31 protein-coding genes and 1 other RNA gene (1 of these 32 running past the window's edge) are annotated in these 42416 nt (G+C 59.0%); 16 read left to right on the top strand and 16 right to left on the bottom strand.

Translation table 11 applies throughout. The features are described 5' to 3' along the window. The first annotated feature begins 31 nt into the window (after positions 1-31). Positions 32-156: non-coding RNA, RtT sRNA (locus tag H9C73_RS10405), on the top strand. A 56-nt stretch (positions 157-212) separates the two neighbouring features. On the opposite strand, the gene H9C73_RS10400 is transcribed toward H9C73_RS10405, so the two are convergent. Further along, positions 213-878, bottom strand: a complete 666-nt coding sequence (locus tag H9C73_RS10400; RefSeq protein WP_209287765.1) for a gamma-glutamyl-gamma-aminobutyrate hydrolase family protein — start codon at positions 876-878, stop codon at positions 213-215. Beyond that, on the bottom strand, positions 851-1825 hold the full coding sequence (locus H9C73_RS10395) for an amidoligase family protein (protein ID WP_236014217.1): 975 nt from the start codon (positions 1823-1825) through the stop codon (positions 851-853). Before H9C73_RS10395 ends, H9C73_RS10400 begins: the two co-directional genes overlap by 28 nt. Before the next feature lie 235 nt (positions 1826-2060). Between H9C73_RS10395 and H9C73_RS10390 the strand changes: the two genes are divergently transcribed. Continuing rightward, on the top strand, positions 2061-4247 hold the full coding sequence (locus H9C73_RS10390; protein ID WP_236014216.1) for a sensor domain-containing protein: 2187 nt from the start codon (positions 2061-2063) through the stop codon (positions 4245-4247). A gap of 337 nt (positions 4248-4584) precedes the next feature. Then, the gene (nhaB, locus tag H9C73_RS10385) at positions 4585-6090 is read left to right on the top strand and encodes a sodium/proton antiporter NhaB (RefSeq protein ID WP_209287762.1); all 1506 of its coding nucleotides are present in this window, start codon (positions 4585-4587) and stop codon (positions 6088-6090) included. A 34-nt stretch (positions 6091-6124) separates the two neighbouring features. Here nhaB and H9C73_RS10380 read toward each other — a convergent pair whose 3' ends face one another. Further along, positions 6125-7918 (bottom strand): SLC13 family permease, encoded by a 1794-nt coding sequence (locus tag H9C73_RS10380; protein WP_236014215.1) that lies wholly within the window; start codon positions 7916-7918, stop codon positions 6125-6127. Positions 7919-8214: 296 nt separating this feature from the next. On the opposite strand from H9C73_RS10380, the gene H9C73_RS10375 reads away from it, so the two are divergent. Then, complete coding sequence (locus H9C73_RS10375; RefSeq protein WP_209287761.1) at positions 8215-9705, top strand: SulP family inorganic anion transporter; 1491 nt, start codon at positions 8215-8217, stop codon at positions 9703-9705. A 9-nt stretch (positions 9706-9714) separates the two neighbouring features. After that, a complete protein-coding gene (locus H9C73_RS10370) occupies positions 9715-10575 on the top strand; it encodes a universal stress protein (protein WP_209287760.1) in 861 nt (286 codons plus the stop codon). 45 nt (positions 10576-10620) lie between these two features. Here the strand turns inward: H9C73_RS10370 and H9C73_RS10365 are convergent, their stop codons facing one another. The 6 genes from H9C73_RS10365 to H9C73_RS10340 form a co-directional block, all read right to left on the bottom strand. Further along, positions 10621-11838 carry a BCCT family transporter gene (locus tag H9C73_RS10365; protein ID WP_209287759.1) on the bottom strand — a complete coding sequence of 406 codons (1218 nt, stop codon included), beginning with the start codon at positions 11836-11838 and terminating at the stop codon, positions 10621-10623. 271 nt (positions 11839-12109) lie between these two features. Continuing rightward, on the bottom strand, positions 12110-13792 hold the full coding sequence (gene betA / locus H9C73_RS10360) for a choline dehydrogenase (RefSeq protein ID WP_209287758.1): 1683 nt from the start codon (positions 13790-13792) through the stop codon (positions 12110-12112). A gap of 27 nt (positions 13793-13819) precedes the next feature. Next, positions 13820-15289 carry a betaine-aldehyde dehydrogenase gene (gene betB / locus H9C73_RS10355; protein WP_209287757.1) on the bottom strand — a complete coding sequence of 490 codons (1470 nt, stop codon included), beginning with the start codon at positions 15287-15289 and terminating at the stop codon, positions 13820-13822. 19 nt (positions 15290-15308) lie between these two features. Then, positions 15309-15911, bottom strand: coding sequence for a transcriptional regulator BetI (gene betI / locus H9C73_RS10350; RefSeq protein WP_209287756.1), 603 nt, complete (start codon positions 15909-15911; stop codon positions 15309-15311). A 191-nt stretch (positions 15912-16102) separates the two neighbouring features. Beyond that, positions 16103-19333 carry a translocation/assembly module TamB domain-containing protein gene (locus H9C73_RS10345; protein WP_209287755.1) on the bottom strand — a complete coding sequence of 1077 codons (3231 nt, stop codon included), beginning with the start codon at positions 19331-19333 and terminating at the stop codon, positions 16103-16105. After that, positions 19333-21027, bottom strand: coding sequence for an autotransporter assembly complex protein TamA (locus H9C73_RS10340; protein ID WP_236014214.1), 1695 nt, complete (start codon positions 21025-21027; stop codon positions 19333-19335). The genes H9C73_RS10345 and H9C73_RS10340 overlap by 1 nt, the downstream gene beginning before the upstream one ends. A gap of 180 nt (positions 21028-21207) precedes the next feature. Here H9C73_RS10340 and H9C73_RS10335 point away from each other — a divergent pair, with 180 nt between their 5' ends. Genes H9C73_RS10335 through H9C73_RS10320 form a run of 4 tightly spaced genes read left to right on the top strand, consistent with a single transcriptional unit; the run spans position 21208 to position 24230 of the window. Further along, positions 21208-21726: a ZrgA family zinc uptake protein gene (locus tag H9C73_RS10335; RefSeq protein WP_209287753.1), complete on the top strand. Its 519-nt coding sequence runs from the start codon at positions 21208-21210 to the stop codon at positions 21724-21726. Next, positions 21723-22412 carry an ABC transporter ATP-binding protein gene (locus H9C73_RS10330; protein WP_209287752.1) on the top strand — a complete coding sequence of 230 codons (690 nt, stop codon included), beginning with the start codon at positions 21723-21725 and terminating at the stop codon, positions 22410-22412. Before H9C73_RS10335 ends, H9C73_RS10330 begins: the two co-directional genes overlap by 4 nt. Further along, positions 22406-23662, top strand: coding sequence for an ABC transporter permease (locus H9C73_RS10325; protein ID WP_209287751.1), 1257 nt, complete (start codon positions 22406-22408; stop codon positions 23660-23662). Before H9C73_RS10330 ends, H9C73_RS10325 begins: the two co-directional genes overlap by 7 nt. A 10-nt stretch (positions 23663-23672) precedes the next feature. Beyond that, entirely contained in the window at positions 23673-24230 is a 558-nt protein-coding gene (locus H9C73_RS10320) for a DUF3299 domain-containing protein (protein WP_209287750.1), read from the top strand. A 2-nt stretch (positions 24231-24232) separates the two neighbouring features. On the opposite strand, the gene H9C73_RS10315 is transcribed toward H9C73_RS10320, so the two are convergent. From H9C73_RS10315 to H9C73_RS10305, 3 genes are all read right to left on the bottom strand, one after another. Further along, positions 24233-27106 carry a bifunctional diguanylate cyclase/phosphodiesterase gene (locus tag H9C73_RS10315; RefSeq protein ID WP_209287749.1) on the bottom strand — a complete coding sequence of 958 codons (2874 nt, stop codon included), beginning with the start codon at positions 27104-27106 and terminating at the stop codon, positions 24233-24235. Between the two features lie 116 nt (positions 27107-27222). Further along, on the bottom strand, positions 27223-30630 hold the full coding sequence (locus H9C73_RS10310; RefSeq protein ID WP_209287748.1) for a bifunctional diguanylate cyclase/phosphodiesterase: 3408 nt from the start codon (positions 30628-30630) through the stop codon (positions 27223-27225). 61 nt (positions 30631-30691) lie between these two features. After that, positions 30692-31390, bottom strand: coding sequence for an SDR family oxidoreductase (locus H9C73_RS10305; RefSeq protein ID WP_209287747.1), 699 nt, complete (start codon positions 31388-31390; stop codon positions 30692-30694). Between the two features lie 112 nt (positions 31391-31502). Here H9C73_RS10305 and H9C73_RS10300 point away from each other — a divergent pair, with 112 nt between their 5' ends. Continuing rightward, positions 31503-32588: a tRNA-queuosine alpha-mannosyltransferase domain-containing protein gene (locus tag H9C73_RS10300; RefSeq protein WP_209287746.1), complete on the top strand. Its 1086-nt coding sequence runs from the start codon at positions 31503-31505 to the stop codon at positions 32586-32588. 8 nt (positions 32589-32596) lie between these two features. Here the strand turns inward: H9C73_RS10300 and H9C73_RS10295 are convergent, their stop codons facing one another. After that, positions 32597-32788 (bottom strand): zf-HC2 domain-containing protein, encoded by a 192-nt coding sequence (locus H9C73_RS10295; RefSeq protein WP_209287745.1) that lies wholly within the window; start codon positions 32786-32788, stop codon positions 32597-32599. After that, positions 32775-33353: a sigma-70 family RNA polymerase sigma factor gene (locus H9C73_RS10290; RefSeq protein ID WP_209287744.1), complete on the bottom strand. Its 579-nt coding sequence runs from the start codon at positions 33351-33353 to the stop codon at positions 32775-32777. Before H9C73_RS10290 ends, H9C73_RS10295 begins: the two co-directional genes overlap by 14 nt. Before the next feature lie 246 nt (positions 33354-33599). Between H9C73_RS10290 and H9C73_RS10285 the strand changes: the two genes are divergently transcribed. Continuing rightward, a complete protein-coding gene (locus H9C73_RS10285) occupies positions 33600-35369 on the top strand; it encodes a DEAD/DEAH box helicase (protein ID WP_209287743.1) in 1770 nt (589 codons plus the stop codon). Between the two features lie 11 nt (positions 35370-35380). Here H9C73_RS10285 and H9C73_RS10280 read toward each other — a convergent pair whose 3' ends face one another. After that, positions 35381-36586 carry an NnrS family protein gene (locus H9C73_RS10280; RefSeq protein ID WP_209287742.1) on the bottom strand — a complete coding sequence of 402 codons (1206 nt, stop codon included), beginning with the start codon at positions 36584-36586 and terminating at the stop codon, positions 35381-35383. Between the two features lie 166 nt (positions 36587-36752). Between H9C73_RS10280 and H9C73_RS10275 the strand changes: the two genes are divergently transcribed. Then, a complete protein-coding gene (locus tag H9C73_RS10275; RefSeq protein WP_209287741.1) occupies positions 36753-39380 on the top strand; it encodes an EAL domain-containing protein in 2628 nt (875 codons plus the stop codon). Here H9C73_RS10275 and dauA read toward each other — a convergent pair. Continuing rightward, on the bottom strand, positions 39319-41052 hold the full coding sequence (dauA, locus tag H9C73_RS10270; RefSeq protein ID WP_209287740.1) for a C4-dicarboxylic acid transporter DauA: 1734 nt from the start codon (positions 41050-41052) through the stop codon (positions 39319-39321). The two genes, H9C73_RS10275 and dauA, sit on opposite strands and share 62 nt — an antisense overlap. A gap of 104 nt (positions 41053-41156) precedes the next feature. Between dauA and H9C73_RS10265 the strand changes: the two genes are divergently transcribed. The 4 genes from H9C73_RS10265 to H9C73_RS10250 form a co-directional block, all read left to right on the top strand. After that, positions 41157-41339: a CopG family transcriptional regulator gene (locus tag H9C73_RS10265; RefSeq protein ID WP_209287739.1), complete on the top strand. Its 183-nt coding sequence runs from the start codon at positions 41157-41159 to the stop codon at positions 41337-41339. Positions 41340-41433: 94 nt separating this feature from the next. Then, positions 41434-41643, top strand: coding sequence for a DUF2788 domain-containing protein (locus H9C73_RS10260; protein WP_209287738.1), 210 nt, complete (start codon positions 41434-41436; stop codon positions 41641-41643). A gap of 67 nt (positions 41644-41710) precedes the next feature. Continuing rightward, positions 41711-42283 (top strand): LemA family protein, encoded by a 573-nt coding sequence (locus H9C73_RS10255; RefSeq protein ID WP_209287737.1) that lies wholly within the window; start codon positions 41711-41713, stop codon positions 42281-42283. Positions 42284-42286: 3 nt separating this feature from the next. Continuing rightward, positions 42287-42416: the 5' end (the start) of a GIDE domain-containing protein gene (locus H9C73_RS10250; RefSeq protein ID WP_209287736.1), read on the top strand. The gene runs 803 nt beyond the window's last position; 130 of the gene's 933 nt are visible here — the first part of the coding sequence; the start codon lies at positions 42287-42289; the stop codon falls past the right edge of the window.

Below are 42416 nucleotides of genomic sequence, written 5' to 3'. Positions count from 1 at the left end.
GAGAGCCTCGTCACCTGACGGGGCTTTTTTGTGTCTGTGGAGTCTGACGTGGATGAGAACCGCCGAAGGTGGTTCGAGCCGAGGCACGCAGTGCCGAGACGACGTTGCGGCGCAGACGCAACGGCCCGAAGGGGAACAATCCACCTCCCACCACCATCAAATTCATACAAAAGAGCCTCGTCACCTGACGGGGCTTTTTTGTTTTTACCCTTCTATTTTTGTGCCGCCTTGACCAGCCAGCGGAACAGGCGCAGTTGCGACGGCAGGTAGAACAGGTATTCCGGGTGCCACTGCACACCCATGATCTCCTTTGACTCTGCTTCAAAGCCCTGCACGATCTGGTCCAGATCACGCCCCACAACCTGCAGCCCCCTGCCAGCCGATCGCACGGCCTGATGATGCAGGCTGTTCACGCGCAAGCGCTCCCGCTTGCAGACCTCGGCCATTCGACTGTGGTATTCCAGTCGTACCTGCTTGGTTGGCAAGAGCCCCGGACGGTTATAGGTTCGCTTGCGCAGTTCACGCAGGTCCTGATGCAGCTGGCCACCCAGCACCACATTGATCAACTGAGCACCGCGGCAGATACCCAGCATGGGCAGCCCCGTATCCAGTGCATGCTGAATCCAGCGCATCTCCAGTGCGTCTCTGTCGGGGTCTGTTCGCACAGGCGCTTCCAGGTCGCCACCGTAATGCTCCGGACTGATATCGTCACCGCCGCCGATGATCAGAGCATCCACGGAGCACTCCGGCACCTCGTGGCGTACGCTCAAGCGAACCGCTTCGGCTCCCACCAGCCAGAGCGCCAGCCGCGTACACCACCAGGAGGGCGACCAGCGCCGGCTGTTACCGGTTACAGCCACCCGCGTTCGCGCAGCCATTGATCCACTCCTTTTACCCATTCCGCACGGTTCACCCCCAGCAGCGGGCGCGACATCGACAACCAGCGCCGCGACAGCTCCGCCATGGCATCTTCGTCAGCGGCAAGCTGCTCCACTACCCACCAGGTATTCCACTCCTCGGCCAGGTCCCAGGCATTGCGTTCAATTTCGCAGTTGGGCAGTCGGTAATGCAGCGCGGGTCGCGACTTGATCCGGTCGTCGTTCACCTGCGCCTGTACGCGATCCTCATCCAGATGTGCAAGCAGTGGCAGCAGGTCCAGAGCACGGTTCCGGGTTGCGTTATAGGCCAGATACAGATCGAAGATGCCATCGAGGCTGGCACTCTGCTGCGTCAGCAGTCGGTCGATGTATTCCTCGGGGTAGAGGTCGACATAGGGGGATACCTTGCGCGCCAGATTGACGGCATGCGCGTCCACAAGCCACCACTGCAGCAGGCTGTAGGCCTTGAGATAGGCCTGAATCGTTGCAGGACTCAGGTCCGGCAGTTCTGCATTGATATGCACGCCCAGCGCGGCAATCAGGGAATCATCCGTGCCCTGAGCACCGGCATGGCGAAGTCGCTCGACAACAGGGTCCAGCGTATCGAGCTGATCCAGCCGTATGGGCGGGCAGACCAGCTCAATCGGCACCACGCGGGCAGCCAGTCGGCTGATGCTGTCCAGCCAGTCCGGAGTAACATCAACCTGCGCGTACTCCTGAGCAACCTGCTTCAGCAGCGCCCAGTCCAGCTCCAGATTGAACGTTCCCTGCTCCGTCTTGACCGCTGTTTCAACGGGGGACTTCACCTTTTCAGTGCCGTCCAGCACATCCAGCACCCCCTGCCGCGCCTGGGCAAAGGTCAGGCCGGTGAATTCCAGCTCAAAACCGGCCCGTCTCATGCTGCCATCCGAGCAGGTCTGCCGGGTCGGCTGTCGATAACGACTCATCTGTTCCATTCCTCCCATCCTCGTCGGAGTCTCAGGCTAATACCATCGCACAGAGCCGACTTTACTTGCACCTTTAAACTGCCTCTCCCAATGTCGCAGACAGAAGGCATGCTGAATGTCCTGCAAACATGGTAGGCTTGACGAGCTTCGATTGTCAGGCCGCAGTACTTAATACATGAATAATGATAAGAAAGACCTGAACTCTCAAAACTTGCCTCAGGACAGAACACAACTGATGACCCTGCTGAACGAGCAGCAGGTAATACTCGACAACGCCGGCGTTGGTATCTGCTTTGTTCAGAACCGACTCATCCAGCGTTGCAACCGCCATTATGCCCAGATGCATGGCTATGATGGCCCTGAAGACCTGGTCGGCACGAATACCCTCTCACTGTATCCAGACAAGAAACAGTACCTTGAACTGGGCCGTGAGGCCTATCCTGTCCTTGTAGCGGGCGAGCGTTTCCAGACAGAGCGCCGCATGCGCCGGCAGGACAGCAGCCTTTTCTGGTGCCGCATTACCGGCAAGCTGGTTGACACCCGGCACCCCGATCGCGGCTCAATCTGGATCGTGGAAGACATAGACGAACAGCGTCAGGCCTCTGACCGCCTCAAGGCACTCACACACCGCCAACAGCTGATTCTCGACCACGCCATGGTCGGCATCGTATTCCTGCATGACCGTCAGGTGACCAGCTGCAACCGACGTTTCTGCGAAATGCTGGGTTACGAACAGGAAGAACTGATCGGCAAGACAACCCGCTGCTGGTACCCGGATAAAACCCGCTGGGATGAGGCTGGCAACTACTACAGCAAGATTCTGTCTCAGGGGCAGTCCTTCCGTGCCGAGATTCAGCTGCTGCGCAAGGATGGACGTACCATCTGGTGCGACATTCGCAGCAAGGCGATCAACCCTGATGACCTGAGCCAGGGCTCGATCTGGATCATGATGGACATCTCGGAGCGCAAGGCCAGTGAAAAGGCACTGCAGGCCGCCCACGACGCCCTTGAGAAGCGGGTGGAAGAACGCACTCATGCACTGGAGCAGGTCGTGGCGGACCTGCATCGCGAAATCGAAGAGCGGCGCCTGGCAGAAGAACGTATTCGCCACCTGGCTCAGCATGATGGGCTGACCGGCCTGCCCAACCGCAAGCTGTTCGAGCAGCGACTGGAGGAGCAGATTCGTCAGGCAGTGGCAGAGCACACGCAACTGGCTGTGCTCTTTATCGACCTGGACCGCTTCAAGCACATCAATGACTCCATGGGCCACCATGAAGGCGACATTCTGCTCAAGAGCCTGGCCGAGCGGTTGCGTCAGGCCGTTGCCAATGACAAAACCCTGGCCCGCATCGGTGGCGATGAGTTTGTCATCATGCTTCCCCGGGTTCGCTCTCATCGTGAGGTGGAGGATGTGGTTGCCTCGCTGCAGGCCGCACTGCAGCCCACCGTGAATATCGGGCTGCATGAACTGCGCATCTCCTGCAGCACCGGCATCGCACTCTTCCCCGACGACGGACTGACGCCCCAGACCCTGATCCAGCACGCCGATACCGCCATGTATCGCGCCAAGCGCAACGGCCGCAACCGTTATCAGTTTTACAACCACCAGCTGGATCGCGAGCAGCTGGAGCGCGTTGAACTGGAGAACGCTCTGTTCCACGCCCTCAAGCATCAGGAGTTTGAGCTGTATTATCAGCCCCAGGTGGATATTACGACCGGCCTGATTGATGGGGCTGAAGCCCTGATTCGCTGGAACCGGCCCGGCCACGGCATGGTTTCTCCGGGTTGTTTCATTCCGCTGGCTGAAGAGTGCGGCCTGATTGGCGAAATTGGCGACTGGGTACTGGAACAGGCGTGCGCCCAGATGCACAGCTGGAAAGCCAAGGGGCTGCACCTGCGCGTGTCAGTCAATCTGTCGGCACTGCAACTGGAAACCCCCGAGTTCTGTCACCACCTGGCCGACTGCCTGTCCCGCTATGACCTGGAGTCGGATCAGCTTGAGCTGGAACTGACCGAAAGCATTCTGATGAAACAGGTGGATCAGACGATTCAGCTGCTGGAACACCTGGACCAGATGGGGGTACACCTGAGCATTGATGACTTTGGTACCGGCTACTCCAGCCTGAGCTACCTCAAGCGCTTCCCGCTGGACAAGCTGAAGATCGACCAGTCCTTTGTACGCGAGATCTCGGTCGATCAGGATGATGCCATCATCTGCCGCACCATCATCTCCATGGCGGAAACCCTGAACCTGAAGGTCACGGCAGAAGGCGTAGAGTATCCGGACCAGCTCGCCCTGCTGGCCGAGTTCGGCTGCCATCAGTACCAGGGCTACCTGTTCAGCAAACCGGTTCCCGCCGACGAACTGGCCCGGCTGGCACTGGAGAACCACAACGAGCCCAATCAAACCTACGATATCTGAGGGTACTGCCGGACTGCGACCTAAGGCCCCCGACCAAGGATCTGTCTGCCTGCTACGCAGGTGCAGCATTAAATAATGGAATACCCCTAGTCGACTGTGGTAAAGTGCCTCGCGATCCGTTACGGGCTGCAGGTAGATCGGCGCCAGTCACTTCCGATCGAGCCTGTTTCACCGCTTAACCTGACCGTTCGGTTTTGGAAAGCCAACTGCTCAGCGCCTCCCTCCTGCCTGTAACCGCACGCATATTCCGCTGGCTGCTCCCTGCGTGGTCGCAGCAGCCTCGGTAACCGGTTTCGTTTAACCCGGCTGCTGCGGCAGTCAAACCGAGAAAATAATAATGCCAACAACACAACTTGGTGCTTTCGCGCACAACTTCTTGGGCAATGCCCCCGGGTGGTACAAACAGACCATTGTACTTTTTCTCATCGCCAACCCCATTGCCCTCTGGATACTGGGACCACAGGCAACCGGATGGTTACTGATTGGCGAGTTCATCTTCACACTGGCCATGGCCCTCAAGTGCTACCCCCTGCTGCCCGGCGGCCTGCTGGCAACCGAGGCGCTACTGCTGGGCATGACCTCCCCCGAAGCGCTCTACCATGAAGTGGAAGTTAACCTGCCGGTGATCCTGCTGTTGATGTTCATGGTCGCCGGGATCTACTTCATGAAAAGCCTTCTGCTGGTGACCTTCACCAACATTTTGCTGCATGTCCGTTCCAAGTACCTGCTGGCCCTGCTGTTCAGCATGACGGCCGCGCTGCTGTCGGCCTTTCTGGATGCCCTGACGGTCACGGCGGTGATCATCAGTGTCGCGGTGGGCTTCTACTCGGTCTACCACAAGGTGGCCTCCGGCAAGGGACATCAACACAAGGATCACAACCACGTGTCCGATCACGAGGTGGTCGACCTGCACCGGGAAGATCTGGAAGGGTTTCGCGCCTTTCTGCGCAGCCTGTTGATGCACAGTGCGGTGGGTACCGCGCTGGGCGGCGTCTGTACGCTGGTCGGCGAACCACAGAACCTGTTGATTGCGAAAACCGCCGGCTGGAATTTTGCCGAGTTTTTCGTGCTGATGGCCCCGGTCTCCATGCCGGTACTGGCCGCAGGCCTGTTTACCTGCGTGCTGCTGGAGAAGCTGCAGCTGTTTGGTTACGGCGCCCGCCTGCCACGGCCGGTGCTACAGGTATTGAAGGAGTTTGCCGAAGCGGAGCGTGCCAAGCGTACGCAAACCCAGAAGGCAGCGTTGATCGTACAGATGATCGCGGCACTGGTATTGGTTGTGGGCCTGGCCCTGCACCTTGCCGAAGTGGGCCTGATCGGTCTGCTGGTCATCATTCTGATCACTTCGTTCAATGGCGTGACGGACGAGCACCAGATCGGCAAGGCCTTTGAAGAGGCGCTGCCCTTTACGGCGCTGCTGGTGGTCTTTTTTGCCATCGTGGCGGTGATTCACGAGCAGCACCTGTTCAGCCCGATTATCAACTGGGTACTGTCCCTGCCGGTCGAGCAACAGCCGGGCATGTTCTTCGTGGCCAACGGTGTGCTATCGATGATCTCCGACAACGTGTTCGTGGCGACGGTCTATATCAGTGAAGTGAAGCAGGCACTGGAAGCCGGCGAGATCAGCCGGGCGCACTTCGACCAGCTGGCGGTCGCCATCAACACCGGCACCAACCTGCCCAGTGTCGCGACGCCCAATGGACAGGCCGCGTTCCTGTTCCTGCTGACCTCCGCCATCGCGCCTCTGGTACGTCTGTCGTACGGCCGCATGGTCATCATGGCGCTGCCCTATACGCTGGTGCTGGGCGGTGTGGGCCTCGCATCGGTCATTCTGTTCACCTGAGACCTCTTCACACCAGCCGGGGCACCCGCCCCGGCTACTGCATCAGTGGCCAGCCCAACAGCAGGGTGGCCAGTGTCACCACCGCGACCAGCAGGTTCATCGGCACCCCTACCTTCAGGAAGTCCGTAAAGCGATACCCGCCCGGACCGTACACCATCAGGTTCGTCTGGTAGCCCAGCGGGGTCGCAAAGCTGGCCGAAGCCGCAATCATGATGGCAAACACAAAGGGTTCATTGCTCAACTGGGCCCGCTCGGTAATCTCCAGCACAATGGGCAGCATAAGGACGGCTGCCGCGTTGTTGGTGATGATTTCCGTCAGCACAGAAACCGCCAGATAGGTCAGAATCAGCAGCAGCCAGGGGGTACCGCCGCTGAGCTCCACTATGCCATTGGCGATCCAGGTCGCCACGCCGGTTTTCTGCAGCGCCGCCCCCAGTGCAAACGACGCGGCAATGGTCAGGATCACCGTCAGATCCAGACTTTTTTCCGCCTGCGCCACGTTGCAGCAACCCGTCATCACCATCAGCCCCGCCCCTACCAAAGCGGCATTGAGCATGCTTGTCAGCCCCGTTCCGGCAGCCAGCACCACGGCCGCCAGAATCCCCCAGGCCAGCCAGGCGCGTTCATGACGTGGCTGCGTCTTGTCCAGATCGTTAATCAGCAGGAAGTCCTTGTTGTAGCGCTGACGGCTCACAAACGCGGGGCGGGCTTCCAGCAGCAGCGTGTCCCCTGCTTCCAGCCGGATGTTGCCAAGGTTGCCCTGTATCCGTTCGCCGCTGCGTGCCACGGCAAGCACAACAGCACCGTAACGGTCACGAAAGCGCGCATCACGAATCGCATGCCCCACCGCATCACAGTGCGGGGATACCACCGCCTCAACCAGACAGCGCTCGGCACGATCCTGATTAAGGGTATCGGAGTGCCCATTCTCGGGTGACGGCACGATGCCATTGATGCGCAGCAGGTCGGAGATGGCTTCGGTATCACCGGCGAACACCAGCCGGTCGCCCCCCTGCAGCTTTTCTTCGGAAGAGACTGCCGTCACGATGTTGCCACGGCGGTCAATCTCAACCAGATACACACGATCCAGGCTGCGTAAGCCTGCCTGTTCCACCGTCTGGCCGACCAGCGGCCCATCGGAGGCTACGGCCACTTCCAGTGTAAACTCGCGCAGGTTGCCAAAGGCCCGCTTATCGCTGCGATCCGGCAGCAGACGCGGAAACAGCACCCAGATAAACAGAACGCCCACCACAACCACCGGCAGTGCAACTGCCGTGATGGAGAACAGTGAAAAACCGGCTTCCCCGGTCAACTCCTGATACTGGCCGTTGACCACGAGATTGGTGCTGGTGCCGATCAGCGTCAGCGTACCGCCCAGAATGGCGCTGTAGCTGAGGGGGATCATCAGTTTTGATGCGGGAATGTTGATCTTGCGCGACCAGGCATGGATGGCCGGAATCATGGTCGCGACCACGGGCGTGTTGTTGAGAAAGCCACTGAGCAGCACAACCGGCGCAAAAATACGCCCCATGGCACCTCTCACGCCCTGAGGTCGCCCCAGCACCTTGTGCACCAGCAGGTCGACACCGCCGGAGGAGTGAATCCCGGCGGCCACCACAAACATGCAGGCCACGGTGATCAAACCGGAGTTGGCAAAACCGGCCAGGGCCTCACCGGGCGTCAGGACACCACTGATACTGAGCAGCGCCAGCACCGCCATCATCACGATATGCGGCCCCGTACGTGTCAGAATCAGTGCTGCCAGGGCAGCCATCATTAAACTCAGTGCGAACCAGCCTTGCCACTCCACAGCGATACCCGTGTCCATTGAAAAGCCCCTAAGATACAGGGTTCTTTTGATTCCATAAAAGAATAAATATTAACAAATTTATACTCATATGAAATATCAAATAGACAGGGGTTATACCCGGCGAATGCCCGGCTGCAACCAACGCGGCACTTCTGTATAATTTTGCGCCTTTATCACGACTGATCGGCTGCCTTGCTCAAATTGCACAGGCCGCCCATCGCCCGGCTGTCACATGATTCCGGCAGACTCGATCATGGCATTTGACGCCCCAGTCGGCGATGCCCCAGCCCTTGAACACAAGCAAGAGAGTGCAGATGCTGCAAAGAATTAAACAGGAGTGGTTCTCCAACGTCCGCAACGATCTGTTGTCCGGCACGGTGGTCGCCCTTGCCCTGATCCCGGAAGCGATCGCCTTTTCCATCATCGCAGGCGTTGATCCCAAGGTAGGCCTCTACGCCTCCTTCTGTATCGCCGTCATCATCGCCTTCTTCGGCGGCCGCCCCGGCATGATTTCTGCGGCCACGGGCGCCATGGCCCTGCTGATGGTCACACTGGTCAAGGAGCACGGCCTGGAATACCTGCTGGCCGCGACCCTGCTGACCGGTGTCTTCCAGATACTGGCCGGTTTCCTCAAGCTGGGCGATCTGATGCGCTTCGTCTCCCGCTCGGTCGTAACCGGGTTCGTGAACGCACTGGCGATCCTGATCTTCATGGCCCAGCTGCCGGAACTGACCAACGTGACCTGGCATGTGTATGCCATGACTGCGGCCGGACTGGGGATTATCTACCTGTTCCCCTACCTGCCGGTCATCGGCAAGAGCCTGCCCTCGCCGCTGGTCTGCATCATTGCGCTGACAGCCGTTGCCATGGTGCTGGGCCTGGATATCCGCACCGTGGGCGACATGGGCGAGCTGCCGGATACCCTGCCGATCTTCCTCTGGCCGGAAGTACCGCTCAATCTGGATACCCTGATGATCATCCTGCCCTACTCACTGGGGCTTGCTGTGGTGGGCCTGCTGGAATCGATGATGACTGCGAATATCGTCGACGAGCTGACCGATACCAGCAGTGACCGTAACCGTGAGTGCAAGGGCCAGGGCATTGCCAACATCGGCGCGGGCCTGATGGGCGGCATGGCCGGTTGTGCCATGATCGGTCAGTCGATCATCAACGTGAAATCCGGTGGCCGCGGACGCCTGTCCACCTTTGTGGCCGGCCTGTTCCTGATCATTCTGGTGGTATTCCTGGATGAATGGATCAGCCAGATCCCGATGGCGGCACTGGTCGCCGTCATGATCATGGTATCCATCGGTACCTTCTCCTGGGAATCCATTCGCGATCTGCGCAAGCACCCGCTGTCGACCAACATCGTGATGATCTCCACCGTGGCAGTTGTGGTGGCAACACACAACCTGGCCATCGGCGTGTTTGTGGGCGTCCTGCTGGCATCGCTGTTCTTCGCCAACAAGGTGGGCCAGTACATGGCCATCAGCAGCCGCAAGGATGAAGACACGGACACTCGCACCTACCGCGTAGTAGGGCAGGTATTCTTTACCTCCTGCGAAAAGTTCATCGCCTCCTTTGACTTCAAGGAAGTGCTTGATAAGGTCGTCATTGACCTCAGTGAAGCGCACTTCTGGGATATCAGCGCCGTTTCCGCGCTGGACAAGGTGGTAATCAAGTTCCGTCGAGAAGGTGTGGATGTCGAGGTCATTGGACTGAATGAAGCCAGCCGCACCATCGTCGACAAGGTGGCGATCCACGACAAGCCCGAAGAAGTCGAAAAATTCATGGCCGGCCACTAAGGAGCCAAAATGAGCAAGATCATTGCATGCATAGACGGTTCACGCGCAGCCCTGGCCGTCTGCACCGCCTCAGCCTGGGCGCAGCAACAACTGGACGCGCCCCTGGAACTGCTCCACGTGCTGGAAAAAACCGACTACCCGTCGGAAGGCGACATGAGCGGCAACATTGGTCTGGGTACCCGCGAGCACCTGCTGGACGAACTGGCCGAGCTGGACAACAAGCGCAGCAAGTTGATGCTGGAACAGGGGCGTTTCATGCTGGACGAAGCGCGCAAGCAGGTGGAAGGCAGTGGTGTGCCGGCCGAGCAGATCTCGACCCTGCAGCGCCATGACTACCTGGTTGATACCCTGAGCGAGTTCGAGCCCGACACTCGCCTGCTGGTCATGGGGCGTCAGGGTGAAACGCATGAACATGCAGCCGCAGCTGTCGGCAGCCACCTGGAGAATGTCACTCGCACCCTGCAGAAGCCGATTCTGGTTGCACTGGATGATTTCAAGGCGCCCGAGCGTTTTCTGCTGGCCTACGACGGCAGTACCACCGCCAACAAGGCTCTGAAAATGGTCGCCCAAAGCCCGCTGCTGAAGCAGGTGCCCTGCCATCTGGTCATGGCCGGCAAGCGCGTGGAGCGTCAGCGCGAACAGCTTGCCAACGCTGAAACCATGCTCAAGGGCAACGGCTTTGACGTCACCACCGTGACACTGGAAGAGGAAGAAGTGCGTCCGGCCCTGATCAACTATATCAAGGCCGAGCAGATCGACCTGATGGTCATGGGTGCCTGGGGCCACTCCCGCATCCGGCAGATGCTGGTGGGCAGCATGACCAACTGGATGCTGCACAACAGCCCCATCCCGCTGCTGCTGTTGCGCTAGGCACAAAAAAACCCGGCCAAGGCCGGGTTTTTTTACGTCTGACAGCTAGCCTGCCAGTTCGATCTTGCCGAAATCCAGGCTGTTCTCTCTCGGCGAACCACTGATCGCCGCCACTTCAGCCCGTCGCTTCAGCAGGATATAGCCGAAGCAGCCGAAATAGAGCGCGATCACCAGCGCCCCAACCCACTGAATGCGCAGGAAGTCCAGCTGGAACAGCAGCGTCAGACCACACATGCCCAGCAGGTTACCCAGCAGATAGGGAACCTTGCCGAAGCGCTGCACCGTCAGATTCAGGTTGTCGGTGTAGAGACGGATCAGGGAGTCCAGAGAGTTCACCACCATCAGCACCCCGACCACGATCATGGCCAGATTGATAAAGCCGGCGATATTCATGCCCTCGGCATGGTAGTGGTACAGAATCGTGAACCAGACGCCGATCGCGATGGAAGGGATGACCAGCATGGCCAGCAGCAGCTGCCAGGTGCGAATGCCGCTGACAAAACGGGCCGTGAACTGACCGATCATGATGCTCCATGAGAACCACCAGAACAGGTAAAACGCATGGTAGTCATTCAGCGGCAGCATGAACTGGTGCAGGTTGGTGAAGTATTCACCGATCAGGCCTGCCGTGCCCAGAAAATCGGACGGGCTGCCGTTACCCAGCATGAAGGCACGTACCCACATCACCAGAATCAGCGCCATGAAGAGCAAGCTTGAGCCTACGCTGAGTACACGTAGGTACTTGATCTTGCTGCTGGAATAGACCGCCAGCGCAATGGACGCCAGCACAATCAGGTAAAACGCCGGCACGACCGACTCGCCATCACCGATCTGCGGCAGGTACCAGGGCAGGTTCACCAACAACAGGTAGGCGGTAAACGCACAGGTCCCGATGATCACGATGTTATTGACCCACTTCACCAGCGGAATCTCGAAAAAGCCGACTCGCGGCTCGATGATGCAGAAATAGAAACAGGTCAGGAAATAGAAGCCCCAGATCAGAAAGGCCCAGTAGCCAAACTCGATTGCGAGCGGGTTGGCGAAACTGTATTCAGGGTTTTCCGCCACATTGCCATAGCCTGCGAACTCAGTCAGGGGAAACATGATCAGCCCCACGTCCAGCCCTGATGTAAACAGGATGGCCGTAAAGGTCAGCGTGCGCACCGGGGTGACCCCGATACACTTGATGTTCCACCACTTGAGCAAGACAAAAGCCAGGGCGGCAAAGGTAAAAATCAGACCGGATGATAGCCAGAGGTTCATACGCCCTCCCGGTCAGTGGTTGAAGTGCTGGCAAACAGCATGGGTGTTCCTCCTCTACTCTGAAGTTTAGGCGCAGCACGGCTTCAGGCCTTGATGCTTACACCTGCTCATTCGAATCGGATACAAACCCCCGCGTTTCTTATTAGACGGGCCAGGACTTGCCTATCGGGCGCACAGAGAGTGGTCAGTTTGACCAGGCGTTGATAGGGAAATCCTGTTGGTTTGCGACCCCGGGCACATTGCGCGCCCGGGGCGGGAGATAGCCGTGTGACTAAAGCACGCGCTTGGCCTCTCCCGAACGTTGACGCGTCTGCCAATGCTCATCCATGATCACAGGCGCATCGGAAGGTGGCAGGGGCTCCTTGCCCCGAATCAGGTCGGCCGCCCGCTCCGCCACCATAATGGTAGGTGCGTTCAGGTTGCCGTTGGGTATGGTCGGGAAGATGGACGAGTCCACCACCCTCAGGTTCTCGATCCCCTGTACACGGGTCTGCGGGTCCACGACCGACAGGTCATCGGTCCCCATTTTGCAGCTGCAGGACGGGTGGTAGGCACTTTCCACCGCCTGACGTACAAAGGCATCAATCTGCTCATCAGTGGTCACCTCTTCACCCGGCTGAATCTCGGCACCGCGATAGGCATCCATCGCGGGCTGATTGATGATTTCACGGGTCAGGCGAACACAGTCACGGAAGCCTTCGCGGTCGGCCTCGTGCTGCAGATAGTTGAACTGAATCTTCGGTGCCTGCTTCGGATCAGCCGACTGAACATGCACAAACCCTCGGCTCTTGGGCTTGTTGTGCCCGATGTGCAGCTGAAAGCCGTCACCGGCAAAGGCCTCACGTCCGTCATAGCGCATGGCCGCCGGCAGGAAGTGGTACTGCAGGTCAGGCCATTCCACACCGGCCTTGGAGCGAATAAAGCCACAGGACTCAAAGTGGTTGGTGGCCCCCAGGCCATCCTTCTTCAGAATCCAGCGCACACCGATCTTGAACTTGCTCCACCAGTCCAGCTTGCGGTTCAGTGACACCGGCTGGTTGCAGCGGAACTGGAAGTAGAACTCCAGGTGGTCCTGCAGGTTTGCACCCACGCCCGGCAGCGCATGCTGAACGTCGATTCCGGCCTGCTTGAGCACCTCAGGATTGCCGATACCGGACAGCTGCAGCAGGTGTGGGGAACCGATGGACCCGGCCGACAGAATCACCTCTTTGGCAGCCTGCACGTCCTGCACCTGACCGGCCTTTTCATAGCGCACTCCGGTCGCGGTTTTGCCTTCCAGCAGCACCTTGTGCACCTGAGCATGGGTGACCACCGTCAGATTGGGACGCTGCATCGCCGGGCGCAGATAGGCGTTGGCAGTCGACCAGCGCCGCCCATGCCGCACCGTCATGTGCATGGGACCAAAGCCTTCCTGCTGGGCGCCGTTATAGTCCGCCGTTTCAAAGTACCCCGCGTCCTTGCCCGCATCGACAAAGGCCTGGTACAGCGGGTTCTGCATGTTATTGCCGTTATTGACCCCCAGAGGACCGGCATCGCCACGGTAGGCATCGCCTCCAAAGGCCCAGGTCTCGGCCTTCTTGAAGTACGGCAGGACCTGAGAATACTGCCAGCCTTCGGCACCCTCGGCTGCCCATTCATCGAAGTCACGGGCATGGCCACGCACATACACCATACCGTTGATGGAGGACGACCCGCCCAGCACCTTGCCGCGCGGACAGTGCATGCGGCGGTTATCGAGGTATGGCTCCGGCTCTGTCTCGAACTGCCAGGCATACTTGTCGGTATTCATCGGAATCGACAATGCCGTGGGCATCTGGATGAATATGCTCTTGTCACTGCCACCGGTTTCCAGCAGCAGTACCCGGTACTGACCATCTTCGGTCAGACGGTTGGCCAGCACGCAGCCTGCGGAACCGGCCCCTACAATGATGTAATCGTATTGTGCTTCTTTCATGCAGCGTCTCCTGGTTGGCCGGCTCGGTTAAAACGGGGCGTCAATGTCCTGCATTCCCACATACACCGCCTTGATCTGCGTGTAGTGGTCCAGCGTGGCGCGCCCGTTTTCACGGCCAATCCCGGACAGCTTGTAGCCCCCGACCGGCATCTCGGCAGGAGAGGCACCATAACTGTTGATCCAGCAAATACCCGCCTGGATACGGTGAATGATGCGGTGTGCACGGCGCAGGTCATTGGTAAAGACGCCGGCCGCCAGCCCTGTATCGGTGTCGTTGGCACGGGCAATCACTTCGTCTTCATCCGAGAAGGTCAGCACCGACATCACCGGACCAAAAATCTCTTCCTTCACGATGGTCATGTCGTCTCGACAATCGGTGAAGATGGTCGGCTCCACGAAATACCCGCCCTTGGCAGATTCGGGGGAAAGCGCCTTGCCACCGGCCAGCAGGGTCGCGCCTTCCTCAACCCCCTTGGCGATATACCCCAGCACCAGATCACGGTGTTTGGCCGAAATTAGGGCACCAAAATTGGTGTCCGGGTTCATCGGGTCGCCTGGCTTGATGTTGTTGCGGGTGCGCTCCAGAAGACGCTCCATGAACTGCGGATAGATGGCCTCATGCACGAAAACCCGCGTGCCGTTGGTGCAAATTTCACCTTGAGTATAAAAATTGCCAACCATGGCAGCCGATACAGCGTTATCCAGGTCAGCATCATCAAAAATGATTAATGGTGACTTGCCACCCAGTTCCATGGTCACGTCCTTCAGGGAAGACGCTGCAGCCGCCATCACTTTTTGCCCGGTCGCCACTTCGCCGGTAAAGGACACCTTGGCGATATCAGGATGGTGCGTCAGCCAGCTGCCCACCTCTGCAGCGCCCTGTACCACGTTGAACACGCCAGCCGGCACACCGGCTTCGATAAAGATTTCGGCCAGCTTCACAGCCCCGAGCGGGGTTTCCTCGGACGGCTTGAAAATCATCGCATTGCCGCACGCCAGCGCCGGAGCCGACTTCCAGCAGGCAATCTGAAGGGGGTAGTTCCAGGCACCGATACCTGCACAGATGCCCAGCGGCTCCCGGCGGGTGTAGTAAAAATCGCCGCCCAGATCCTGCTGATTACCCTCGATTGAGGGGGCCAGGCCCGCGAAGAACTCAATGGCATCGGCACCGGTGACCACATCAACGGCCTCCGCTTCCTGCATCGGCTTCCCGGTATCACGCACTTCAACCGCTGCCAGCTCATCATTGCGCTCACGCAGCATCGATACGGCCTTGAGCAGAATTCGGCTGCGCTCAACCGCAGACATGGCCGACCAGTGCGCAAAACCTTCACGCGCACTTTCGATGCAAGCCTGCTGAACCGACTCACAGGCCACTTCCACCTCGTAGATCACCTCTCCCGTCGCCGGATTGATGACCGGAAAGGTTTCACCGGTGCTGTTGGCCAGAAAGCGACCATGAACGAAGTTTTGAATGCGAGGAAGTGTGTTGGACATAAAACCGTGAAACCTCAGATTATGAATTCGTCTTGCGTGCCTGAGACAGGGCTTCCTGAACGAAGCGCTTACATAGGCGCTCACCTGCCTCAAAGCTTTCCTGCGGGTCCAGACTCAAGGCACTGCGCAGCCAGAACCCGTCAATCAATGCCGCCGTTTGGCGTGCCGCTGCCGTTGCCTCGTCCGGTGACAGCACCTGCGCAAAGGAATAGCGCAGGTTGCTGTACAGACGGGCGTTGTTGATTTGCTGCAGCCGCTTGAGACCGGGCTCGTGCATGGCGCGTGCCCAGAAGCTCAACCAGGTTTTGGCAGCCAGTGCCGAACGCTGGAAGTCGGAGAAGTTGGACTCAATGATGCAGTTCAATCGCTGCTCCGGAGAGCCATCACTGTTGGCCATCCGCGCTCTCAGCTCAGTGCCCAGTTGATCCAGCAGGTAACGCAGAGCGGCTTCAATCAGCCCCTGCTTGCCACCGAAGTAATGACTGATGATGCCGGACGACAATCCGGCGCGTTTGCTGATACTGACAATGGTGGTGTTCTGCATGCCCAGCTCGGCGATGGACTCCATCGCGGCCTGAATCAACTGCTGCTTGCGGGCATCCTTGACTCCAACTTTTGGCATATCGCGGCACTCGTTTTTATTAATTGAACGTTCAATTAATAAAATGTTAACGAACAATGCCGCTCAGTTCAACCGTGCTTTACAGGCAAAAGACAACACGTTCGACGAAGTTGGCTAAAGAAGTGTAAAAAGAGGTGAAATAATGACCGCAGGGCCAGGACAGCCCTGCGGGAAACGCGCCGGATCAGCGGCTAGCGCTCAATGGTGTAGAGGATATCCGCACCACTGCCCAACGCACTGCTCTGGGCTTCAACACGCCAGGTATCGGTCAGCTTGTATTTGAGGCTTAACGTATTGACCGCATCCATCACGCCGATGCCGTAGCGCAGGTACAAACGCGGTGACAGGTATTTGCCGATAAAGAACGCAGACCCTTCCGCGCCGCTGCTGTCAAACCCCAGCTCATCCAGCGAAAGCGAATCACGCAGCTGATCCGTCACTTTGTTACCGCCGGACATGCTCAGCGAGAGCGCCGCCTGAGTCAGCATCTGCTGCTCGCCGGAGGAACTTTCGCCCGGTGCCTTGCCCAGCAGCAGATAGGACAGCACACTGCTGTCCGGCATTGCCGGTTCGCCGTACAGGTCCATGCGCGGCTCTCGCAGGGTGCCACTCACATTCGCCCCGACGACCACATCATCGACCTTCCGCCCCACGCGCAGATCCAGCCCCGGATTGTCTATTGGGCCTGCAGCATAGACCAGGCTGCCACGGCGAATTTCAAGATCCTGGCCATAGAGCCGGTATTCACCGCTTTCCACCTGAATACTGCCCGTTGCCCGGGTCGCCTGACCCGGTGTCTCTTCCACATTGAGCTGACCAAGCAGACGCCCCTTGAAGCCGAGCGCATCCACCCGCACGTCATCCCCGAGAATCACATCGATATTGGCACTGAGCGGTACAGCAGGCTCTGACTTCGGCAGCGCCCCGTCTTCCAGTACAACCACATCCGCATTCGGCGTGACCGCACTTTCGCGCGACTCCGGCGTTGCAACCAGCACACGCGGAATGCGGACACTGCCGGTCAGATTGATCAGTTCAGGCGACAGGTTCAGGCGGAGGTCCGGGCTGATGTCCGCCTGTGCCTCTGCGGTGTTCATGGCGGTAAAATCCTCGCCTTTCAGCACCACCTGCCCTGACTGCCGCGTCAGGTCATACTCCCCGTCCAGTTCGAGCTGACCGTCCCCGGACCCCACGCGACCGGAAAAGACCAGTCCCTGACCGTTATTCACGGGGCTGGCGGAAAACTCGAGCGGATCCAACAGCAACCCGGCCACCGGCACTTCCACCCGCCCTTCACTGAAGTTCAGGTCACCGTTCACGGCCGGCTCTGACAGAGTACCGGCCAGTGTAAACTCGGCATCCAGTCGACCTGCCATGTTCTGCAGCTCAGGCACCATCACCTCCACCAGGCTCAGATCAGACGCACTCAGTTCGACCTTGCCCTGCAGACGCTGACGTTTACTCAGCTCCGCGACTTCGAGGTTAAGCCCCAGAGAGCCCGCGACCAGTGCCAGCTCGGTATCCGCCTGCGCGGTCAGACGGTCATTTTCCAGCAGCGCATTGATACGAACAGGCTGCAGCGGCAGGGCCTGATCTGCATGGGAGGGGGTAAATTCCCCGGCCGAGGTTTCGATGACTGCCTGCAGCCGCGGGGCACCCTCTGCCGCTTGTGTAAAGGCCAGTTGCGCGGTGAGTGCCGGCGTCAACTCGGCACCATTCAACAGGGGGGTCAACAACGACAACGGCAGTGCTTTCAGGTCCACATTCGCTGCCAGCTGCTCGCCAAAGGTGCCTTCACCCGACACACAGAGATTGCCGCCCTGAGTCAGCTCGTTCAGGCACAGGGGTTTCAGCATGAAATGTTCCGGCGAGACTTCCAGCCCTGCTGCGGCCGTAGACTGCCAGTGGCTCAGCAGCGTCGGATTGAGGTCCAGCTGAACCAGCTCACCCGCCCACTGCCGCAACTGAGGCTGCCAGCCGCCATTGAGCTGCAACTGCAGCACACCCTGTTCGGCATCGGCCGTGAGCCTGATTCTATGCTGCTCGGGCAGCCCGTCCATGATCAGGCGGGCCTGCTGAATACGCTGCCCGCCCGCCTCAAGGGCTTCCAGCCGCAGGTCGGTCTGCCAGTCACTTTGGCCCGACAGGTCTACCTTGATCGGCCCCTGCAGCTGTTTCAGAGTCAACTGGTCCGCGTACTGAACATTGCTCACATTGGCGCGGGCATTGACTGAAGGCGTCAGCAAGGGACCACTCACCTGTCCTTCCAGGGCCAGGCGCCCCTGTGCCTGCGGCAACAGTTTTGCGAGTTCCGGCACCTTGAGGGACCAGTTCAGATTGAGCCGCTCCAGCCCCAGCTCGCCGCCCGCATCGGCACTGGCCCCCGCATAGCGCAACTGGATAGCCTCCAGCTGCCAGCTCGACAGCCCTCCGCGCACCTGCCCGGACAGCGCCAGAGGCTGCTCTCTCAGCACCCCTTTCAACTGCTGGATGTTCAGTGAGAGCTGGGGTTCACCCCGAGCCATCACCACGCTGCCCTCGGCATCCAGTGCCAGCTGACCGGGCCAATCAGGCGCTGCCAGAGCGGGGTCCAGACCGGCAGCTTTCAAGCTGTAACGCAGATCCAGCCCTTCAGCCAGCGCGATTGCCGCCTCCAGTGACAGCTGCGCCTTGTCCTGGCTCAGGTCCGTTACCAGATCAACGGTTCGCTCATTCCCCTCAAACTCTGCCTGCACCTTCAGCTCAAAGGGCTTGCTGGCCTGCCAGTGCTCGGGAGCCCACCAGTCCTCAATACGCCCGATCACACGTCCATCCAGATGGCTGGTAAAGCGATTGCCGGGTTCTGTCCAGCCACTGAGTGACACCCGTGTCTCACCCTGAATGAGTTCAACCTGATCAAGCAGAATGCGCCCCTGATCGGAATGAGCCCCCAGCATCAGGGCAACAGGCCCGGTCAGAGGCTGCCCGTCGCGATTCAGCTCAACGCGCTGCAGCACCAGCTGATCGAGTGAAAAGCCCAGTGGCAGTTCAACCACGGGCAGCTCGGGCAGCCCCGGCGGCTGTTCGGGATCGGGCGCATCATCGGCGGCATCCTGCTCGAGCAGGTCCAGCTTGACGCGCCCAAGGGACAGCTCGTGGATGGTCAGATGGGGCTCAAACAGGCGCCAGGGATCCCAACGCAGCAGCAGGTCTTCCAGCAGCAGGTTTTGCGCCGGCAGTTCCAGCGACACTTCCTGAATCCGCAGCTCATCGGTCAGTGTCCCCTCCACGCCACTCAGTGATAACTGCGGCACGGATTGACTCACCAGGTTCAGGGCAAAGCGTGTGCCCGATGGCAGGAAAAGGATGCTGGCCAACAGAGACAGCACCAGTAACAAAAGAATCAACAGGCTTCCCAGCCCCCAGCGCAACCATAAACGCATCAGAGATCAGGTCCCAAAGAGAAGTGAATACGAAACCCCGAATCATCCAGGGGTACTGCCAGATCCAACCGAACAGGGCCCACCGGCGACTGCCAGCGTGCGCCGATGCCAGCCCCGGTTTTCAGGTCGGCTTGAATGTCGTCAAATGCATTGCCGGTATCCAGAAAGGCGGCCACGCGCCACTTGTCACGAATCTTGTAGTCCACCTCCACACTGCCGGTCACCAGGTAGCGCCCGCCCAGAACATCGCCGCCAGCCCCCGTCGGACCCAGCGACTGATAATCGTAGCCGCGCACGCTGGTATCACCGCCTGCATAGAAGCGCATGGACGCAGGCAGATCATCCACGGAGTCCACCAGGGTCAGGCCCAGTTCGGCCCGGGTCAGCAGGCGCCAGCGCTCCCCCAGACTGTCCACCCGCTTGCCGCCAAACTCAAGCTGTATCAGGTTGGTATCGGACAGCAGCGGCTCGGCTGCAGCCGTCAGACCGATATCCAGGCTGTAGCCACGGCGTGTGTTGATCCGGTCGTCCGCCTGGGTTTTGCTGAAACGTACGCTGGGCAACAACAGAGTCGATTCCTGCTCATCCCCTTCAAACACCCAGGCTTCCTGCTGCCAGTCCAGCGCCAGGCGACGATCCCAACCATTGAGCTTTTTCTGCCAGCTGCCACCAATGCCATAGGTGCGTGCATCGATGGTATCCGACTGTTCGTCTTCCAGTTTGATGTTGAGCGCAAAGCGGTCGGTAACGGGATCCTCACCGGGGATCTGATAGCTGGTATTAAAAGCCTGCTTCACCTGTGACAGGCGCAGCCTGGAATCAAGCGAATGACCGCGACGGTTCACCCAGCGCCGCGTTGTACCGATTTGAAGACGGGCCCCCGTATCCGTACCAAACCCGGCACCGCCCTGATACAGGGTGCGGGCATTCGGCGTCAGTCCGATATCGACCGGGACGACACCGTTTTCCCGTTGCGGCAGCAGAGGTCTGACCTCAACATCGCTGAAATAGTTGCTGTCGATCAGGTTGCGCTGCAGCATGACCAGCTGGGCCGTGTTGATCGGATCACCGGAGTCAAACGGCAGGTAACGCCTCAGCAATTGCTCGGACACCGGCACTTCGTCGAAATGAATTTGACCTATCCGCGCCCTCGGTCCGGTGTCATAGACAAGTACAATATCCGCCAGACTCGCATCGGGATCGACCAGTACGCGCGCCTCTGTAAACACGGCATCGTAATACCCCCGCTCGGATGCACGGGATTGCAGGGCGCTTTTCAAGGCGCTGTATGCCTGGTGCTGAAAAGGCTCGCCCCGGCGCAACCCGCTCTCTTCAAGCACCTGTTGCATGACCGGATCCTGTGCGCCCTCACCCTCAAGTTCGAGTCTAAGGGCCCCCACCAGCACCCGAGGACCGGGATTCACACGGTAGTCGGCATACCACTCGGCCTCGGGTCCCTCAAGGTGCAACGCCAGTTTCAACTCGGGGTTGTAGTAACCGAACGGCTCAAGTGCCGTGCGAATCTCCCTGTCGGCCTGACGGTGCAGATAACGTAACCGGCCCGGCCTTGGCAGAGGGTCGCGTGCCAACGCATCATCAATACTGAGCAAGGCGCGCACGTTGGCAGCCAGAGGGTCTTCAAGCCCACTCAGGCGCAACTCGGCCGCCCCAAGACCCGAAGACATCATGGCCATCAGGAGTACCGGCAAGCACCGTTTGAGGTTAGGCATCACGTGGTTTTTTTCACTCCATTGCATATATATCCAGATACACTGAGTGTAACGTATTCGCTTGCTGCCTGTCCGCGAGCAGGGGTTCCATTACTCATGTTATAAGGTAACATAAAACAACTTCTGACCTATGAGACTGCTTGTATGAAAATACTGTTTACGACGCTGGCAGCCACCCTGATCTCCCAGGCAGTCCTGGCCGGCCCGCATGAACATGGAAAGGCCCACCTGGATATCGTGGTTGACCCGCCGGCAATGGCCATCAGTTTCCGTGCGCCGCTTGCAAGCCTGATCGGTTTTGAACACCGCCCTGCGACAGCAGCCGAAGCGGCCCGGGTCCAACAGCTGCAGAAATCCCTGAACCAGCCCGAACGGTTAATCGAGCTGCCCTCTGCTGCAGACTGTTCCTTGAGCAGTGTCACCACCCACGCCCCGTTTTCCGCTGTCCCGGTCAAGGATGAAAACGGCTCAACAACCTCGCACGCAGACATGGAAGTTGAATATCAGTATGTCTGCGCCAACACGGCCGCCCTGACCCGGCTGTCATTGCCCCTGTTTCGGGAACACCCCGGCATTGATCACCTGGAGCTGCAGTTTCTGGCACCGGACCGCCAGCACCGCCTGACACTTGAAGCCGATGGGGCGGACGTTACCCTGCCATGACTCACCCCCTGTCATTGCAATCCCTCGCGTTTGCCTGGCCACAACAGCCGAACCTGATCAACATTCCCTCGCTGGAGCTGGCAGCGGGGGAACACCTGTTTATCCAGGGGCCTTCCGGCAGCGGCAAAAGCACACTGTTAAACCTGATCGCCGGGTTTCAATCCGGGTACCGTGGGCACATTGCACTGTCTGATCACGACCTGAGCACCCTCTCCCGTGCGCAACTGGACCGCCTGCGCGCGGACAGGCTGGGCGTTCTGTTTCAGCAGTTCAACCTTCTGCCCTATCTGAACCTGATTGAAAACGTCACGCTTCCCTGCCGGTTTTCACGCGCACGCATGCGATCGGCGTGCGAACGTTCAGGCTCTGTCGATGCCGAAGCCTGCCGCCTGCTGGCGCACCTGAATCTGGATCCGGAGCAACTCTCGAAGCGACCGGTTTCATCACTTTCCATCGGCCAGCAACAGCGAGTCGCGGCAGCTCGCGCCCTGATCGGGTCGCCAGCTCTGGTGCTGGCAGACGAGCCAACGTCTGCCCTGGACCCGGAGCATCGCGACCAGTTCATTCACCTGATGCTGCAGGAAAGTGCCATCACCGGCTCCAGCCTGGTGCTGGTCAGCCATGACCCCTCACTTGCGTCGTCCTTCAGTCGCACACTGACGCTGGGAGCACAGCCTTCATGCTGATCACTCTGGCGTGCAAAAGCCTTCTGAACCGCCGTTACAGCGCCCTGCTGACATTGATGGCGATCGCTCTGAGTACGGCGCTCCTGCTGGGGGTGCAGCAGATACGTGAGCAGGGCAAGGCTGCTTTCTTCAACAGTGTTTCCGGTACCGATCTGATCGTGGGCGCACCCTCCGGCCCTGTACAGCTTCTGCTCTATTCCGTATTTCACATGGGCCAGGCCACCCAGAATCTGCCCTGGTCGCGCTACCAGAGCATTGCCGAGGACCCCAGAGTCGACTGGACCATCCCGCTTTCACTGGGAGACTCGCACCGGGGATACACCGTGGTGGGCACCACCAACGACCTCTTCGTCCATTTCATGTACGGGCAGCAACAGTCACTGGCGTTCTCACGTGGCGGGCCTTTCAAGGACAGATTTGATGTGGTGGTCGGACATGAAGTGGCCAAACGGCTGAAGTACCGGCTTGGAGACCACCTGGTCATCGCACATGGCGGCGGCAACACCAGCTTCAAGCAACACGATAATCTGCCGTTCACGCTGAGCGGAGTTCTGGCCGCCACTGGCACCCCTCTGGATCGCGCCGTACTGATCCCGCTGGAGGGACTGGAAGCCATTCATCTGGGCTGGCGCGCCGGCATTCCCATCCCGGGGCTCGAGGTCAGTGCGGAACAGGCACGCCAGCTGAATCTGACACCCCGTGAAGTCACCTCGGTACTGGTCGGACTCAAATCCAAACTGCAGACCTTCAGAATACAACGCGAGTTGAACACTCGAGCTGACAGCCCCCTTATGGCAGTATTGCCGGGCATGGCACTGCAGCAGCTTTGGCAGGTTATCGGCGTGATTGAACAGTCACTGCTGCTGGTGAGCTCAGCTGCGCTGTTGATCGGCATGATCGGACTGCTGGCACTGCTGCTGGTCGGGCTGGAGCAGCGCAGACATGAAATCGCCGTGCTGCGCTGTATGGGGTGCCCACCGATCAAAATCGCTGCCCTGTTGCTGTTGGAGTCAGTGCTGCTGACCGCATCCGGCGTGCTGCTGGGTATTGCCGCTCTGCAGGGGCTGATCCTGGCCCTGCAGGGCCCTTTGCTGGATGAGTTCGGCCTGGCTCTGACACTCTCCCCGCTGTCATCGACCCAGTGGCTGCAAGCGGCTCTGATACTCGGGATGGGAGCGCTGGCCGGACTCGTGCCGGCCCTGAAGGCCTGGCGCCAGGCGCGGGCTCAAGACCTTATTCGCCACAATTGAGGATGGCCTGATGCGATTCATACTTTGCTTGCTGCTGGCGATGGCCCTGCCCGCCAATGCCGACACGCCCATCATCAACGGTGAGCCGGCCCCGGAAATTGAATGGGACGTGCTGATGCCGCCCGATTATGTGTTGTCGCTGGAAGCGATGTACAACAATCCGGCACTGGATACGCTGGATGATTACAGCGACAAGGCGCAGCAACTCTATGACGAGATGATGCAAACGCTGGCATCGGCTCCGGTGGTCGACTCCATGAACGGTAAAATGGTCAGCGTACCGGGCTTTGTGGTGCCACTGGAGGGCGTCGGGGACGTGATTGATCGTTTCTTTCTGGTGCCCTACTTCGGCGCCTGCATCCATGTGCCGCCACCTCCGTCCAACCAGATCATCGATGTGCACTATCAACCGGGCACCCGCGTTGACAGCCTCTATGATGCGGTTCTCATCAGCGGACGACTGACAACGGAAGTCTACAGCCACGAACTGGGCACGGCAGGGTACCGCCTGGAGGCCTATCGCATTCAGCCTTACGAAATGCCGGAGCCTCCGGAGCCCGAAGATTAAGGCTAACCGAGTGCTCCCTTGACCTCCTGAGTGATCACCTCCGGCGGGACCGGGCGACCAAACAGGTAGCCTTGCGCACTTTCACAGGCATGCTCGCGCAGAAACTCGCACTGGGCGGCGGTTTCCACCCCTTCGGCGAGCACTTCCACCCCCAGGCTGCGTCCGAGCGCGATGGCACTGATGATCACGGCCTCATCCTTGGGGTTGCGGCCGATGTCGCGAGTGAAGCTCTTGTCGATCTTGATTCGGTTCAACGGCAGGTACTTGATGCGATCAAGTGACGAAAAGCCTGTGCCAAAGTCGTCCAGTGCCAGGTTGTAGCCCGACAGGCGCAAACGCTGTAACTGCTGAATCACAAAATCCGGGTCCTGCATGATCATCGACTCGGTGACTTCCAGCTCGAACAGGTTTCTTGCGAGACCATACTGGTCGACCATCAGGTTCAGGCGTTGAATAAAGTCAGCCTGAAGGAGCTGCTGCGGCGAGATATTGATCGCCATCATCGGCACGTCGACACCTGTACGGATCCAGTTGGCGACGCGGCTGAACACCTTATCCAGAATCTGCCAGCCCAAAGGCACGATCAACTGTGTCTCTTCCGCAACCGGAATAAACTTGTCCGGCCCGATCAGCCCTTTTTCCGGGTGATGCCAGCGCACCAGCGCCTCAAAGCCACACAGCTTCTGATTATCCAGCCGGTACTGAGGCTGATAATGCAGTACGAACTGATCTGACTGAAGCGCCTGACGCAGGTCCTGTTCAATCGACAGGTTATGGCGGGCATCGACCGTGAGTTCTTCGCTGTAGAGCTGATAACGATCCTTGCCCAGCGACTTCGCTCGGTACATGGCGGTGTCGGCATGCTGGATCAGGCTGTCCATGCTGGTTCCATGACGCGGGTAGAGGCTGATGCCGATACTGGCCGTCAACTGCAGGCGATGCTCGTCAACAGCAAAGGTGGACGCTGCGGTCGCAAGCACCTGTTTGGCCTCGGCAACGGCCTGCTCGGGGCCACCCGGAACCAGCAGAATAAATTCATCCCCGCCCATGCGGAAAACCTTCGTCGTCTCGGCCGTGTGCTCCTGCAACGCCGAAGACAGCACCTGCAGCAGCTTGTCACCCACCTGGTGCCCAAGCGAGTCGTTAATGAGCTTGAAGCGGTCAAGATCCACAAACAGCAGGCCAAACGGGTCCTCAGCTTCGATACGATACTCAAGCGCTTCGTGCAGGCCCTTGCGGTTATGCAGGCGGGTGAGGTCATCGTGTCGCGCCTGCCAGGCAAGGTCACGCGTCTGGCGTCGAACCCGTGCCTCAAGCAACTGCTCACGGCTGTGCATGGACAAAATCAGCAGTGCCCCCAGACAACCGATGCCGACCAGCAGTACCTGAAGGTATTGTGCCTGGCTCACCGGATGTGCGGACAGATAGTCGGCGCCGGCAATGGCTTCGACCTCCCAGCGCCGCTGAGACAGATTAATGCCAAAAGTTGCTCGCAGATCCGAATCTGCCACCTCGGCCACCCCGGCATGGGTGCGATAGAAAGGCGCCTCACCGGCTTCTGCCACCACCAGTTGTACATTGCGCACGCCCGAGCGCTGCAGAGCCGAGTCCAGCATGCGGGAGACCGTAAAGACCCCCACGATAAATCCGCGCAGCTCACGCTGCTGTTCCAGCAGGTTGTTGCTGCCCATCATGCGGTAGACCGGCTGTAACATCAGCAGCCCCGGCTCATCCGGTGCCTGTGTCAGATTCAGCACCTCCGTCACCACCGCCTGACCTTGCGACTGTGCCTGCAGTACCCAGCGTCTGCGGTCCTCACGCGAGTTGAGGTTGAAACCCAGGGCTGTTCGGTTGGCCGCCATCGGCTCTACGAACTGCACCGGTATCAGGTGGGTGTAGGTATCCGGTGACTCACCATAAACTGCATATTCTGGCATGCCCAGTAGCTGGGCCGTGTGATCTTCGAATGCACGGCGCTCATCGCGCCTGACCAGAGGGTCCCAGGAATAGGCTCTCAGGCCCGGGTTATTTTGCAGCGCAGGCCTGACCAGCTCGGCAAAGAATTGCGGGGTCACCTCACTGGTTTTTGCCAGCGACTGGCCCAACCGAAGCAGCTCGGTCAGGTTGTTCTGCACCTGTGATTGAATACGCGCCTCAATCAATTGAGCATCCTGCCGGAAACTGTCTTTCAGCAAACCACCCAAGTGAGACAGGTAATACTGGTTGATCAGCAGGATGGCGGCCAGAATCCCGCCAAGACGCAGCGGCAGCAACCAGAAACGCTCCTTGTGCAGGTGCGATCCAGGCATTCGTAACTTCGCCAGTGCAAGGAACAGCGGCGTCCCCAGAATCACCCCGAAACTGTCTCCCAGCCACCAGCTCAGCCAGTCAAACAACAGCCCGGTACTGCCGCCGGACTGGTTGATATAGGTCACCGAGAGGGTGCCGATGGAAGCGTTGATCATACAGGTGATCAGGCCACCGCCCAGCAGAAAGCGGAGCATCCAGCGGTCTTCTCTGGGTTGCAGCGGATGAGCACCCGCCCGCTGCAGCCAGATCGCCGCCACGGCTGTTTGCAGCATGGCGCCCGATGCGATGAGGCATGCCGTAATCAGGTGTTCCGGTGCCGGAGGAGCGCTCAGGGAAGGGATCAGGATGTTGGCGCTGAGGCTACCCAGCCCAACGCCGGGCAAACAGGCTGGACCAAACTTCAAAACGGCCGCCAGCCCGAGGCCGGCCGGAAGCCAAAGGGGCACGATCTGCTCATGCAGCCCGGTGTTCAACAGCAGCAGCCCCAGCAGCATGTAGGCTAGGGCCAGCAGAAGGTTGATCAGGGTCAGACGCGCTAATGTGCCTGTTGGCTTGGAATGAGTCACGTAGTTTCTAAACGCCAGTTTGATTCGGCCAAGAAACTCGATGCTACACAAAACGACCCGAATAGACTACAAAAGCGTTTCAGCTTGACGACTAATGTATAAGCGCTTGTTGCAGATCAATGGGGCAGGTTCGCCAACAATGCCTGAACCTCCTCAATGGGCAAAGGCCGGCTCCGCAGGTAGCCCTGGAACTGATGACAGCCAAGCTGGGATAGAGCGTCCAGCTGCTCACTGTTTTCGACCCCCTCTGCCAGCACCGTCAAGTTCAGCTTCTGACCCAACACGATAATCGTCTCGACGACCGCGCGCGCTTCGGGACTGAATAGCAGATCATCCGTAAACGACTTGTCGATCTTGAGCAGATCCAACGGGAAGCGAGTGAGGTAGGCCAGAGACGAATAGCCGGTACCGAAGTCGTCGATCGCCAGACGAACGCCCAGCTGGCGCAGGCTGTCCAGCATCACCTCCGGCTCGATGGAGGATGACATCAGCACCCCTTCCGTCAGCTCGATCTCCAGCCGAGCCGGTGGAATGCCGGTTTCCTGTAACGCATCACGCACGATGCTGACCAGGTCATGATAGTGCAGCTGCTGCGGGGACACATTCACGGCAACACGCGGCACATCCAGGCCGCTCTCCAGCCACTCTGCCATCTGCTGGCAGGCATGCCGCACGACCCAGCAGCCGATGGCGCCGATGAGACTGCTTTGCTCGGCAACGGGAATAAAGACCCCCGGCGCGATCAGGCCACGCTCAGCGTCATGCCAGCGAATGAGTGCTTCAAGCCCTGTCAGCTCACCGGTACGTACATCCCATTGTGGCTGATAGAAAAGACAGAGCTCATCGTGCTCAATCGCGTATCTCAGCCGCTGCTCCAGATCCAGGCGGTAGCGGGCACTGGCCGTCAAATCATCACTGAAGAAGCTCAGGCTGCCCCGCTGCTCTTTCGCCTTGAACAGGGCGGCGTCGGCCTGCTGCAGGATGGACTCCGGTGCCGATACACCGCCATCGATCATGCTGATACCACAACTGGCACTGGTACGAACCTCAACCCCGTCCCCCAGCACAAAGACCGGCGTCAATTGACGCATCAACTCATCCGCCACCCGCGCCGCTCGCTCACTGCTGCCTACATCTTCCAGCAGAATGGCAAATTCGTCACCGCCCAGCCGGTAAAGGCTGTCTTCTTCGCGCACACGCGTCTTGAACCGGCTCACCACCTCAACCAGCAGGTTGTCACCCTCTATGTGACCCAGACTGTCGTTGATGGTTTTGAAGTTATCCAGATCAGCCATGACAAGCGCCGAGAGGCGGTCATGACGACGATTGTATTCGATACATTCTTCCAGACGGCGGAACAGCTGTTGGCGGTTGGGCAGCTCCGTCAGCGGGTCATAATTACTCAGGAATTCAATGCGCGACTCACTGTTCTTAAGGCGCGTCAGGTCTGTGTAAACCCCCACGTAGTGGGTGGTTTCATTATAATGATTGCGAACTCGGCTGATGCTCAACAGTGCCGGGAAGGCCTCCCCGTCACGGCGTCGGCTGAGAATCTCGCCCTGCCAGTAGCCGTCCTGCTCAAGAGATTCACCCAGCTTGCGGTAAAAGGTGCTGGAATGGCGCCCCGAACGCAGAACGGCAGGCGTTTTTCCGATCAGATCCTCTTCCTGCCAGCCGAACATATCAGTAAAGGCCGGGTTTATCTGCAGCACCTGATGCTCAGCATCGGTCACCAGCACACCCTCGCGGGTGCTCTGGACCACAGCAGCGGCCTGCTGCAGACGGCTTTCCTGCTGCTGTCTCTCGGTCACATCGACCAGCACACCTTCAATGCCGGCCACTTCACCATTTTCATCCCGGATCACATGGGTCCGGTCATCCACCCAGATCAATCGGCCATCAGGCAGGCAGATACGGTACAGCTGACTGTATTCGTTCACGCCGGATGTCAGATACTGTTCAACCTCCTGCGCGATGCGACCCTGGTCTTCCGGATGAATAATCTCTTCAAAGGTGCCGCAGGTGCTCAGGAACCTTTCGGGCGAGAGCCCCCAGCGGCGAATGTTGTCTGACACAAAGGTAACCGGCCAGCCGGGGTCGTTACTCCAGCGAATCAGTACAAAGGGGCTGGAGTTGATCACCTGGTTCGCCGCTTCCAGCGCCCTGTCGCGCTGAATGGAGTCAAGCGCAAAACCGATATCCGATGCCATCTCTTCCAGCGTTTCAACCAGCCGGTCCGTAAAGAACCCCACCTCATTGGAATAGAGCGTGAGGTTGGCATAGATCTGTCCACCTTTTCTGATCGGCAGCGCAACCGCAGAACAGCAGTCAAAGCGCTGAATGAAGTCGCGCCAGGGTTTGTACTCAGGCGCATTCATGCTGTCGATATCAACAACCGTACGCTCTTCAAGCAGCGCTTTCTCACTCAACCCCTGGCCCGGGTGTTGCTCATACAGGGCAAAGAGTGACTTGAACCCTTCGTCCGTAATGCCGTTACCGGCATGTGCCACCACGCTGCGGAGGTGGCGTTGATCATCACACCGCCCCACCCAGGCAAAGGTGAGTTCATCCAGCGTAATGGCTATTTCACAGGCAGACTGAAGCACCTCGTCTTCGGATTGGCTGTGCAGGATCAACTGGTTAACCTGCGACAGCATGTTGTAGAGGCTGGACTCCCGCTGCAGCAGCATCTGCTGCTCCTGCTCCCGCGTCTGGTTCTGCACCATGCAGATGATGAATTCCGGCTTGCCCGACGGGTCGTAGATCAACTGAACAAAAATTCGAACCGGAATCCGTTCTCCCGTGGCGCTGACAAAATGCTTGTCGAAGACATAGTCCCTGATTTCGCCCTTCATCAAGCGCTCAAACGCTTGCGTCTCGCCTGCCAGATCATCCGCCGGGGTCACATCCTGCCAGCGGCGCTTGCACAGGTCGGCTGCCGAGTACCCCAGCATGGAAGCCAGTTGCTCATTCACCCTGAGCCACTGGCCGGTGTAAGGGTCAGACAGCGCCATGCCAAAAAAGGGCAGGTTGAAGAAGTGCCCCAGCATGTCTTCTCGCAGTGCGGCTTCCTGCCTCAGCTCCTGACCCAATCGGGCGTGTAACTGGTGGCGATAATAGAACACCAGGAAAGCAGCGATGGTGAGCGGCACCAACCCCGCCAGCAGCAGATCCATGCCATCGCCAAGGTGTTCTCCACCGTAGAAAACGTGATTGAAAAAGTCTGCAATGAAGGGGGCGGAGAGCGCCAGCAACAACATGCCGGCGAGCAGAGGTTTCTCATGCGCAACGGGCTTGAGGCCCCGTAAAGCCTTAACGCGCTGAATGCGTCGCAGTGCAATGTAGAAAAACAGACCGGTAACGACAACGAACAGACTGCCCTTGATACTGCTGATCAGCGCAAAGGCTGCCGTATCCTGACCAAGCAGGGCCACAAGCAGCGCATCGGAGCCGTAAATCCAAAGCAGGCCCAGCACCAGGTAAAGGCCGACATAGACCAGAATATTAGGGCGCTTTTGGCGCATTCCGTACTCCTTCACCTGACTCTCAAGAAGCGATCATCCTGATACCTCCTGACGGGGGGCACTACCACTCAATCAAATTTCCCATATAATCCAGAAATGTTCCACTCTGATTTGGTTCCATATTCTCCAGCACGGTGCGCATGCCGCGCACGCTTTCTTCTGCCGTGATCAGTGCATTCGGACCACCCATATCGGTCTGAACCCAGCCCGGATGCAATGCCAACACCTTTACCCCCGCGCCTTCAAGGTCAATGGAAAGGCTTTTGACAGCCTGATTCAGGGCCGTTTTGGAACTGCGGTAATAGTACCCTCCACCAGAGCTGTTATCGGTAATACTGCCCACCTTGCTGCTCAGGAAGGCGATCGTTTTCCCCTGGCTGGCCGCTACTCTGGGGTATAGTGCCTGCGCCAGCATGATCGGGCTGAGCGTGTTGGTTTCCAGCACCTGCCGCCAAAGCTCGCGCTCAAGCGATCCGAACGCCACCCCCTTGGGCCCGTAATAACCGGCGTTATTAATCAGCAGATCAAGGGTCGTATCGCCCAGCACCCGGTCCAGCGCCTTGATCTGACCATCCTTGTTCACATCCAGCGTGTGCAGGTCGATCTGGTCAGGGAAACGGGCTTCAAGCGCCAGCAAATCTTCAGCATGGGTCAGGTCTCGGCAGCAGGCATGCACCTTCCAGCCGTCACGGGCATACTGGTAAGCAAATTCCAGACCCAGCCCACGCCCGGCTCCGGTAATCAGAACAGTTTCAGACATCTGCAGTCCTCCTGCGACAACACCTTCTTAGTCAAGCAGCCGATACTGTTTCTGACAAGTTCACAAGGCTTCTGGCACAATGCGCGCACAGGATCACTTCGGACAATCGCTGATGCGTATTTTACTTCTCTCTGCCTACGATGCAGTCAGCCATCGATACTGGCATCAGGGGCTGGTCAAAGCCCTCCCGGAGCATGAGTGGCAGGTACTGACTCTGCCCCCGAGACACTTTGCCTGGCGGGTTCGCGGCAACAGTCTGAGCTGGGCCTACAACGAGCGCGATCGACTGGAACAGCCCTTTGACCTGATCCTGGCCACTTCCATGGTTGACCTTACGGGCCTGCGCGGCCTGGTGCCCTCGCTGGCCAGAGTGCCGACTCTGGTCTACTTTCACGAAAACCAGTTTGCCTACCCGGAGAGCGCTCACGCATTCAAAAGCGTGGAGCCGAAAATTCTGAATCTCTACAACGCGCTGGCTGCCGACCGCGTGCTGTTCAACACGAACTTCAATCGCCAGACGCTGCTGGAGGGCGCCGCCAGCCTGCTGCGCAAGCTGCCGGATCAGGTGCCGTCAGGGCTGGTGGAACGTATCGAGGCACATTCAGCCATACTGCCTGTACCCATGCCGGATGCGGTGTTTCAGCCGGCAACCCCGACTTCAGGGCCGCTGCAACTGGTTTGGAACCACCGCTGGGAATATGACAAGGGTCCGGATCTCCTGCTGCACGGTATTGAGCACCTGATTGACGCGGGCACGGAATTTACGCTGCATGTGGTTGGGCAGCAGTTTCGGCATTCACCCGCGGTATTTGAACAGATCCACCAGCGGCTCGCGCAGCACGGCCATCTGGGAAGCTGGGGGCATGTCGACAGCATCGACGAGTATCGTCGCCTGTTGCAGCAGGCCGATGCGGTCATTTCTACCGCTCTGCATGATTTTCAGGGTATCGCCGTGCTGGAAGCGGTCGCCAGCGGCTGTACCCCGGTAGTGCCGGACCGACTGGCCTACCGGGAGCTTTTTGCCGAATCCTTCAGGTACAAGGGTGAAAACGAAGCCCGGGCGCTGGCACAACAGATACAGCAACTGGCGCAGATAAAGGCCTCAGGCGCCGCCCTTCCCTGCCCGGACGTCCGCCATTTAAGCTGGTCCAGTCAAGCCCGCCACTACAGGGCCGAACTGGAAAAGACTCTGAGGTGACCTGCCCGCTACCCCTTCGAGTCCTCCTCGCTGCGTGAGCGGTCATGGGCCAATCGGTGCAGGGTCTGGAACTGCACATTGCACTTGCGGCAATGACGACACATCATCAAGTGCATCTTCAGCCCGAGCCGTTCTGAGGTTGTCAGCTCACGATCCAGTTGGAGCGACATCAATTCGGTTGCGCGTTTACAGGACTTCATGGTTTTCCTCCCGACCAAACCAGCCGTTCTCAAGGCAGGCACGTAACTTGAGCCGGGCACGGTGCAGGATCACCCAGCAGTTCTGCTCACTGATGCCCAACGACGCACAGATCTCCGCCGTTTCCAGCCCCATCAACTCTCGCATGGAGAAGACCCGAGCCGTACTTTCCGGCAAGTGCAGGACACAGAAATCAAACACCTGCCAGAAGCCATCCTTCATGCAGGCCTGCTCGGGCTCATGCCAGGTGCGTGGTCGTGCTGCCGGCAGCCAATGCGCTCGCTGATTGAACAGCCCGTCAATATCCGGCATGTCATCAGGGTCAAAGCCGGTTGCCTGCTCTCGTGATCGCTGTCGAATGGCATCAATCAGCTTGTGCTTGAGAATGCCAAACACCCAGGTATCAAAGCGGGCACCACCGGCAAAGCTCCCGACTCCTTCCCAGGCAGCCGCCAGTGACTCCTGCACCATATCTTCTGCCAGGCCGGTGTCATTCAGCTGCAACTGGGCAAAGGCCAGCAACCTTGGCCTCAGGTCAGTCAGTTGTTGCTGAAGATCCAGCGGCATCGCGTGCTTATCCGTGTTCAATGATCAAGTTCCAAACCAGTTCCATACCCCCTTGCCATCAGCCTGAGTACCAGGCTGAACGGGCCGCGCCTGTTCAGTCTATCAAGCCCTGTGCTCCCGCGCCCGATTTGCAGCCCATGCAATCACATGAGGGTCAGTCGAGCGAGGCGAGCATTCCTTACACACGTTGCTCATCAAAGCCCGGTCCACGTATCATGCTGCCTCAAACGGCACCAGCAGATTTCAATGACACACCCCAACGCTTTCACGCTGCGCGGCTACCAGCAGGACGCCGTCGATGCGACGCTGAGACATTTTCGAGCGACGGATGACCCCGCCGTCATCGTATTGCCCACCGGTGCCGGCAAAAGCCTGGTGATTGCCGAATTGGCTCGTCTGGCAAAACGGCGCATTCTGGTCATTACACACGTGCGCGAGCTGGTTGAGCAAAACCATGCAAAGTATGCCGCTCTGGGGCTCGAAGCCGGCATTTTCTCGGCGGGGCTTGGCCGGAAGGAATTTTCGCATCAGGTGACCTTTGCCAGCATTCAGTCGGTGGCGCGTAACCTTGAGCACTTCAAGGATGCTTTCTCGCTGCTGATCATTGACGAGTGCCACCGCGTCAGCGAAGACGAAAACAGCCAGTATCAGGCCGTCATCAGCCACCTGCGCTCGGCCAATTCGGGGCTCAAGGTACTGGGGCTGACCGCCACCCCCTACCGTCTGGGCTATGGCTGGATCTATCGGAAGCATTATCGTGGTTTTGTCCGCAGTGAGAGCCCGCGCGTATTTGAAAAGTGCATTTTTGAGCTGCCTTTGAGCTACATGATCCGGCATGGCTACCTGACACCTCCCGAAGTGGTGGATGCGGCCATCGCGCATTATGACTTCTCTGCACTCACCCCTTCCCGTGCCGGACACTACCCGGAGCAGGACCTGAACAGCCTGCTGTCCCGTTACCCTCGCGTGACTCAGGCTATCTGTGAGCAGATCGAAACGCTGGCCGAGCAGCGTCAGGGCGTGATGGTGTTTGCCGCGACCGTCGCCCACGCACGGGAAGTGGGCAGCTACCTGCCCGAGCATCAAACCGCAGTGATCACGGGGGATACACCGGGAGAAGAGCGTGAGCGCCTGATTCAGCAATTCAAGGCACGTGAGCTGAAGTACCTGGTCAATGTCTCCGTGTTAACCACCGGCTTCGACGCACCTCATGTTGATCTGATCGCCATACTCAGGCCCACCGCTTCGGTCAGCCTGTACCAGCAAATTGTCGGCAGAGGCCTGCGACTGAGTGACAACAAGGAAAATTGCCTGGTGATCGACTACGCCGGCAACGGTTTCAATCTGCACCACCCCGAAGTAGGCACACCCCGCCCGAGCACGGACTCGGAGCCGGTGCAGGTGTTCTGTCCCGGCTGCGGTTTTGCCAACATTTTCTGGGGTAAGACCGATGAGCAGGGACAGGTCGTGGAGCACTATGGCCGTCGTTGTCAGGGACTGCTTGAAATGGACGGCGCCCCTGCCCGGCAGTGCGACTACCGCTTCCGGTTCAAGGAATGCCCCCACTGCGGCGCCGAAAACGATATCGCGGCACGGCATTGTCACCAGTGCCAGAGTGCGATTATCGACCCCGATGACCTGCTCAAGCGTGCCCTGCAGCTCAAGGACGCCAAGGTGATTCGCTGCGCCGGTATCAGCCTGACCCACAAGGACGAATGTCTCATCCTGACCTATCACGATGAGCAGGGTGAAGAGCTGCAGGAGCGCTTCCACCTGGATCGACCGGCTCAGCTGAAGCTGTTCAACACCCTCTTCGGGCGTCGCTGTGGTGACGGACAGTCCCCCCGTCGCTTTCGCAACCTGAACGAGGTACTGGCAGCCGAAGCGCTCCTGCCCGCACCTGACTTCGTTATCGCCCGCCAGGCGGGCAAAAAGGGCCGACAGGGCGGCTACTGGCAAGTGCGTGAGCGCCTGTTCGACTACGAAGGCCGCTTCCGCAAGGCCAACGCGCTCTAGCGGGCCATCTATCAGCGTTGAGCCTTGAGCCGCTCGCTGAAGCTGATCGAAGGCCCCAGCAATATGGGCAGATAACGCCAGGCGAACAAGCCAAAGGCCAGTATCCAGATCAGGCCGGACAGGTCGATAAGAGCATCTGCAGCGGCCGGCCAGAGCGAGGCTGTTACGCGCAGCATGGCTGCCAGGTGCAGACAGACAAACGCCAGCAGCAATCGTTTCCCCGCTTCGAGTGCGCGACCGGTATGCCCCAGCGCTGCGCGCGATGCAACCGCCATGATCATGCCCCCCATCGCACCAACCGTCAGGGCATGAATTCCCGCCCCCGATGACCAGAGCCCCAGCATGCTGCCGGACAACAACAGCAGGCCCACGCCCAGCCAGGCATAACCGAGATGCAGTGCCCACAACAATGGCTCACGCCAGGTTTGCCAACCATGCCAGCGTGCCAGCCGCACAAGCTGCAATGCCCCGGCCAGCATCAACAACATTGCCCCCAAGCGACTCTGAGGCCAGAACGCCCAGACCATGCCCGCGACCGGCGTCAGCAGGGAAACGGCCACATCGACCCTACCCTGGGTTGCCGGCAGACGCACCTGCCCCTCAGCCTGGCGGTTGAGCCAGTTACGTGTGAAGGCCGGTGTAATCCGCCCGCCGATCAGCGTCAGCAGTACCCAGATCAGCACCATACACAGGTGCATGACAGTGAGTCCGGGCAGCCACTCCAGGTGGAAACTGACACTGAGCAGTGCAAACATCCCCAGAATCACAACCACTTTCAGGTTGCGCCGGTTACCCGCCAGGATCAGCTCTCGACCAAACACGCAGGCCAGCAGCAACCAGTAACTGGTCGCCCCTGCCGCGTTGAACAGCGGCGACCACTGCCCTCCCCAGAGGGCGACGGCGCGGGCCAGCAGCCAGCAGCCCCCCAGCAACACCAGGGGCATGCCGGAAACGGGCTTGCGACCGGTCCAGTTCGCGACAGCCGCCAGAAGAAAGCCCCCAATCGCGGCGCCGACAAAGCCGAACAGCATTTCATGCCCGTGCCAAAGCAGCGGTGACAGCATGGAAGCCGGTGCTTTTACCCAGCCATTCAGGAATGCCAGCCAGCCCGCCAATGCCAGCAACGCCTGAAGTACCACCAGCGTGAACAGCGGCCTGAAGCCATTACTCAGAACCCACCCTGTGCGGGTTGAAGGCAGTTTTTCAAGATTGATCACCTGACACACCTAATAATGTATTTTCAATGCATTAAAAATAAAGGAGCATCCGAGCATGATCAATGTCTATGGATGCAAAAAAAAAGCTGGCCGAGGGCAACAAAATCTAGTAATCGGTCGTCTAATCGCTACACTTGGCGCACACACAAGTTGAACGTAGTACCCAATGAAACGCCTTTCGTCTCGCGCACTTAAACTGATGCTGGCCCTTACCGGTATCAACCTGTTGTTGCTACTGGTGGCCTTCACCAACCTGCTGGGTAGCGGCGAGGGCAGTTCTGCGTCAAGCATCGAGACCCGCGCGGTCGGCATCACCCTCGTACTGGTCCTGCTGCTGTTTGTCCTGCTGATGGGCGACCTGCTGCGCCGCTTTATCCTGCTGCGACAGCAATCCGAATCGGCCCGTGAACGCATGCGAGATGCGGTCGAAAGCCTGACCGAAGCCTTTGCCCTCTTTGCGCCGGGCGGGCGCATGATTCTGTGCAACAGCCGCTGGCGGGAAGTCTATCCCTGGATGGACGGCATGGAGCTGGAGAACTGGGACCGGTTCCAGCAGCAACTGCTGCCGCATATTCTGAAGCGCGAACCCGTCGATACCGGCAACCCCGGAACCGACAGCTTTGTCGAGCACCTCGACAGCGGCCACTCGATTCTGGCCAGTAACTCACGCACCCGCGAAGGCGGGCTTGCCTGTGTCCGGACCGACATCACGCACACGCAAAAGATCGAGCAGCAGCTGCGCAGTCTGGGCCGCGCCATGGAGCAGAGTCCGGCATCGGTCATGATCACCGATACCCGGGGCAAAATTGAATACGTTAACCCCAAGTTCTGTCAGGTATCCGGTTACAGCCGTGAAGAAGCGATTGGCCGTGAGGCCGGCATGCTCAGCTCTGGCGAGATGCCCAACGAGGTTTACCGGGAGCTCTGGGACACGCTTGAGCGGGGTGAGGAGTGGCATGGCCAGTTGTTGAACCGCCGCAAGGATGGCTCCCTGTTCTGGGAGTCGGCCTCTATTTCCTCGGTCCGTGACGACTTTGGTCAATGCCACAGTTATATCGCGGTCAAAGAGGACATCACCCGCCAGAAAGAAACCGAAGAACAGCTCAAGATGATCGAGGCGGTGTTCAACACCAGTAATGAAGCGATCATGGTGGCGGACTCGGACGGATTGATCAAAACCATCAACCCGGCCTTTTCCCGCATCACGGGCTACAGCATCGAAGAGGTCAAGGGCAAGAACCCCAGCATTCTCAGCTCCGGTCGTCATGAGGTGGAATTCTACGATGACATGTGGCAACAGATCCTGCGTCAGGGGTCCTGGAGCGGGGAGATCTGGAACCGCCGCAAGAATGGCACCATTTATCCGGAGTGGCTCTCGGTATCGGTGGTGTATGACAACGATGGAGAGATCTGCGAATACGTTGCCGTCTTCTCCGATATCACCAAGCGCAAGAACGACGAAGCCCAGATTGTTCGTCAGGCCTACTACGATGAACTAACCGAGCTGCCCAACCGGACGCTCATGGCCGACCGCCTTGATCTGGCAATACGCACCGCAGACCGTGACGAGCAGAAGATTGCGCTGCTGTTCATGGATCTGGACCGCTTCAAATACGTGAATGACTCCTTGGGCCACGAGTACGGGGACGACCTTCTGAAGCAGGTGGCCGGACGGTTGAACGAATGTGTCCGCGATACCGACATGGTGGCACGCTTTGGTGGCGACGAGTTTGTCATCCTGCTGCATAATATCCGCTCGGAAGCCGATGCCTCGCACGTGGCGCAGAAGCTGATTGATCAGATCAGCACGCCATTCAAGCTCTCGGGCCGAGAAATCATCATCGGCACCAGCATCGGCATTGCCATGCACCCCGGGGATGCGGATACGGCAGAAGTGCTGATCCGCAATGCGGACCTGGCCATGTACAAGGCCAAGCAGTCGGGCCGCAACCAGGCGCACTTCTTTACGGCAGCCATGCAGGAGCAGGCCAACCAGCGCATGACGCTGGAGCAGGATCTGCGCCAGGCACTGGCACGCGACCAGCTTGAGGTCTATTACCAGCCGATCATGTCCGGGCGTACACGCTCGATCAAGGGTGTCGAGGCTCTGCTGCGCTGGCATCACCCGGAGCGTGGCCCTATCCCGCCTGACCACTTCATTCCTCTGGCTGAAGAAACCGGCCTGATCGGTGAAATCGGCCGCTGGGTGCTCGATACCGCGTGCGCGCAGGTGGCTCATTGGCGCAGTCAAGGCTGGCCCCTCTACCTGTCGGTCAACATCTCTGAACGCCAGCGTGAGCTGGGCCTCAACGACAAGTGTGTGGCCACTGCTCTCGAGCAAAATGACCTGCCCGCTCATGTATTGATGCTGGAAATCACGGAAGGACTGCTGCTGCAGGACAGTGAAGATACGCTGAACTGGCTGCAGGGCTTCAAAGCCCTTGGCGTCAGCCTCGCCATTGACGACTTTGGCACCGGCTATTCATCACTGAGTTACCTCAAGCGCTTCCCGGTCGACACGCTCAAGATCGACCGCGAGTTCATTAACGACCTGGACTCGGATCGCTACGCGCACTCACTGGTGAAAGCGATCATCTCCATGGCCGCCAGCCTTGACCTGCGCCTGGTTGCGGAGGGGGTCGAAACCGAGCAACAGTGCAAAACCCTGCTGGACCAGCAGTGTGTGCTGATGCAGGGGTTCCTGTTCTGTCGCCCGCTGCCAGCCGCCGATCTTACGGACTGGCTGGCGTCTCAGCCGTCAGGGCCTGCAGCGCTGCCGCCAGCGTCGGACTGAACGCCAGTACACCCGGGCGCGGTGCCATACCCGCCCGGGTCAGTGCCCTGAGGGGCTGGAACTGCAAGTCCGCCACATGCAGCTCAATGCCCCTTTCCTGACAAAACGCCAGAAACTGCTCCAGCGCACCCAGCCCGCCTGCATCCAGCAGCGGCACACCATCCATATACAGCACCACGCCACGGCTGTCCGCACAGGCATCCTGCAGCTCATCCATGACCCGCTCGGCGGCGGCAAAGAACAGCGGACCGCTCAGCTTGTACACCTTCCAGCCTGCCGGCAGTGGTTCAGGTACATGCTTGCGCTGCTCACTGATATCGGTAAAGCGTGTCATGCCGGCCAGGTCACGCATGAACAGAAGCGACGCCAGCAGAATACCGGCAAAGATGGCGATGACCATGTCAAACAGCACCGTCAGCAGCAGACAGGTCATCAGCACCAGCACATCACTGCGAGGAGCCCGTCGCAGCAACTGCACCACCTTGTGTGCCTCACTCATGTTCCAGGCCACCATCAACAGCAGAGCGGCCATGCTCGGCATGGGCAACCAGGCCAGCACCGGCGCCAGTGCCAACAGGCCCACCAGTACCACCACTGCGTGAAATGCACTGGCCAGAGGCGATTGCGCCCCGGCACGGTAGTTGGCAGCCGAGCGCGCCAGCGCCGCCGTGGCAGTAAAACCACCAAAGAAAGGCACGACCAGATTACCCACACTCTGCCCCAACAGCTCGCCATTGGGGGAATGCCGCTTGCCCGTCATGCCATCCAGTACCACCGCGCACAGCAGCGACTCGATCGCCCCGAGCATGGCAATTGAAAACGCGGCGGGCAGCAACTCGCGCACCAGCTCCCAGGACCAGTCGAGCGGCTCACCATCGGGGCCCGGTTGCAGCCAGGGCCACTGCCACTCCGGGAAAAACGGGGGAATCCCCTGCCCCGTTGTGCCATCAGGCAGGAGATAGGAAAAACGGCTGCCGATGGTATCGATCTCAACGCCCAGAGGGGCAAGCATCAGCATCAGCCCGACACCTGCGACAAGGGCCGGCAGGTGCCCCGGCACGGGTATTCTCAGGCGTGGCCACAGAATCAGCACAGCCAGCGTGGTTGCGGCCACACTGAGCGCCCCCCAGTCAAGCCCGGGCAGTGCCTGCAACAGCGCCCAGACACGAGGCAGCCAGGCATCGGGGAGTTCAAGCGTCAGGCCGGTGAAATCCGGTATCTGCAGCGTGGCAATCACAATCGCAATGCCGGCAGTAAAACCGAGCGTCACTGACTCAGGGATATATTCGATCAGCCGTCCAAGACGGGCAACGGCCAGTGCCATCAATATGACGGCTGACATCAGTGTCGCCACCAGCAGGCCTGCCAGACCGTAATCCTGCGCAACGGGATAGAGAATCACCACGAACGCCGCTGTCGGCCCCGACACGCTGAAGCGCGAGCCCCCAAAGAGCGCAATCAGGAAACCGGCCACGATCGCGGTATACAGACCAAACTCCGGTCGCACACCACTGGCAATCGCCAATGCCATGGAAAGCGGAATGGCAATCACGCCCACACTCAGTCCGGCCAGCAGGTCTGCATACAGCTTGCGCGCATCATATCCTTCCCGCCAAACCGCTTTCAGTGCACTGAAGGGTGTCAGGGAGTGGAGCCGGGCGTGACGTGACATGGCGTTTCCTCACTCAAAAGGCGATGCAGACACATTACATGTTGATCTGATACTACTCAATGTTAACATGATTAACATACAAGCCACCGATACCGGATATACAGATGGAAAAACGTACCGCACGCCTGACATTGTTGATCGATCCTCAGAAAAAGGCCGTGTTCGAACGGCTCTGTAACGAGCGGGATGTCACCCCTTCACAAATGGTCCGCAAATTCATTCGCGACTTCATCGAAGAAGAGATCGGGCCCGACTGGCAGGAAGAAGTCTTTGGCCCTGAAGATTGAAGGGGTTTTGACGCCCGCCAGCCGCAAACAAAACGGATTTATCGGCCGGGGTGAATAATGTATAATTTTTGCCCAATTTATTGGGAGGTGCGCAATGCGGCTTGAAGAGATCGAAACCCTGATGCTGAACGTCGGCCTGGTTGTATTTGCCGGCGCCATTTTTTTCATCATTTACGACCTGGCCAAAAAGTCCAATGCCGGACGCTTTGGTACCTTTGTTCTGTTCTTTGCGCTGGGGCTGGGGCTGGCAGCCTTTCTGATCAAGACCGTGATTGTTGAGCTGATGGAAGGCGGCGGCATCTAATCCCCGCCTTTCCCCCTCTCCCCTGCTGGTTTATAGTGAATTCAGGATCACTCTGGCAGGACCGCACATGGATATTTCGCTGATCATCACACTCGCCGTCATCGGCGTAGTCGTTGTCTATTTCATTTCCCTCTACAACCACCTGGTGCAGCTCAAGCACGGCGTTTCCAAGGCCTGGTCAAACATTGACGTACTCCTGAAACAGCGCCATGACGAACTGCCCAAGCTGGTTGAAACCTGCAAACAGCACATGGGCTATGAGCAGAACACCCTGACGGCCGTCATGGAAGCCCGCTCCGCGGTTGCCTCTGCCCGTGAACAGGGCGATGTGGGTGCCCTTGGCAAGGCGGAGACCCAGCTCAGAATGGGCCTTGGCAACCTGTTTGCCGTGGCGGAGGATTATCCGGAGCTGCGTGCCAGTGACAGTTTCATGCACCTGCACAGCCGTATTACCGGCCTCGAGTCCGGCATCGCCGACCGCCGCGAGTACTACAATGACTCCGTGAACCACCTGAACGTCCGCATTGAACAGTTCCCGGATGTCATCATCGCCCGCCGCTTTGGCTTCAAGCCGGCAGAGCTGCTGGAGTTTGATGAAGCTGACAAGGCAGACGTGAACCTTGGGCAACTCTTCGGTTAAGCCATGTTTCTGGATATCGGGCCTTTCTCACCCCAGGAACGACTGATCTTTCTCGGCGTGCTGGCCGTTGTCTGCCTGGGGGCGCTCTGGCTGGTCTTCAGCCGCCTGCAGCGCTTTCGCATTATTGCCGACA

It is taken from the genome of Marinobacterium alkalitolerans (genome assembly GCF_017776525.1).
GTDB lineage: Bacteria > Pseudomonadota > Gammaproteobacteria > Pseudomonadales > Balneatricaceae > Marinobacterium > Marinobacterium alkalitolerans.
The sequence above is the reverse complement of the archived record's forward strand: the minus strand, read 5'-3'. Positions and strand labels throughout refer to the sequence as shown.

Coding starts and splice junctions, on each gene's coding strand:
- H9C73_RS10400 (WP_209287765.1), bottom strand. CDS start 878: ATGGCTGCGCGAACGCGGGTGGCTGTAACCGGTAACAGCCGGCGCTGG.
- H9C73_RS10395 (WP_236014217.1), bottom strand. CDS start 1,825: ATGAGTCGTTATCGACAGCCGACCCGGCAGACCTGCTCGGATGGCAGC.
- H9C73_RS10390 (WP_236014216.1), top strand. CDS start 2,061: ATGACCCTGCTGAACGAGCAGCAGGTAATACTCGACAACGCCGGCGTT.
- nhaB (WP_209287762.1), top strand. CDS start 4,585: ATGCCAACAACACAACTTGGTGCTTTCGCGCACAACTTCTTGGGCAAT.
- H9C73_RS10380 (WP_236014215.1), bottom strand. CDS start 7,918: ATGGACACGGGTATCGCTGTGGAGTGGCAAGGCTGGTTCGCACTGAGT.
- H9C73_RS10375 (WP_209287761.1), top strand. CDS start 8,215: ATGCTGCAAAGAATTAAACAGGAGTGGTTCTCCAACGTCCGCAACGAT.
- H9C73_RS10370 (WP_209287760.1), top strand. CDS start 9,715: ATGAGCAAGATCATTGCATGCATAGACGGTTCACGCGCAGCCCTGGCC.
- H9C73_RS10365 (WP_209287759.1), bottom strand. CDS start 11,838: ATGAACCTCTGGCTATCATCCGGTCTGATTTTTACCTTTGCCGCCCTG.
- betA (WP_209287758.1), bottom strand. CDS start 13,792: ATGAAAGAAGCACAATACGATTACATCATTGTAGGGGCCGGTTCCGCA.
- betB (WP_209287757.1), bottom strand. CDS start 15,289: ATGTCCAACACACTTCCTCGCATTCAAAACTTCGTTCATGGTCGCTTT.
- betI (WP_209287756.1), bottom strand. CDS start 15,911: ATGCCAAAAGTTGGAGTCAAGGATGCCCGCAAGCAGCAGTTGATTCAG.
- H9C73_RS10345 (WP_209287755.1), bottom strand. CDS start 19,333: ATGCGTTTATGGTTGCGCTGGGGGCTGGGAAGCCTGTTGATTCTTTTG.
- H9C73_RS10340 (WP_236014214.1), bottom strand. CDS start 21,027: ATGGCCATGATGTCTTCGGGTCTTGGGGCGGCCGAGTTGCGCCTGAGT.
- H9C73_RS10335 (WP_209287753.1), top strand. CDS start 21,208: ATGAAAATACTGTTTACGACGCTGGCAGCCACCCTGATCTCCCAGGCA.
- H9C73_RS10330 (WP_209287752.1), top strand. CDS start 21,723: ATGACTCACCCCCTGTCATTGCAATCCCTCGCGTTTGCCTGGCCACAA.
- H9C73_RS10325 (WP_209287751.1), top strand. CDS start 22,406: ATGCTGATCACTCTGGCGTGCAAAAGCCTTCTGAACCGCCGTTACAGC.
- H9C73_RS10320 (WP_209287750.1), top strand. CDS start 23,673: ATGCGATTCATACTTTGCTTGCTGCTGGCGATGGCCCTGCCCGCCAAT.
- H9C73_RS10310 (WP_209287748.1), bottom strand. CDS start 30,630: ATGCGCCAAAAGCGCCCTAATATTCTGGTCTATGTCGGCCTTTACCTG.
- H9C73_RS10305 (WP_209287747.1), bottom strand. CDS start 31,390: ATGTCTGAAACTGTTCTGATTACCGGAGCCGGGCGTGGGCTGGGTCTG.
- H9C73_RS10300 (WP_209287746.1), top strand. CDS start 31,503: ATGCGTATTTTACTTCTCTCTGCCTACGATGCAGTCAGCCATCGATAC.
- H9C73_RS10295 (WP_209287745.1), bottom strand. CDS start 32,788: ATGAAGTCCTGTAAACGCGCAACCGAATTGATGTCGCTCCAACTGGAT.
- H9C73_RS10290 (WP_209287744.1), bottom strand. CDS start 33,353: ATGCCGCTGGATCTTCAGCAACAACTGACTGACCTGAGGCCAAGGTTG.
- H9C73_RS10285 (WP_209287743.1), top strand. CDS start 33,600: ATGACACACCCCAACGCTTTCACGCTGCGCGGCTACCAGCAGGACGCC.
- H9C73_RS10275 (WP_209287741.1), top strand. CDS start 36,753: ATGAAACGCCTTTCGTCTCGCGCACTTAAACTGATGCTGGCCCTTACC.
- dauA (WP_209287740.1), bottom strand. CDS start 41,052: ATGTCACGTCACGCCCGGCTCCACTCCCTGACACCCTTCAGTGCACTG.
- H9C73_RS10265 (WP_209287739.1), top strand. CDS start 41,157: ATGGAAAAACGTACCGCACGCCTGACATTGTTGATCGATCCTCAGAAA.
- H9C73_RS10260 (WP_209287738.1), top strand. CDS start 41,434: ATGCGGCTTGAAGAGATCGAAACCCTGATGCTGAACGTCGGCCTGGTT.
- H9C73_RS10255 (WP_209287737.1), top strand. CDS start 41,711: ATGGATATTTCGCTGATCATCACACTCGCCGTCATCGGCGTAGTCGTT.